The organism is Bacillus bruguierae (genome assembly GCF_037104725.1).
Classification (GTDB): Bacteria; Bacillota; Bacilli; order Bacillales; family Bacillaceae_G; genus Bacillus_A; species Bacillus_A bruguierae.
On sequence record NZ_JBAWSX010000012.1, the window covers coordinates 1 to 57,671 of the forward strand.

Annotated in this window: 40 protein-coding genes, 22 tRNA genes, 2 rRNA genes and 3 pseudogenes (1 of these 67 running past the window's edge); 58 read left to right on the plus strand and 9 right to left on the minus strand. The window is 36.6% G+C overall.

Annotated features, from left to right (window positions below; all coding sequences use genetic code 11):
- The 24 genes from WAZ07_RS18035 to WAZ07_RS18150 form a co-directional block, all read left to right on the plus strand.
- Window positions 1–128 (plus strand): 23S ribosomal RNA (locus WAZ07_RS18035); the annotation flags it as partial.
- Window positions 129–229: 101 nt separating this feature from the next.
- Window positions 230–345, plus strand: a 5S ribosomal RNA gene (gene rrf / locus WAZ07_RS18040).
- Window positions 346–349: 4 nt separating this feature from the next.
- A tRNA-Val gene (locus WAZ07_RS18045) sits at window positions 350–425 on the plus strand.
- Between the two features lie 7 nt (window positions 426–432).
- Window positions 433–508, plus strand: a tRNA-Thr gene (locus tag WAZ07_RS18050).
- A gap of 8 nt (window positions 509–516) precedes the next feature.
- Window positions 517–592, plus strand: a tRNA-His gene (locus WAZ07_RS18055).
- Window positions 593–608: 16 nt separating this feature from the next.
- Window positions 609–689: transfer RNA gene (locus WAZ07_RS18060), tRNA-Leu, on the plus strand.
- Between the two features lie 29 nt (window positions 690–718).
- Window positions 719–793 (plus strand) — tRNA-Gly (locus WAZ07_RS18065).
- Between the two features lie 14 nt (window positions 794–807).
- Window positions 808–896 (plus strand) — tRNA-Leu (locus tag WAZ07_RS18070).
- A gap of 3 nt (window positions 897–899) precedes the next feature.
- Window positions 900–973 (plus strand) — tRNA-Arg (locus WAZ07_RS18075).
- Between the two features lie 9 nt (window positions 974–982).
- A tRNA-Pro gene (locus WAZ07_RS18080) sits at window positions 983–1,056 on the plus strand.
- A 14-nt stretch (window positions 1,057–1,070) separates the two neighbouring features.
- Window positions 1,071–1,143 (plus strand) — tRNA-Ala (locus WAZ07_RS18085).
- Window positions 1,144–1,159: 16 nt separating this feature from the next.
- Window positions 1,160–1,236: transfer RNA gene (locus tag WAZ07_RS18090), tRNA-Met, on the plus strand.
- A gap of 4 nt (window positions 1,237–1,240) precedes the next feature.
- Window positions 1,241–1,317: transfer RNA gene (locus WAZ07_RS18095), tRNA-Ile, on the plus strand.
- A gap of 18 nt (window positions 1,318–1,335) precedes the next feature.
- Window positions 1,336–1,428: transfer RNA gene (locus tag WAZ07_RS18100), tRNA-Ser, on the plus strand.
- Window positions 1,429–1,454: 26 nt separating this feature from the next.
- Window positions 1,455–1,531, plus strand: a tRNA-Met gene (locus tag WAZ07_RS18105).
- Window positions 1,532–1,533: 2 nt separating this feature from the next.
- A tRNA-Asp gene (locus WAZ07_RS18110) sits at window positions 1,534–1,609 on the plus strand.
- A 10-nt stretch (window positions 1,610–1,619) separates the two neighbouring features.
- Window positions 1,620–1,695 (plus strand) — tRNA-Phe (locus WAZ07_RS18115).
- 15 nt (window positions 1,696–1,710) lie between these two features.
- Window positions 1,711–1,786, plus strand: a tRNA-Thr gene (locus WAZ07_RS18120).
- 9 nt (window positions 1,787–1,795) lie between these two features.
- Window positions 1,796–1,871 (plus strand) — tRNA-Lys (locus tag WAZ07_RS18125).
- A 7-nt stretch (window positions 1,872–1,878) separates the two neighbouring features.
- Window positions 1,879–1,949 (plus strand) — tRNA-Gly (locus WAZ07_RS18130).
- 7 nt (window positions 1,950–1,956) lie between these two features.
- Window positions 1,957–2,033 (plus strand) — tRNA-Ile (locus WAZ07_RS18135).
- Window positions 2,034–2,036: 3 nt separating this feature from the next.
- A tRNA-Asn gene (locus tag WAZ07_RS18140) sits at window positions 2,037–2,111 on the plus strand.
- An 8-nt stretch (window positions 2,112–2,119) separates the two neighbouring features.
- Window positions 2,120–2,210: transfer RNA gene (locus WAZ07_RS18145), tRNA-Ser, on the plus strand.
- Between the two features lie 6 nt (window positions 2,211–2,216).
- Window positions 2,217–2,288: transfer RNA gene (locus WAZ07_RS18150), tRNA-Glu, on the plus strand.
- 129 nt (window positions 2,289–2,417) lie between these two features.
- On the opposite strand, the gene WAZ07_RS18155 is transcribed toward WAZ07_RS18150, so the two are convergent.
- Window positions 2,418–3,323: an alpha/beta fold hydrolase gene (locus WAZ07_RS18155; RefSeq protein WP_336473563.1), complete on the minus strand. Its 906-nt coding sequence runs from the start codon at window positions 3,321–3,323 to the stop codon at window positions 2,418–2,420.
- Between the two features lie 367 nt (window positions 3,324–3,690).
- On the opposite strand from WAZ07_RS18155, the gene WAZ07_RS18160 reads away from it, so the two are divergent.
- The 6 genes from WAZ07_RS18160 (at window position 3,691) to WAZ07_RS18185 (ending at window position 13,373) form a co-directional block, all read left to right on the plus strand.
- On the plus strand, window positions 3,691–4,635 hold the full coding sequence (locus WAZ07_RS18160) for an L-lactate dehydrogenase (protein ID WP_336473564.1): 945 nt from the start codon (window positions 3,691–3,693) through the stop codon (window positions 4,633–4,635).
- 363 nt (window positions 4,636–4,998) lie between these two features.
- Entirely contained in the window at window positions 4,999–6,906 is a 1,908-nt protein-coding gene (gene glgB, locus WAZ07_RS18165) for a 1,4-alpha-glucan branching protein GlgB (RefSeq protein WP_336473659.1), read from the plus strand.
- On the plus strand, window positions 6,854–7,984 hold the full coding sequence (locus tag WAZ07_RS18170; RefSeq protein ID WP_336473565.1) for a glucose-1-phosphate adenylyltransferase: 1,131 nt from the start codon (window positions 6,854–6,856) through the stop codon (window positions 7,982–7,984). Before glgB ends, WAZ07_RS18170 begins: the two co-directional genes overlap by 53 nt.
- Window positions 7,985–8,276: 292 nt before the next feature.
- Window positions 8,277–9,305: a GlgC family sugar phosphate nucleotidyltransferase gene (locus WAZ07_RS18175; RefSeq protein ID WP_336473566.1), complete on the plus strand. Its 1,029-nt coding sequence runs from the start codon at window positions 8,277–8,279 to the stop codon at window positions 9,303–9,305.
- A gap of 86 nt (window positions 9,306–9,391) precedes the next feature.
- The gene (glgA, locus tag WAZ07_RS18180) at window positions 9,392–10,897 is read left to right on the plus strand and encodes a glycogen synthase GlgA (protein ID WP_336473660.1); all 1,506 of its coding nucleotides are present in this window, start codon (window positions 9,392–9,394) and stop codon (window positions 10,895–10,897) included.
- A gap of 67 nt (window positions 10,898–10,964) precedes the next feature.
- Window positions 10,965–13,373, plus strand: a complete 2,409-nt coding sequence (locus WAZ07_RS18185) for a glycogen/starch/alpha-glucan phosphorylase (protein WP_336473661.1) — start codon at window positions 10,965–10,967, stop codon at window positions 13,371–13,373.
- A 395-nt stretch (window positions 13,374–13,768) separates the two neighbouring features.
- Here WAZ07_RS18185 and WAZ07_RS18190 read toward each other — a convergent pair whose 3' ends face one another.
- The gene (locus WAZ07_RS18190) at window positions 13,769–14,515 is read right to left on the minus strand and encodes a lipase family protein (protein ID WP_090919246.1); all 747 of its coding nucleotides are present in this window, start codon (window positions 14,513–14,515) and stop codon (window positions 13,769–13,771) included.
- A gap of 71 nt (window positions 14,516–14,586) precedes the next feature.
- The gene (locus WAZ07_RS18195; protein WP_090919249.1) at window positions 14,587–15,369 is read right to left on the minus strand and encodes a TIGR00266 family protein; all 783 of its coding nucleotides are present in this window, start codon (window positions 15,367–15,369) and stop codon (window positions 14,587–14,589) included.
- Between the two features lie 290 nt (window positions 15,370–15,659).
- Here WAZ07_RS18195 and cspD point away from each other — a divergent pair, with 290 nt between their 5' ends.
- Complete coding sequence (gene cspD, locus WAZ07_RS18200) at window positions 15,660–15,860, plus strand: cold-shock protein CspD (RefSeq protein ID WP_035432508.1); 201 nt, start codon at window positions 15,660–15,662, stop codon at window positions 15,858–15,860.
- Window positions 15,861–15,904: 44 nt separating this feature from the next.
- Here cspD and WAZ07_RS18205 read toward each other — a convergent pair whose 3' ends face one another.
- Window positions 15,905–16,636, minus strand: coding sequence for a yteA family sporulation protein (locus WAZ07_RS18205; RefSeq protein WP_336473567.1), 732 nt, complete (start codon window positions 16,634–16,636; stop codon window positions 15,905–15,907).
- Between the two features lie 510 nt (window positions 16,637–17,146).
- Between WAZ07_RS18205 and WAZ07_RS18210 the strand changes: the two genes are divergently transcribed.
- Window positions 17,147–17,932 (plus strand): enoyl-CoA hydratase/isomerase family protein, encoded by a 786-nt coding sequence (locus tag WAZ07_RS18210; protein ID WP_336473568.1) that lies wholly within the window; start codon window positions 17,147–17,149, stop codon window positions 17,930–17,932.
- A 197-nt stretch (window positions 17,933–18,129) separates the two neighbouring features.
- Here the strand turns inward: WAZ07_RS18210 and WAZ07_RS18215 are convergent, their stop codons facing one another.
- Window positions 18,130–19,083, minus strand: coding sequence for a 1,4-dihydroxy-2-naphthoate polyprenyltransferase (locus WAZ07_RS18215; RefSeq protein ID WP_336473569.1), 954 nt, complete (start codon window positions 19,081–19,083; stop codon window positions 18,130–18,132).
- Window positions 19,084–19,308: 225 nt separating this feature from the next.
- On the opposite strand from WAZ07_RS18215, the gene WAZ07_RS18220 reads away from it, so the two are divergent.
- The 17 genes and pseudogenes from WAZ07_RS18220 (at window position 19,309) to WAZ07_RS18300 (ending at window position 41,413) form a co-directional block, all read left to right on the plus strand.
- The gene (locus WAZ07_RS18220; protein WP_336473570.1) at window positions 19,309–20,703 is read left to right on the plus strand and encodes an isochorismate synthase; all 1,395 of its coding nucleotides are present in this window, start codon (window positions 19,309–19,311) and stop codon (window positions 20,701–20,703) included.
- A complete protein-coding gene (menD, locus tag WAZ07_RS18225) occupies window positions 20,700–22,454 on the plus strand; it encodes a 2-succinyl-5-enolpyruvyl-6-hydroxy-3-cyclohexene-1-carboxylic-acid synthase (RefSeq protein WP_336473571.1) in 1,755 nt (584 codons plus the stop codon). Before WAZ07_RS18220 ends, menD begins: the two co-directional genes overlap by 4 nt.
- Window positions 22,451–23,278 (plus strand): 2-succinyl-6-hydroxy-2,4-cyclohexadiene-1-carboxylate synthase, encoded by an 828-nt coding sequence (menH, locus tag WAZ07_RS18230; RefSeq protein WP_336473572.1) that lies wholly within the window; start codon window positions 22,451–22,453, stop codon window positions 23,276–23,278. Before menD ends, menH begins: the two co-directional genes overlap by 4 nt.
- Entirely contained in the window at window positions 23,275–24,093 is an 819-nt protein-coding gene (menB, locus tag WAZ07_RS18235) for a 1,4-dihydroxy-2-naphthoyl-CoA synthase (protein WP_090919266.1), read from the plus strand. Before menH ends, menB begins: the two co-directional genes overlap by 4 nt.
- A 1,384-nt stretch (window positions 24,094–25,477) precedes the next feature.
- Window positions 25,478–25,774, plus strand: coding sequence for a WXG100 family type VII secretion target (locus WAZ07_RS18240; protein WP_090919272.1), 297 nt, complete (start codon window positions 25,478–25,480; stop codon window positions 25,772–25,774).
- A gap of 358 nt (window positions 25,775–26,132) precedes the next feature.
- Entirely contained in the window at window positions 26,133–29,537 is a 3,405-nt protein-coding gene (gene esaA, locus WAZ07_RS18245; protein WP_336473573.1) for a type VII secretion protein EsaA, read from the plus strand.
- Entirely contained in the window at window positions 29,512–30,024 is a 513-nt protein-coding gene (gene essA / locus WAZ07_RS18250; RefSeq protein WP_336473574.1) for a type VII secretion protein EssA, read from the plus strand. The genes esaA and essA overlap by 26 nt, the downstream gene beginning before the upstream one ends.
- A 13-nt stretch (window positions 30,025–30,037) precedes the next feature.
- The gene (locus WAZ07_RS18255) at window positions 30,038–30,289 is read left to right on the plus strand and encodes an EsaB/YukD family protein (protein ID WP_336473575.1); all 252 of its coding nucleotides are present in this window, start codon (window positions 30,038–30,040) and stop codon (window positions 30,287–30,289) included.
- A gap of 398 nt (window positions 30,290–30,687) precedes the next feature.
- Window positions 30,688–31,896, plus strand: a complete 1,209-nt coding sequence (gene essB, locus WAZ07_RS18260) for a type VII secretion protein EssB (RefSeq protein WP_336473576.1) — start codon at window positions 30,688–30,690, stop codon at window positions 31,894–31,896.
- Window positions 31,897–31,936: 40 nt separating this feature from the next.
- Window positions 31,937–36,436 (plus strand): type VII secretion protein EssC, encoded by a 4,500-nt coding sequence (essC, locus tag WAZ07_RS18265; protein ID WP_336473577.1) that lies wholly within the window; start codon window positions 31,937–31,939, stop codon window positions 36,434–36,436.
- A complete protein-coding gene (locus tag WAZ07_RS18270; RefSeq protein WP_336473578.1) occupies window positions 36,433–37,257 on the plus strand; it encodes a DUF3952 domain-containing protein in 825 nt (274 codons plus the stop codon). Before essC ends, WAZ07_RS18270 begins: the two co-directional genes overlap by 4 nt.
- A gap of 2 nt (window positions 37,258–37,259) precedes the next feature.
- Entirely contained in the window at window positions 37,260–39,005 is a 1,746-nt protein-coding gene (locus WAZ07_RS18275) for a lipase family protein (protein ID WP_336473579.1), read from the plus strand.
- 64 nt (window positions 39,006–39,069) lie between these two features.
- Window positions 39,070–39,330, plus strand: a complete 261-nt coding sequence (locus WAZ07_RS18280; protein ID WP_336473580.1) for a hypothetical protein — start codon at window positions 39,070–39,072, stop codon at window positions 39,328–39,330.
- Window position 39,331: 1 nt separating this feature from the next.
- Window positions 39,332–39,670 carry a DUF4176 domain-containing protein gene (locus WAZ07_RS18285; protein ID WP_336473581.1) on the plus strand — a complete coding sequence of 113 codons (339 nt, stop codon included), beginning with the start codon at window positions 39,332–39,334 and terminating at the stop codon, window positions 39,668–39,670.
- A 139-nt stretch (window positions 39,671–39,809) separates the two neighbouring features.
- Window positions 39,810–40,622 carry a DUF3952 domain-containing protein gene (locus tag WAZ07_RS18290; protein ID WP_336473582.1) on the plus strand — a complete coding sequence of 271 codons (813 nt, stop codon included), beginning with the start codon at window positions 39,810–39,812 and terminating at the stop codon, window positions 40,620–40,622.
- 25 nt (window positions 40,623–40,647) lie between these two features.
- A pseudogene (locus WAZ07_RS18295) lies at window positions 40,648–40,899 on the plus strand (lipase); the annotation flags it as partial.
- A 166-nt stretch (window positions 40,900–41,065) separates the two neighbouring features.
- Window positions 41,066–41,413 (plus strand): hypothetical protein, encoded by a 348-nt coding sequence (locus tag WAZ07_RS18300; RefSeq protein WP_336473583.1) that lies wholly within the window; start codon window positions 41,066–41,068, stop codon window positions 41,411–41,413.
- Between the two features lie 160 nt (window positions 41,414–41,573).
- Here WAZ07_RS18300 and WAZ07_RS18305 read toward each other — a convergent pair whose 3' ends face one another.
- Complete coding sequence (locus tag WAZ07_RS18305; protein ID WP_336473584.1) at window positions 41,574–42,059, minus strand: NUDIX hydrolase; 486 nt, start codon at window positions 42,057–42,059, stop codon at window positions 41,574–41,576.
- A gap of 311 nt (window positions 42,060–42,370) precedes the next feature.
- On the opposite strand from WAZ07_RS18305, the gene WAZ07_RS18315 reads away from it, so the two are divergent.
- Entirely contained in the window at window positions 42,371–42,922 is a 552-nt protein-coding gene (locus WAZ07_RS18315) for a hypothetical protein (RefSeq protein ID WP_336473585.1), read from the plus strand.
- Between the two features lie 41 nt (window positions 42,923–42,963).
- The gene (locus tag WAZ07_RS18320) at window positions 42,964–43,308 is read left to right on the plus strand and encodes a hypothetical protein (RefSeq protein WP_336473586.1); all 345 of its coding nucleotides are present in this window, start codon (window positions 42,964–42,966) and stop codon (window positions 43,306–43,308) included.
- Window positions 43,309–43,750: 442 nt separating this feature from the next.
- Here WAZ07_RS18320 and WAZ07_RS18325 read toward each other — a convergent pair whose 3' ends face one another.
- Complete coding sequence (locus tag WAZ07_RS18325) at window positions 43,751–43,879, minus strand: hypothetical protein (RefSeq protein ID WP_336473587.1); 129 nt, start codon at window positions 43,877–43,879, stop codon at window positions 43,751–43,753.
- A 48-nt stretch (window positions 43,880–43,927) separates the two neighbouring features.
- Between WAZ07_RS18325 and WAZ07_RS18330 the strand changes: the two genes are divergently transcribed.
- Together WAZ07_RS18330 and WAZ07_RS18335 are read left to right on the plus strand one after the other, a co-directional pair.
- On the plus strand, window positions 43,928–44,269 hold the full coding sequence (locus tag WAZ07_RS18330) for an EexN family lipoprotein (protein ID WP_336473588.1): 342 nt from the start codon (window positions 43,928–43,930) through the stop codon (window positions 44,267–44,269).
- 436 nt (window positions 44,270–44,705) lie between these two features.
- Window positions 44,706–45,497 (plus strand): annotated as a pseudogene (locus WAZ07_RS18335) (hypothetical protein); the annotation flags it as partial.
- A 722-nt stretch (window positions 45,498–46,219) separates the two neighbouring features.
- On the opposite strand, the gene WAZ07_RS18340 reads toward WAZ07_RS18335, so the two are convergent.
- Complete coding sequence (locus tag WAZ07_RS18340; protein WP_336473589.1) at window positions 46,220–48,088, minus strand: SpaA isopeptide-forming pilin-related protein; 1,869 nt, start codon at window positions 48,086–48,088, stop codon at window positions 46,220–46,222.
- Window positions 48,089–48,302: 214 nt separating this feature from the next.
- Between WAZ07_RS18340 and WAZ07_RS18345 the strand changes: the two genes are divergently transcribed.
- The 3 genes and pseudogenes from WAZ07_RS18345 (at window position 48,303) to WAZ07_RS18355 (ending at window position 51,456) form a co-directional block, all read left to right on the plus strand.
- A complete protein-coding gene (locus WAZ07_RS18345; protein ID WP_336473590.1) occupies window positions 48,303–49,127 on the plus strand; it encodes a hypothetical protein in 825 nt (274 codons plus the stop codon).
- 446 nt (window positions 49,128–49,573) lie between these two features.
- Window positions 49,574–50,362: pseudogene (locus WAZ07_RS18350) on the plus strand (hypothetical protein).
- 278 nt (window positions 50,363–50,640) lie between these two features.
- Complete coding sequence (locus WAZ07_RS18355; RefSeq protein ID WP_336473591.1) at window positions 50,641–51,456, plus strand: DUF3952 domain-containing protein; 816 nt, start codon at window positions 50,641–50,643, stop codon at window positions 51,454–51,456.
- 295 nt (window positions 51,457–51,751) lie between these two features.
- On the opposite strand, the gene WAZ07_RS18360 is transcribed toward WAZ07_RS18355, so the two are convergent.
- On the minus strand, window positions 51,752–54,604 hold the full coding sequence (locus WAZ07_RS18360; RefSeq protein ID WP_336473592.1) for a SpaA isopeptide-forming pilin-related protein: 2,853 nt from the start codon (window positions 54,602–54,604) through the stop codon (window positions 51,752–51,754).
- A 1,588-nt stretch (window positions 54,605–56,192) separates the two neighbouring features.
- Here WAZ07_RS18360 and WAZ07_RS18365 point away from each other — a divergent pair.
- Both WAZ07_RS18365 and menC read left to right on the plus strand, forming a co-directional pair.
- Window positions 56,193–57,638, plus strand: a complete 1,446-nt coding sequence (locus WAZ07_RS18365; protein WP_336473593.1) for an o-succinylbenzoate--CoA ligase — start codon at window positions 56,193–56,195, stop codon at window positions 57,636–57,638.
- On the plus strand, window positions 57,639–57,671 hold the 5' end (the start) of the coding sequence (gene menC, locus WAZ07_RS18370) for an o-succinylbenzoate synthase (RefSeq protein WP_336473594.1). It continues 1,074 nt past the right edge of the window; the window shows 33 of its 1,107 coding nt (coding positions 1–33); it begins with the start codon at window positions 57,639–57,641; its stop codon lies beyond the right edge, outside the window.

Consider the following 57,671-nt stretch of genomic DNA (forward strand, 5'->3'; position numbering starts at 1 on the left):
TCAAGATGAGATTTCCCATAGCGTTAAGCTAGTAAGATCCCTGAAAGATGATCAGGTTGATAGGTTCGAGGTGGAAGCGTGGTGACACGTGGAGCTGACGAATACTAATAGATCGAGGACTTAACCATATAATATGAAGCAAGTGTTATCTAGTTTTGAGAGAATATAAAAAACTTGTTGACTTTTTCGGTGAATCAAGTATAATAATGATTGTCTCAAATGAATATAGTCTGGTAATGATGGCAGAGAGGTCACACCCGTTCCCATACCGAACACGGAAGTTAAGCTCTCTAGCGCCGAGGGTAGTTGGGACTTTGTCCCTGTGAGAGTAGGACGTTGCCAGGCAAATGGAGGATTAGCTCAGCTGGGAGAGCACCTGCCTTACAAGCAGGGGGTCGGCGGTTCGATCCCGTCATCCTCCACCATATAAATGCCGGCTTAGCTCAATTGGTAGAGCAACTGACTTGTAATCAGTAGGTTGGGGGTTCAAGTCCTCTAGCCGGCACCAGTATCATGGCGGCTGTGGCGAAGTGGTTAACGCATCGGATTGTGGCTCCGACACTCGTGGGTTCGATTCCCATCAGTCGCCCCATTTTAAAAAATAATATGCGGGTGTGGCGGAATTGGCAGACGCACCAGACTTAGGATCTGGCGCCTTTGGCGTGGGGGTTCGACTCCCTTCACCCGCACTTTTAATTGAATAAGTCATATATGTTTTGCGGAAGTAGTTCAGTGGTAGAATACAACCTTGCCAAGGTTGGGGTCGCGGGTTCGAATCCCGTCTTCCGCTCCAATTTACAATATGACGCCGGGGTGGCGGAACAGGCAGACGCACAGGACTTAAAATCCTGCGGTGGGTGACCACCGTGCGGGTTCGACCCCCGCCCTCGGCACCATATGCGCCCGTAGCTCAATTGGATAGAGCGTTTGACTACGGATCAAAAGGTTAGGGGTTCGAGTCCTCTCGGGCGCGCTTTATTAACGGGAAGTGGCTCAGCTTGGTAGAGCACCTGGTTTGGGACCAGGGGGTCGCAGGTTCAAATCCTGTCTTCCCGATAGTTTTTTAAAATGGGGCCTTAGCTCAGCTGGGAGAGCGCCTGCCTTGCACGCAGGAGGTCAGCGGTTCGATCCCGCTAGGCTCCACTTATAACTTGTTTATGGCGGTGTAGCTCAGCTGGCTAGAGCGTACGGTTCATACCCGTGAGGTCGGGGGTTCGATCCCCTCCGCCGCTACCATAAAGGACCTTTAGCTCAGCTGGTTAGAGCAGACGGCTCATAACCGTCCGGTCGTAGGTTCGAGTCCTACAAGGTCCACCACTCAAGTTTTATATATATGGAGGTATACCCAAGTCTGGCTGAAGGGATCGGTCTTGAAAACCGACAGGCGGCGAGAGTCGCGCGGGGGTTCGAATCCCTCTACCTCCTCCATTTTTTTAAAAAGAATATTATATCATCGCGGGGTGGAGCAGTCTGGTAGCTCGTCGGGCTCATAACCCGAAGGTCGCAGGTTCAAATCCTGTCCCCGCAACCAATGGTCCCGTGGTGTAGTGGTTAACATGCCTGCCTGTCACGCAGGAGATCGCCGGTTCGACCCCGGTCGGGACCGCCATTTATATTAAGGCTCGGTAGCTCAGTCGGTAGAGCAGAGGACTGAAAATCCTCGTGTCGGCGGTTCGATTCCGTCCCGAGCCACCATTTTGAAATATGCAAGCCGGCTTAGCTCAATTGGTAGAGCAACTGACTTGTAATCAGTAGGTTGGGGGTTCAAGTCCTCTAGCCGGCACCATTTCAAAATGAGCCATTAGCTCAGTTGGTAGAGCATCTGACTTTTAATCAGAGGGTCGAAGGTTCGAGTCCTTCATGGCTCACCATTTTTATGCGGGTGTAGTTTAGTGGTAAAACAAGAGCCTTCCAAGCTCTGGTCGAGAGTTCGATTCTCTTCACCCGCTTTTTCTAGGGCCTATAGCTCAGCTGGTTAGAGCGCACGCCTGATAAGCGTGAGGTCGATGGTTCGAGTCCATTTAGGCCCACCATATTCCGCAGTAGCTCAGTGGTAGAGCTATCGGCTGTTAACCGATCGGTCGTAGGTTCGAGTCCTACCTGCGGAGCCATATAATATAGAGAAGTACCCAAGTGGCTCAAGGGGCTCCCCTGCTAAGGGAGTAGATCGCTTACGCGGTGCGAGGGTTCGAATCCCTTCTTCTCTGCCAGAAATTGGCCCGTTGGTCAAGTGGTTAAGACACCGCCCTTTCACGGCGGTAACACGGGTTCGAATCCCGTACGGGTCATATTAAAGAGATAGCATAATTTGCTATCTCTTTTTGTGTATAATGAATAGTTACTTCTCTATTTTAGCTGGTTTTCCTTGATTTTTATCCCGCTATTCGTGGGCAGTAATACTCCCACCTCATAATGGATCAAATAGAAGTATGAAATGATATACTGGATTTGTTTGTCTCATCTGCATCATGAATAATTGTTTGTAAAATAGATTCCCATATGTGGGGATCATCAGGTAAGAAATGTCCTGCATCTTTTATATAATGTGTTGTTACATGAGGAGTAGCTGAGGCTACTTTTTTTATTTCTTCTATTGAAGATAAAGTGTCGGCTGTACCATGCCAAATATGGATAGGAATAGAAATGTTTTGAAAATTAAATCCCCAGTGTTCTGCTACTGCTTCATCTACACTATTTCTTAACGCTTCTTTCATGTGGATCATAGTTAATTTAATATCTTCATCTGTTTGAATAAATTGTTGATCCCATTTGCATAAATGTCTATTTCCTTTTTTCATCCCTTGCATATATTTTTCAGGGTTCTTTTCCATTTGCTTTTTTTGAGCACGATATGCCCATTTTAATAGCAAAGGTAAGCGTTTGGAGATAAAGAAGGCAATTCGATTTTCGCGGCACATACTGGCTGGCGGCTCTTCATTTTCAAACGGAGTTGCACTAGAAACCATTTGTACGGATTGTAAGCGCTCAGGGATTTTGTAAGCACAGGCTGCTGCATAAGCGCCTCCGCCTGAGACACCTATAATAGAAAAAGTTTGGAGTTTTAGTTGATCTGCTATTTCATTTACATCTTCTGCCCAATTCAGAACTGTTCGATTCTGTTTTGGATCAGAGAGCCCGTAGCCAGGTCTATCTATTGAAATAAGTCGTATGCCTAATTGTTTCGCTACCATATCATCTGTTAATGCCCAAATTCTTGAACCGGGTGTACCATGAAACAGCATGACTGGTAATCCATTTGTTTTACCATATTCAATATAGGCTAACTTACGTCCGTCTTGTAAAGTTATGATGTGATCTTTCATATTATTCACTCCCATAATAAATTATAAACCGACTGTTCAGTCTAATCTTATAATGAGAGTAGTTTATTTGTAAATACTGGGATTTTCACTATATAATATAGTCTATTGGTAAAATGAAATACTGTATTATTTGTGTTCACAATCTAAAGAGAACGCTTCCATTAAAATCGATTCCATACTTAATATTATAACTTTCCCCTATATGTGATAAATTTCACAAATGGGTCATAAAATGTGAATACACTCACAAAAAAACGTGCTACAATATGTGTGTAAGGAAGTTAAACAATATAAAAACAGTATTTTAATTATTTACTTAAATGACAATGCTAATGATGATATTGAAAAATAGAGAGGGGATTTTACCATGAAAAAAGGTATTAACCGCGTAGTATTAGTAGGAACAGGAGCTGTAGGTTGCAGCTATGCATATTCTATGATTAACCAAGGTGTAGCTGAAGAGTTTGTTCTTGTTGACGTAAACGAAGCAAAAGCAGAAGGCGAAGCAATGGATTTGAGCCATGCGGTTCCATTTGCTCCATCTCCAACAAAAGTTTGGAAAGGTAGCTATGCGGATTGTAAAGATGCAGATCTTGTTGTTATCACTGCTGGATTACCGCAAAAGCCAGGTGAAACTCGCTTAGATTTAGTTGAGAAGAATACAAAAATCTTTAAACAAATCGTTCGTGGTATTATGGATAGCGGATTTGATGGTATCTTCTTAATCGCAACTAACCCAGTGGACATTTTAACTTATGTAACTTGGAAAGAATCTGGATTACCAAAAGAGCGCGTACTTGGTTCTGGTACAACTTTAGACTCTGCTCGTTTCCGTTATATGCTAGGTGAGTACTTAGAGGTAGATCCACGTAACGTGCATGCGTATATTATTGGTGAACATGGTGACACAGAGCTTCCTGTATGGAGCCATACTACTATTGGTGTACAAAAGCTAGAAACAATTTTAGCGAACAATGAAAAGTACAATCAAAGCGAATTAGACGAAATCTTTGTAAATGTACGCGATGCTGCTTATCATATTATTCAACGTAAAGGTGCAACTTACTACGGTATCGGTATGTCACTATTACGTGTAACGAAAGCGATCTTAAACAACGAGAACAGCGTATTGACAGTATCTGCATATCTTGAAGGACAATACGGACAACAAGATGTTTACGTAGGTGTTCCAGCAGTTATCAACCGTCAAGGTATTCGAGAAGTTGTAGAGCTTGAATTAAATGCAGAAGAAGAATTGAAATTTGATCATTCCGTAAAAGTGCTAAAAGAGACTATGGCACCAGTACTGTAATCCGAATTGTATAAATCCCTTTCCGGCCTCCCCTGTATATCCCTTTATTTCACCCCTTTACCGGAAAGGGTTTTTTTATGTTTTACTTTAATGGAAAACAATAACAGAATAGCAGTAAATTCCCCTTTTTTTCTACTAAAAAAATTATTTTAAAATAAAACGCTTTCAATAAATATTCGTCAAAATTCGATATTTTTCGGTTAAATTTCATAAAATTACCGCGAATTTCTATAAAAAAACGTATGTTTTTTTAGAAATTCGCAAGGATATTTCAATTTACTGAAGAATAGTAATAACATATTTAAAATTCTGTCATCTTGTGAGGTGAACATAGTGATTGAGACAAAGTGTAATGTGGAAGACATGTTATTGTTCCATGAAGAAAAGTTTTATGATAGCTATGAGATACTTGGTGCTCATTTGACGATGGAAAATGGGATGGAAGGTACACGTTTTTCCGTATGGGCACCTCATGCACAAGCTGTGAGTATTGTAGGAGATTTTAATGAGTGGGATAGCGAGATGCATGAAATGATACGAGTGACAGAGAAAGGGATTTGGTCTTTATTTATACCGCATGTTCCTCAGCAGGAATTATACAAGTATGCAATTCAAACACGAGAAGGGCATACTATTTTAAAAGCAGATCCGTATGCAATGTATGCTGAAGTACGGCCAAGTACGGCATCCGTTGTTTATGATATAAAAGGATACAAGTGGAAAGATCAGAAATGGTTTCAAAAAAAGAAACGAAAGCCGATCTATAATGAACCGTTAGCTATTTATGAGCTTCACTTTGGCTCTTGGAAAAAGAAAGAAGATGGGTCTTTTTATTCTTATAAAGAAATGGCAGATGAACTTATTCCGTATGTAACAGAGCACCAATTTACTCATATCGAAATTATGCCGCTCATTGAACACCCGTATGATCGTTCTTGGGGATATCAAGGAACGGGCTATTATACACCGACAAGTAGATACGGAACGCCACAAGATTTTATGTATTTTGTCGATGAATGTCATAAATATGGGATCGGTGTCATCTTAGATTGGGTGCCAGGACATTTTTGTAAAGATGCTCATGGACTTTATTTATTTGACGGGGAACCGGCATATGAATATAAAGATCTTGATGTGCAAGAAAACCGTGTATGGGGGACGGTGAATTTTGATTTAGGAAAACAAGAAGTGCGAAATTTCCTTATTTCAAATGCGCTGTTTTGGATGAAGTTTTATCATATTGACGGTTTTCGGGTAGATGCGGTTGCAAATATGTTGTATTGGGAGCGAAATGGAGGGCAGGAAAGCAATGAGCATGCAGTATCATTCCTGCAACAGTTGAATGAAGCTGTATTTGCAGAAGATCCCACTTTCTTAATGACTGCGGAAGATTCAACGGCATGGCCACTCGTAACAGCACCGACTTATGAAGGTGGACTTGGCTTTAATTATAAGTGGAATATGGGCTGGATGAATGACATTTTAAAATATATGGAATGTGCGCCGGAGTATCGGAAATATATTCATGATAAAGTAACATTTTCGCTGCTGTACGCGTATTCTGAGAATTTTATTTTACCTTTATCACATGATGAGGTTGTACATGGGAAGAAGTCGCTGTTAAATAAAATGCCAGGTGACTATTGGGCCAAGTTTGCTCAGCTTCGTTTATTGTACGGCTATTTATTTGCACATCCAGGGAAGAAACTGCTCTTTATGGGTGGTGAGTTTGGACAATTTGATGAATGGAAAGACCTTGAAGACTTAGATTGGAGTTTACATGATTTTGAGATGCATAATTGTATGCATGATTATTTCAAGGAGCTCATAGCATTGTATAAGCGTTCTAAGCCGCTTTGGCAGCTTGACCATACACCGAAAGGCTTTCAGTGGATCGATGCGGATAACCGTGAACAAAGTGTTTTTTCGTTTATTCGCCAAGGAGAAAGAGAAGAGGATGTTCTCGTTATCGTTTGCAATTTTACAAGCGCGGTGTATGAAAATTATAAAGTTGGTGTACCGGCATTTCGCTATTATAACGAAATTTTAAATAGCGATAGTTCTGCATATGGCGGTTCGGGACAAATTAATAAAAAGCGATTAAAGACGATTATGGAACCTTATCATAATCAGCCTGCACATGTCGAAATGACAATACCACCATTTGGAATTTCAATTTTACGACCAGTGAAAACACGAAAGGGGAGTAGTAAACAAGATGGTTCAAAAACAGAAGTGCGTAGCAATGTTATTAGCAGGGGGAAAAGGTAGTCGTCTAAGTGCATTAACAAAAAATCTAGCTAAGCCAGCTGTTCCATTTGGGGGGAAATATCGCATTATTGATTTTGCATTAAGTAACTGTGCGAATTCTGGTATTGAAACAGTCGGGATTTTAACACAATACCAGCCGTTAGAGTTGCATAGTTATATCGGTATTGGAGATGCATGGGATTTAGACCGTGTAAATGGAGGGGTTACTGTACTTCCTCCTTATGCCGAGTCTTCAGGTGTGAAATGGTATACAGGAACGGCAAGTGCCATTTATCAAAATTTAAACTATTTAAAGCAGTATGATCCAGAACATGTTCTCATTTTATCTGGAGATCATATTTATAAGATGGATTATGCAAAAATGCTTGATTATCATATGGAACGAGAAGCGGATGTCTCTATTTCTGTTATTGAAGTACCTTGGGATGAAGCGAACCGCTTTGGCATTATGAATACAAATGAAGCGATGGAAATTGTTGAATTTGAAGAAAAGCCGCAATTTCCAAAGAGTAATCTAGCTTCAATGGGAATTTATATTTTTAACTGGGCTATTTTAAAAGAGTATTTAGAAATGGATGCAAGAAATCCAGAATCTAGTAATGACTTCGGGAAAGATGTGATCCCGCTTTTACTAGACGAAGGTAAAAAACTTGTTGCGTACCCATTTAGTGGGTATTGGAAAGATGTTGGAACAGTGAAGAGCTTATGGGAGGCAAATATGGATCTACTTCAGGAAGATTCATCGCTTAATTTATATGACTTTGATTGGAGAATTTGTTCTGTAAATCCGAATCAGCCGCCGCAATATATTGCACCATCAGCAGAAGTGGAAGAATCGTTAATTAATGAAGGCTGTGTTGTTGAAGGGAATGTGCAGCATTCTGTATTGTTTCAAGGGGTAATTGTAGAGGAAGGAAGCAGAATTGTCGATTCAGTTATTATGCCAGATGCTAAGATTGGAAAGAATGCTGTGATTGAGCGTGCTATTGTTGCGCCAGGAATGGTTATTGAAGATGGAACAATTATTCGTCCAGAAAAAAATATAGAAGACGTTTTGTTAATTGCAGAGGAAATGTAAAGTGTGATGAATGATTTGTAAGGGAAGGTATATATAAATCCAAGTTAAAAAATGACAGAAAAATCCTTTTCTTTTTAGGTGGGCGAGAGCCTCTGGACATGTGTAGAAGCGGTCAGTTCCTTATTCTGCCACATGCAATGGTTTAAAACAAAGGGAGAAAGCGAGAGAAGAATCTTTTGTTCTGCATAGCAGCAATCTTTATGTCGAAAGGTCAAAATGAATTTCTATAAGTGGTTTTTATGAATGACTATTTTACTGTCTGTTAGAGCGCGACGAAAAGGGGATGAGATGAGTGAGAGAATCAATGTTAGGAATTATTAATGCGACAGAGAATTTTCCATCATTGCAGCAAGTAACAAATCATCGATCATTGGCGGTATTGCCGTTTGGCGGACGTTACCGTTTAATAGATTTTATGCTTTCCAATATGGTAAATTCTCATATTCATAGTGTAGCTATTTTCACAAGTCATAAAAATCGTTCTCTCATGGATCATCTCGGTTCTGGGAAACAGTGGGATTTAGATCGAAAACGCGACGGCTTATTTTTATTTCCTCCAAATTGCCAATGTACGCAAGATGAGTTTGGATCGTTTGCTCATTTTAGTAGACATATTGACTACTTTTTACGTAGTAAGCAAGAATATGTTGTGATTACAAATAGTCATGTTGTAACAGCGCTTGATTTCCAAGCTGTATTAGAGCGTCATTTATATACAAACGCACATATTACGGAAGTATGTCACCGTGGTAAGTCGCTTCAGACGTATGTACTAAAGAAGGAGTTATTATTACATTTGTTTGAGACGTATCAAGAAATGGGCTACTATAGCTTACTTGATGTTGTCAAAGAAAAACGAAATGCTTCGCTGCGTATGGAAAGATATGAGCATACTGGTTATGTGGCAGTCATAGATTCAATTGAAAGTTACTATAAACATAGTTTGGAGATACTACAGCCGTGCATTTGGAAGCAACTCTTTAAAAAAGAGGCGCCAATTTTTACGAAAGTAAAGGATGAACCACCAACAAGGTACGGAAAAGAGGCAAGTGTACATAATACGATGATTGCTAATGGCAGCATTATTGAAGGGGAAGTAGAAAATAGCGTTGTCTTTCGTTCTGTAAAGATTGGAAAAGGCTCTATCGTTCGTAATAGCATTATTATGCAAAAGAGCCAAATTGGAGAGAATTGTATACTAGATGGTGTAATCCTTGATAAAGATGTAAAGATTGAAGATGGAACAATATTAACAGGTTCAAGTTATCCATTTGTTGTAGAGAAGGGAAAGATTCAAAGTAGTGATGTAACAATTCATTAAGATAAGAATTGAGAGGAGGAATCTGCATGTGCGGCATAGGTAAATGTAGTTTACCTATGCTTGGCTATTGCGGAGAGACGACTACAGTGAATATTTTATTTGCAGTATCAGAGTGCGTACCATTTATTAAATCGGGTGGATTAGCAGATGTGGCCGGAGCACTTCCGAAGGCGTTACAAAAGCTTGGGATGAACGTGCGCGTTATGCTTCCATATTATAGTTTAATTCCGGAGCATATAAGAAAAAAATGTGTGCTTCATAAAGTGATTACGGTTCAGCTTGGCTGGCGTAATCAATATTGCGGTATTTTGAAAATGGAACATAAAGAAATTACGTATTACTTTATCGACAATGAGTATTATTTTAAACGTGATTCACTATATGGTCATTATGATGATGGCGAACGTTTTTCATTTTTCTCAAAGGCCGTATTAGAGTGCATTCCATATTTAGATTTTGAAGTGGATGTTCTGCATTGCCACGATTGGCATACAGCGATGGCAAATTTTTTATTGCGAGAAAAATATCGTGAGCAGCCATTATATGAAAAGATAAAGACGGTTTTTACGATTCATAATTTGCAGTTTCAAGGGGTGTTCCCGCGCATTGTTATGAATGACTTATTAGAGCTTGGTGATGAGTATTTTCATAGTGAACAACTTGAATTTTACGGAAACATTAACTTTATGAAAGGCGGAATTATTGCCTCTGATATCATTACAGCGGTAAGTCCGACATATAAAGAAGAAATTCAATATTCGTTTTTCGGAGAGAAGTTAGATGGTTTACTGCGTAAATATAACGATAAACTTGTTGGGATTGTAAATGGAATTGATGATGTGTTGTACAACCCAAAGAATGATAAAACGATACCAACAATGTATGATGCAAATTCACTCTATAAAAAAAGAGAGAATAAACGTGCTCTGCAGCGTTATTTTGGATTACCAGAAAAAGAAGATGCACCAATTATTGCAATGGTTACTCGTTTAACGAAGCAAAAAGGATTAGATTTAGTGCGTCATGTTTTTCATGAAATCATGCAAGAAGATGTGCAATTTATTGTGCTTGGGTCGGGCGATAAAGAATATGAACAGTTTTTTGAACACATGGCATATGAATACTCAGATAAAGTGAAAGTGTATATTGGGTTTCATGAAGAACTGGCACATCAAGTATATGCCGGGGCCGATTTATTTTTAATGCCATCTTTATTTGAGCCATGTGGCCTTGGTCAGCTCATTGCTCTTATGTACGGGGCGATTCCAATTGTACGGGAAACAGGCGGTTTAAATGATACTGTTCAATCGTATAATGAAGCTACAAATGAAGGAAATGGATTTAGTTTTACGAACTTTAATGCGCACGATATGCTGCATACAGTGCAGCGTGCTCTGCATTATTATCACGACAAAAAGGTATGGCAGTCTCTTATGAAACGTGCGATGACAGAGGATTATAGCTGGAAGCAGTCTGCACAGCAATATAAGGAGCTATATGAAAGCTTGTCCGGCTCACATCAAGAATTGCAGTCTAATAAGGAAGAAAAGAAGAGTAATCATAAGCAACCGATTTTTTCTGTTAACAAGTAGTAGGATAGAGCGAACCACCAGTGGAAAAACCATTGCTGGAAGTTTCACTTTGAAAGAGGTGAGAAAGTTGTTCTCAAATACAGAGAATTTTAAAGCTGCTTTTTTAGAAAAGCTCGAAACAATGTATGGGAAAAGTTTTAAAGATTCGACTGTGCAAGATCAATATAATACGCTTGGTCATATGGTACGTGAATATATTAGTCAGCGCTGGATTGGGACGAATGAACGGTACCGGACAGATAATCAGAAGCAAATGTATTATTTATCTATTGAGTTTTTATTAGGACGTTTGTTAGGAAGTAATATATTAAATTTAGGAATACGCGATGTATGTGAACGAGGATTAGAAGAGCTTGGGATTTATTTGCAAGATCTTGAGGAAATTGAAGCGGATGCTGGTCTTGGGAATGGCGGTCTCGGTCGTTTAGCTGCCTGTTTTCTTGATTCGCTTGCTTCGTTAAATTTACCAGGACACGGGTGTGGGATTCGCTATAAGCACGGTTTGTTTGATCAAAAAATTGTGGATGGTTATCAAATTGAACTGCCAGAGCAATGGCTGCGGCACGGAAATGTTTGGGAGGTACGAAGGCATGACCAAGCGGTGGAAGTTAGTTTTTGGGGACAAGTTGATACATTTCAGTCTGGTGGGCGTTTGGAGTTTCGGCACATTAATGCGGAAACGATTATGGCTGTACCGTATGATGTACCTGTTGTTGGGTATGAGACAAGTACTGTCAACACACTGTGCCTTTGGAGTGCAGAGCCGGTCCCATTTCCGCCGAACTGCAAGGACGTATTAAAATATAAGCGAGAAACAGAAGCGGTCTCGGAGTTCTTATATCCAGATGATACGCATGATGAAGGGAAAATACTTCGTTTGAAACAGCAATATTTTCTTGTGTCGGCCAGCTTACAAAAAATTGTACGGTTGCACCGGGAACGAAATGGTACGCTTCGTAATTTGCATGAGAAAATTGCCATTCATATTAATGATACGCATCCGGTTTTAGCAATTCCAGAATTAATGCGCATTTTGCTTGATGAGGAAAAGATGAGTTGGGAAGATGCGTGGTACGTTACAACACATACGATTTCTTATACAAATCACACAACCTTATCGGAAGCGTTAGAAAAATGGCCGATTCATATTTTCGAACCGCTATTACCACGCATTTATATGATTGTACAAGAAATTAATGAGCGTTTTTGTCATGAATTATGGGACCGCTATTCGTATGATTGGAATCGTATCGAAAACATGGCAATTATCGCTCATGGGCTTGTGAAGATGGCGCATTTGGCAATTGTGGGGAGTCATAGTGTAAACGGCGTTGCGAAAATTCATACGGAAATATTAAAACAGCGAGAAATGCGGTTGTTTTATGAGTTTTATCCAGAGAAGTTTAATAATAAGACAAATGGAATGACGCATCGGCGCTGGTTATTAAAAGCAAATCCACAGCTATCGAAATTAATTTGTGACACAATTGGAACAGATTGGATGAAAGAACCGGATCAGCTGCAAGCTTTAGAAAATTATAAATACGATGCAGCGTTTCAGGATTCGCTTCATAATGTAAAACAAGTGCGAAAAGAATTGCTAATGAAACGGATTGAAAAACAAACTGGTATTGTTGTGGATCCGTATTCCATTTTTGATGTACAAGTAAAACGTCTGCATGCTTATAAGCGGCAATTATTAAATGTACTGCATATTTTATATTTGTATAATCGTTTAAAAGAAGATTCTAGTTTTTCCTTTTATCCGCGTACATTTATTTTTGGTGCAAAGGCATCGCCTGGTTATTATTATGCAAAAAAGATTATTAAACTCATAAATGAATTGGCGCGAAAAGTAAATGATGATCCGTATGTCAATCAATATATGAAAGTTATTTTTCTAGAAAACTATCGCGTTTCACTTGCTGAAGATATTTTTCCAGCAGCAGATGTAAGTGAACAAATTTCAACTGCAAGTAAAGAAGCATCGGGAACCGGAAATATGAAATTTATGATGAACGGTGCGATAACGCTAGGTACGCTAGATGGTGCAAATGTTGAAATTAAAGAAGCTGTTGGGAATGATGCTATTTTTATTTTTGGTTTAACGGCTGAAGAAGTGCTGCATTATTATCAAAATGGCGGATACCGTGCAAGCGATTATTATCATCATGATACACGCATTCAAAAAGTTGTTAATCAGCTGACAAATGGTTTTTTTGAAGATGCGGGTGATGAGTTTGAAGCCATTTTTGATTCTCTCCTTATTCAAAATGATGAATATTTTGTTCTTCGGGATTTCGCACCATATGCAGATATGCAAGAAAAAGTTGGAGAAACATACGAAAATCGAAAAAAATGGTTAGAAATGAGTACGATGAATATTGCGAAATCTGGTCATTTTGCAAGTGATCGAACAATTTTGCAGTACAGTCATGATATTTGGAGAATCACAGAAGGTATGTGGGTGAGATAAAGTGGGGGGCTTACTGCCTAACAATATATCGGCGGAATCAGAGCATTTATCGGCGATTCGACACAAGCTAAAGACCCTTCGACGTTGTTCGACATGAAAAACGACTTGGAATTTTCCAAGTCGTTTTACTTTACCACAGAAATAGAATAGAACGTTGTATATAATATATAGATTCACTTTGATTTTCCAACATATAAACCGCTGCTATGCAAAATACAACATGCCCGCTACTGGCCTGCTCTTTTTGTTTTAAACATCGCACGTAGCAGAAAAAGGCCCTGACCGCTTCTATACATGGCCAGTTGCTCTCCCCGCCTAAAAAAAGAGGGTTTATGTCGTTTTTTTAATTTGTATTTATATATACCGTGTCCAGCGTAAATAAGTATAAAAGATTACTACAATTCTTCAAATGTATCCCTTTGAAAATGAGTAGAAATTGCCATTTTATATGTTGTAATGTGATGGTTTTTTATAAAGGAATGCATATTTTTTGTAAATGTCATACTACGATGGGTATGGGAATATTCCCATTCATTTTCTTCAAATTGTACTTTACGTGGAGGAAGAAGCGGAACAACATCAAATAGATTTACGAAACGAAAGCTATTGGCAACTTGTATTTTATAATAATTTCGAAAGGCGATATCACCGACTTTTGGAGAGCCGAAACTGTAGAGTGCGTAATGAGAGAATGAAGTGTTTACACGAGCATCTAGTATGTGCAAAGTAGCAAGGGCTCCTCCTAAACTATGTCCAGTAACGAAAAGAGCTTTAGAGGAAGACAAGGAAACGAGGGTATCCATAATTGTATCTCGGCATGATTCATAAATAGAAAGAAAACCGCTATGAACATGCCCACTGTTTGCAGTAAATGGGTACGGTTTTTGTTGGACGATAGAATCAGCAATCCAATCACGGTCTGATTGTGTCCCGCGAAAGGCTACAATAATTTGATCGTCCGACTCTAAAATGAATCCAAACCATTCTGTTTCTTGAATAGCTGTTGCTTGAAAGCCTTGTACATACCGGAAACCTTTCGGAATAGTAAAAATGCCATTTTGGTTATATTGCTCATATGTTAGTTCGCAGCATGTAGCTAACAATATAGCGGTATCCTTATGAAAGGATACAGAAGTTGGCATAGAAAAATCCTCCTCATGATGAAGTATAATTCAATATATGAGGAGGATATATGTTTCATTCTTTTACAAGATTATTCGCTTCCATCAAGAATGCGGCCGATCCCGCCAAGAATACTACCTTCTCCAGAGTTTTTTGCCCCTGGTCCTATGATGCGCTCCGCTAAGCGGCTTAATGTTAAGGATTGAACCCAAACTGTTCCAGGTCCTTGTAATGTTGCGAAGAATAGGCCTTCGCCGCCGAAGATTGCGCTTTTTACATTGCCAACAAATTGAATATCATAATCAACATCTTTCGTCATAGCAACAAGGCAGCCTGTATCAATTTTGAGTTTTTCTCCTGGCTTTAAATCACGCTGATAAACTGTTCCACCAGCATGCATGAACGCAAGGCCGTCACCTTCAAGCTTTTGCATAATAAATCCTTCGCCGCCGAAGAAACCACTGCCTATTTTTTTCGTAAATTCAATACCGACAGAAACACCTTTTGCAGCACATAGGAAAGAATCTTTTTGACAGATTACCTTTCCTTGATATTTCGTTAAATCAACAGGAATAATTTTCCCAGGGTACGGAGCTGCAAATGAGACGTGACGTTTTTCATACCCTGTATTTGTAAATACAGTCATAAACATGCTCTCACCTGTCACAAGGCGTTTTCCAGCACCAACAAGTTTGCCGAAAAATCCACCTGTTTGGGCGGAACCGTCACCAAATACTGTTTCCATTTCAATATTGTCTTCCATCATCATCATAGCACCAGCTTCAGCAACTACGCTCTCCTCTGGATCTAATTCAATTTCAACAAATTGCATGTCATCGCCATATAATTTGTATTCGATTTCATGTGCTTTCATCGTTTCACCTCAAGTAATAAATATGTATGAATATATTTATATTGTACCGGAATATCTTCAAATAGAAAATACAAGTTTTGTAAATTTTCAAACAAGATATTTCTGTTTTGTTTGACGTTTTATTTCGGGCATGATATAGTAAAAGAACTATTGAGCTGCATAATGTGGTACGGAAATAAAGCGTGTTCGTTTCAAAGCATTAGCTTGTGAGAAAATCATGATGTTTATCTCTACCTTTGTATGTAGTTTCCAATAGATAGATTTCTTTTTTATTTTAGGAGGTACATGCAATGCAAACAGGAAAAGTAAAATGGTTTAACGGCGAAAAAGGTTTCGGTTTCATCGAAGTTGAAGGTGGCGAAGATGTATTCGTACATTTCTCTGCAATTCAAGGCGAAGGCTTCAAAACTTTAGAAGAAGGTCAAGAAGTTTCTTTCGAAATCGTTGAAGGTAACCGTGGACCTCAAGCTGCTAACGTTACTAAAAAGTAATGATGGCAAAAAGAAACATTCCTAAATAAGGAATGTTTCTTTTTTTATGGCCTTGAACTGGACTCGTCTGAGGAAAGTTCGCCTTTAAATGTTCTTGCTTCGTAGTCATCTAGCATTTGTTCATATTCTTCGTGTTCTTCTGTAGCGTATACTTGCACGTTTTTTCCGTACATATCTGTTCCGATAAAGTTTTCAAAATCCTCAACATATCCGCGAGGTTCCTCGGCATCTACATACATCTCATCAAAATTTTTAGAGTCGCGGCGCTCTAAATCAGAAGGTGTTTCGGATGTTCCATATAAAGCAACGTCTTGCCAAGCATCTTCAGCGTCATATCCAACGGCACTATCCATATCATATTTACCAAAAGGCGGCTCGATAAGTTCTTCCTCAATCGGACGTGCGCCAAGGATTAGCTTATTATGTGTGTGTTCGATACAAGTGGTGGCGGTTGGCATGGCTTCTAAACGTTCAAGAGGAATTGGTTCACCTGATACTTCACAAACCCCATACGTTCCAGCTTCTATTTTTTCTAGGGCGTGTTTTACATCTGTAAGTTGTTTATGCCAAAATTCTACTAATCCTAAGTCTTTCTCGCGTTCATACAATTCTGTTCCCATATCTCCAGGATGATTATCATATGCAGAGAGTTCGCCAACTGCATCGCGTTCAGAAGCTTGCCCTAAATGCTCATGATTTTGCAGCGTATGTTCCAGCTCTTGTTTTTGCTTTTGTAGTACAGATTGAAAATGATCCATTTGTTGTGGAGTTAGCATAAAATCCACCTTCCTACAATTCGGTTTCTTTAAGTAGTATGAGCTCAATTGCAGGAATTATGAAAAATAATCCGTTAATATATCGGCGGTTCAACGTAGTATAGAGTGAAACTCCCATCAGTAGGAGACTTACTGTGGGTTTAAAATAAAGTCGTGACATAAAGTGAAACTTTAACCAGTGGGGATTTTCTTCATCCCCCACTGATTATTAGTTGAACCAATCGGGCTTTTACGGGCAGTTTATCTCTCGCCTAACTTCTTTGCTGTTGCTGAATTTTGAGGCGGGAGTATTACTGCCCGTTAATGCGGGATAAAAAAATTGCGAAGTTTTTCTCCTTTAAATATTTTGTCTGAAGAGGATTTTTATGTAAGAACATCTAATATTGAAAAGTGTTTCAAGGAAGGATAGGTGATGACATCTCAGTAAAAGCCTGCTCTTAATGCTATAAAAAGAGTGACAACAATAAGCAATCTTTTTTGTCGGTACACTAAACTATTGGAGGGATTAAAATGTTAAATGAAAATGTCGTCCTCTACACTGAAGAAAATGGTATCGCAAGAATTACACTAAACAGACCGGAAGCACTAAATGCGTTAAACCGAGATGTTCTTGAACAACTTTCGTCCGTCTTAGACAGGGTTAAAACTGATTCAGGTGTAAAGGCAGTGATAATCATCGGTGCCGGAGAAAAGGCATTTTCCGCAGGTGCTGACATTCAGTTTCTCAATAAAGCCACTCCGTTAGAAGTACGAGATTTAGCTCAGTTAGCTGTTACAGTTACTAATAAAATTGAGTCATTGGGAAAAGTAGTTGTTGCTGCCATTAACGGCTTCGCACTAGGAGGCGGACTGGAATTAGCTGAATCCTGTACGCTCCGTGTTTGTGCTAATCATGCTAGATTAGGACATCCAGAAGTCCGTATTGGAGCAGTTGCTGGTTTTGGAGGAACTACGAGACTGCCCAGACTTATAGGTAAGGGGCGTGCTACAGAGCTATTGCTCACCGGAAACGTGATAAGCGCAGACGAAGCTTATAGAATAGGACTGGTTAATAGGATTGTTGAACCCGATAAATTATTATCAGAAGTAGAAACGCTTATTTTAGAAATTTTGTCTCAGGCTCCTATCGCAGTAAAAATGACTTGGGAGGCAATTCATCGGGGAGGTAATTTAACTTTAGAAGAATCCGCACTTCTCGGTGCAGATTATTTTGGTTTGATAGCGTCCACCGAGGACTTCAGAGAAGGAACTAAGTCATTTCTAGAAAAGACCCAACCATTATTTAAAGGAAGATAGTTAATGAAAACAATCATGTGTGGATTTAAAATAAAGTTTGATGAAAATAACACAAAATCTTGGGATAACCCCTTGATTTTATTAAACTTTAATCCAATTCAACACTTACTGCTCGTTCATGCGGGATGAAGACGATTTGACAACATACAACATAAATGCACCTAAAAAACGCAAGTGCTTCTACACTTGCGCCTTTTTTATAGGAAATATCCAAGTAATAACCCAATTCCCATTAAAAATCCAAAAATTGTATTTGTTTTTGCTGTGGCAATCATCGCAGGTGCCATTTCCATTGGAATGCTCTTTCCTATAAAACCTTTCGTTGCTTTAAATGCCTTTGGAACACTTAAAAAGACTACAAGCATCCATGGCGAGGCAATACCGACAAGAATAAGGGCAATCGTCCATATATAAGAAATGATAAACATAGATGCCAATATGCTAATTGCATTGTTTCGTCCAACTAAAATAGCTAATGTTCTTCTGCCGTTTTCTTTGTCGCCATCTAAATCGCGAATATTATTCGCAAGTAGAATGGCTCCGATTAAAATTGCATTTGGAATGGAGAGTAATACAACTTCTGATGTTACCATTCCGGTTTGAATAAAGAATGAAATTCCAATAATAATAACACCCATAAATAGCCCCGCTGTTAATTCACCAAAAGGTGTATAAGCAATTGGAATTGGACCGCCTGTATATAAATAGGCAACAGCCATACATACAAGACCAAGTGCTGCGAGCCACCAACTGGAGTTCATACAAATGTAAACTCCTAATAGAATTGCAATGCCAAAGAATCCGAACGCTAAACTCAATACTGTTTTTGGCTGAATCCCATCGCGAACGATTGCACCGCCAATTCCAACAGATCCTTCATGATCGAGCCCTCTTTTGTAATCAAAGTATTCATTAAACATGTTTGTTGCTGCTTGTATGAGAAGGCAAGCAAGAAGCATGATAAGGAAAAGAGGCACATTTATTTTGTTAATACCTTCAACTTCCATCGCATAAGCTGTTCCAATAAAAACAGGCACAAAGGCTGCAGTTAATGTATGAGGACGTAATAAGCTCCACCAAATACGCCAGCCTGTTTGTTTACTTGGCTTTGGCTGCATGGAAGAGGGATTTATTTCAACTTTTGCATCCATATGGAATCCTCCTATCTGTCTATCGTATAAAATAAAATGAGTCCTAACACGGGGCAAAGCCCACAATTAAGTGTAGGAAAAGCGTCATATAGTGTCAACGTTTATTTTCTAGGAATGTACTCGGATTTTCTCAGAAATGCTAAACATTGACACACCTTTCATTTGAGGTGTATCTTAAAATCAAGCGTATTTATGACTATTTTTCGCCCATAGGGGGGAGATTTTGTGATTCAAACGAAACAACATGATGTAAAAGATGTGATTCTGACTGCAATTCAGCGCGCAGCTGAGAGACAAGTACTCGTTAGTTTTGTAAAGCAAGTGGAATGGGTCGATCCACTCCTTTTTTATGCAGCAGGAACACAATTTGGATATAGAGATAGATGTTACTTTGCAGACCCAGCACAGCACGTTATTTTCGCTGGAATAGGTTCTGCTTTTACTATAGCAAATTCTTCTAAAAAGCGCTTTCAAAATGCTCGCAGGGAGTGGGCAAAGGTGAGAGAAGAAGCGGTAATTCACCGCGGTGCTTATGAATTTGGGACAGGACCGCTTTTGTTTGGTGGTTTTTCCTTCGATCCGCGAAAAGAAAGAACAGACTTGTGGAAGACATTTGACGATACGACGTTGCAATTACCAGCCTTTTTGTTAACGGTAAAAAATGAAAAAGCTTGGTTAACGGTAAACCGTTTCGTATCTGGAAATGATTGTGCGGAAAAGATTTACGAGGAATTGCAAAGTGCTGAGAAGCAATTGTTGCAGCAAAGTAAGCATCCCTTTGCAGAAGAACATGTAACCATTCTTTCAAAAGTAGAGGTAGAACCGGAGAAATGGTTGCAAGCAATTAAACAAGTGCAGGAAGAAATGAAGCGAGGCGCTGTTCAAAAAGTTGTGTTAGCTCGTGAAATGCAACTTGTTATGGATAAAGATGTAGATTCGACTTCTGTTTTGGCAGCACTTCGTATTGGACAACCGGATTGTTACGTATTTGCGTTTGATTATAAAGGAACATGTTTCTTAGGAGCAACGCCAGAGAGGCTTCTTCGCAAAGAGGGAGAAACATATACATCTATGTGTCTTGCCGGTTCGATTGGACGAGGTGCTTCAGAAGAGGAAACGAAAGAGAATGGATACGAGCTTTTGCATGATAAGAAAAATTTAGCAGAGCATGCTTATGTTGTAAACATGATTCGCAGTGTGTTAACAAAGCATTGTGAAACAGTTGATATTCCATATGAACCGAGTGTATTGAAGACGAAAAATTTACTTCATTTATATACATCAGTAGAGGCAAACGGAAATGGTGATTTGTTAACGATTATTGAAGAGCTTCACCCAACACCAGCTCTTGGCGGGACGCCGCGAGAAGAAGCACTAAAACTCATTCGTGAAGTAGAACTATTAGACCGTGGTTTATACGGAGCGCCAATTGGCTGGATGGATGAGCAGGGAAACGGTGAGTTTGCGGTGGCACTTCGCTGCGGGTTATTGTCTGGCAAACATGCTTCATTATTTTCCGGTTGCGGTATTGTCATAGATTCGAAGCCGCATTTGGAGTATGAAGAAACAAGATTGAAATTTAAGCCGATGCTTTCTGCTTTGGAGGGACTATCTAGATGAGCGATCATATAGAAGCACTATCATATTACTTAGGCGCGTTTGTTGATGAATTGGCGCGCCTAAGTGTAGAGGATGTTGTCATTAGCCCGGGTTCGCGGTCAACGCCGCTTGCCTTATTAATGGCGCAGCATGAACAAATTCGCACATATTTACACGTAGATGAAAGATCAGCGGCCTTTTTTGCGCTTGGCATTGCGAAGGCAAAAAAACGCCCTGTCGCCTTGTTATGTACGTCAGGAACAGCGGCAGCAAACTATTATCCGGCTGTATGCGAAGCATTTCATTCGCGCGTCCCACTTCTCGTGTTGACAGCGGATCGTCCGCATGAATTACGAGATATTGGTGCACCGCAAGCGATGAATCAATTTCATTTGTTCGGTTCGTTTGTGAAACAATTTATAGAAATGGCACTTCCAGAAGCAGTAGAACCAATGTATCGGTATGCGCGGATGACAGCCGGACGAGCAGTAGCTGGGGCGTTGCAAACGCCAAAAGGACCTGTTCATCTAAACTTTCCGCTTCGTGAGCCGTTAATTCCGGACTTTTCTTTAGAAGAATTATGGGAAAAAGGACGCGGAGAATATGGCGCAACCATTCATCAAGGGAAAATAGCAGTGACGGACGAATATGCAGCATCTTTACGAGAGCGCCTTTCGCATATGGAAAAGGGGCTTATTGTATGTGGAGATGATAGTCATCCGAATATTGCAGAAGCTGTCGTGGCTTTTTCTAAAGCATACGGTTATCCGATTGTTGCAGATCCGCTTTCTGGGCTGCGCAGCGGTCTTCACGATAAAGAGACAATTATCGATTGCTATGACACTTTTTTACGTAACGAACAACTTCGTGATAACTGGAAACCAGATGTGATTATTCGCTTCGGTGGTATGCCGGTTTCTAAAGCACTTACGCAATATTTAAAAAAGCAAACGGAGGCATTGCATATTGTCGTTGATGAATCTGGAAATTGGCGAGATCCGGTGCTTATGTCCACAGAAGTTGTGTATGCAAATGACGCTACATTTTGTGAGCAGCTTGCAAATGATGCGAAGCAGCGAAGCGAACGAGAGTGGCTTCATATGTGGCAACATATGAATGCCGCAGTAAAAGAGAAGCTTACAGAAATGGAATGGTATGAGCACGCATTTGAAGGAAAGGTAATTACAGAACTTGTAGATGTTTTGCCGGAAGATGCAACTTTATTTGTAAGTAATAGTATGCCGATTCGCGACACAGATACGTTTTTCTTCACAAATGAGAAGAACATTGAAGTAGTAGCCAATCGCGGTGTAAACGGTATTGACGGCATTATTTCGACGGCGCTTGGAGTAAGTGTAGCTCGCAAGCCGCTCGTATTAGTCGTGGGAGATTTAGCGTTTTACCATGATTTAAACGGATTGTTAGCGGCAAAACTACATGATTTACATGCGACGATTGTTGTTGTAAACAATGATGGTGGCGGTATTTTCTCATTTTTACCACAGTATGGACAAAAAGAACATTTTGAAGCGCTATTTGGCACGCCGCTCGGACTTGATTATGAACATGTCGTGAAGATGTATAACGGTTCATTCCAGCGCGTACATACGTGGGAAGCGTTTCGTCATGAAGTAGAGCAAGGAACGAGAGAAGATGGACTGCATGTTATTGAAATAAAAACAGATCGCGAAGAAAACTTGCAGCTTCACCGCGACGTTATGAAAAGGGCAGCAGCAACTGTTTCACGAGCATTGCAAGGTGAAGAGAAATGAAAGTAAACGTACATGGTATTTCGTACGAATATGAAGTGATTGGAAGCGGTGAGCCGCTTCTTGTCCTTCATGGCTTCACCGGCAGTATGGAAACGTGGCGTTCGTTTGTTCCGGTGTGGAGCGAGCAGTTTCAAGTCATTTTAGTTGATCTGATCGGACATGGTAATACAGAAAGTCCAGAAGAAATCCAGCACTATCACATAGAAACGGTAGCTGCGCACCTCATTGCTGTGCTTGATCATTTGCAAATCGAGAAAGCGCATCTATTAGGGTATTCTATGGGAGGGCGCCTGGCGCTTACACTTGCTTGTTTATATCCAAAGCGTGTCTCGTCTCTTTTATTAGAAAACTGTACAGCAGGACTCACAGCAGAAGAAGAACGTAAAGAGCGCAGACAGAAGGATGAACAGCTTGCTGACAAGATTGAACGAGAAGGCGTTGCTGCTTTTGTTGAAAAGTGGGAAAACATTCCGCTTTTTGCTATGCAAAAAAAGCTGCCTCTCCATGTACAAGCTCGTGTACGTGAAGAAAGATTAGCGAATCATCCCAGGGGCCTTGCAAATAGCTTACGGGGCATGGGAACAGGAGCGCAGCCATCTTGGTGGAATGAACTAGAACACTTGCAAATGCCTGTCTTACTTATGAGCGGAGAATATGATGAAAAGTTCTTTCACATCTTAACAAAGATGAAAAAACAGATCCCTCATGCTGAATTTGTACAAATTATTGGATCGGGTCATGCAATTCATGTGGAACAACCGCAAAAGTTTGATACAATAGTAAGGGGCTTTTTACAAAACATAAAAGGAGGTAGAAATAAATGACGATTGAATGGGTAAAAGAAGGAAATTATGAAGATATTATTTATTCCACATACAATGGAATCGCAAAGATTTCGATTAACCGTCCTGAAGTACATAATGCATTCCGGCCAAAAACGGTAATGGAGTTAATCGATGCGTTTGCACATGCACGCGATGATCAAAATGTTGGTGTTATCATTTTAACAGGTGAAGGTGGCCGTGCATTCTGTTCTGGCGGTGACCAAAAAGTTCGCGGTCATGGCGGATACGTTGGCGACGATCAAATTCCACGTCTAAACGTATTAGATTTACAACGCTTAATTCGCGCAATTCCAAAACCAGTTATCGCAATGGTAGCAGGTTATGCAATCGGCGGCGGACATGTACTTCACATCGTATGTGATTTAACAATCGCAGCAGAGAACGCAGTATTTGGCCAAACAGGTCCAAAAGTAGGAAGCTTTGACGGCGGATACGGCGCTGGTTATTTAGCTCGTATGGTTGGTCATAAGAAAGCGCGCGAAATTTGGTACCTATGCCGTCAATACAACGCACAAGAAGCGCTTGATATGGGCTTAATTAACACAGTTGTACCATTAGAACAACTAGAAGAAGAAACTGTGAAATGGGCAGAAGAAATTTTAGCAAACAGCCCAATGGCACTTCGCTTCTTAAAAGCTGCATTTAATGCAGACACAGATGGCCTTGCAGGTATTCAGCAACTAGCTGGCGATGCAACGCTACTATATTACACAACAGACGAAGCGAAAGAAGGCCGCGATGCGTTTAAAGAAAAACGCCGTCCGGACTTTGGACAATTCCCTCGTTTTCCGTGATCGGGAAGAGTGAAAAAAAGAGACTTGATGAATTTTCATTAAGTCTCTTTTTGTTTGGCTATAGTTCTCAATATAATTTTCATTTATCCCGCTATTCGTGGGCAGTAAGACCCCTACCTCAAGATTGAGAGGGAAGCATTGTCCAGATCTAGCGGCTAGAATCTTCGGTCGTTTCGCCCCCTCGGACGAGGCAAAAAGCGCCTCTCTGTCGCGGGCTCCAACGTCCTACAATTCTGGGCGGGCTGCTTCCGCTTTTCTAAAGAAGATAGGTGGGGGATGAAAAAACCCCCACTGATGGAAGTTTCACTTTATCGGAAACTGAGCAAGAAAAATCTATCTTCAAAGCGTGTAGGACAAGGTGGAGATAAATTGCCGCTATATCCGTAAAAATATTTTTAAATAAATTACGAATATATGTTCTGTTTTTGGTGTTTTATGGTATAATAAAAGAAAGAAGGAGGTGGTAATGAAATCCAAAAAAGGAATATGTAACCTACTAAATTAAGGTCAAGAAAGGTTATAAGTTATACTCTTACTTCCTAGAAATATGTTAAAACGCAAAAAATCTCTACAATACAATAAACTTCTATATTTGCTAGTTATATACGGCCATGCGTACTTAAAAACTATTGCAACCACTTCAACAAGAAATTCTCCATACATTACAAGTATATATAGAAGTTATGAATGAAAATCAACTTCTTATGTATCAAAAACGTGTGCAAAGCAGAAAGAAATTAAGTGTAACCTATTTACATCACCGACAAAAGAGAAGTCATCCTTATTCTATAATTTCCTAGATTGTTTGTTTAAAACAATGAAGTAACAATATTATATAAACTTACTATTGTAAGTGATTTAGTTTACGATTCAGCACGAAATTTCTATGATTATCATTGGGGGAAATATGTCGTGGAAACAAAACAGTGAGATGAGGAAACAACAGGATGAATTCTTCTGCCATATTCTACATACTCATTGAAATGATTACTTATAAGGTGAATAGATAGAGTATTACTGTGCAAGCTATTATGTGGAAATATATATCTATTTTAGTTTTTTGATATATAAGTCGCTGCTATGCAGGATACAACATGACCGCTACTTGCTTTCTCCTTTTGTTTTAACCCTTGTATGTGGCAGAAATAGGCACTGACCGCTTCTATGCATGGCCAGATGCTCTCGCCCACCTAAAAAAAGAGGGATTTTATGTCGAATTTTTAATTTGTATTTATATAGTTTCTACAAATATAAATAAATTTTACCAATATTTGATATTTTATGTACAAAAAAGGTTTTCTACTTTTGTGACTATTGTTATAATAGAATTAGTAAAATTATAGTTGATTTTACAATTTTCGCAGATTGATAGGAGGAATATTTAATGGCTGGACAAATTCGTATGAGCCCAGAGGAGCTGAAATCAAAAGCAGCTCGTTATGGTAACGGTGGTAATCAAATTGAGGACATTCTAAGTGATTTAACACGCTTACAAAGCGACTTACGCGGAGAATGGGAAGGTCGTGCATTTGAAGGCTTTGACCGACAATTTATCGATTTAGCACCAAAGGTAAAAAACTTTGCCCAATTACTACATGACATCGAAAGACAATTGAAAGATACAGCAGATGCTGTGGCTCGTCATGATGAAGAATTATCTCGTAATTTTGGACTTAGCTAATTACGGTGATGTTATTAGTTGAGGGGATTTTTCATGCTTTACATATTAACGGGCGCGAGTAAATTCTCTTAGTAGTGAGCCACGCAGCAATGCTGCGTGGCTTACTTATTGAGGTTGTTTGTAAAAAAAAGGAATATGTTACCTTGAGGTTATACTAAAAAATAAATGTTCAGCAAAAAGGTATAAGGTAGCTTGAAGTTTGTTTGCATTGATCTCGCATGAACGGACAGGAAGGCTCCTATTGATGAAAGTTTCACTTTATCTTGGTCATTAAGAGGAGTACCCGTTTTCGCGACCACTAGAAGTAAACGAATAATAGTACACAGACGAAGTGTTTTACTAGCAGGAGTGGTGATGTGTGAAAAAAATAAAATGGAGCGTAGTATTTTTTATTATACTGACGCTTGCGCTGTCTGCCGGAACCTCCTTTCTAGCACTGAATCAAGTGAAGAAAGGAAAGGATAATAAAGACACGCAAAAAATGACGGTTGCGCTAGTTAACGAAGATCAAGGTGCAAACCTGGGTGGCAAAAAAATTGAATTTGGTAATGAGTTTATTACGAGTGTTGAAAAAGATACTACCCATGATTGGTATGTAGTTAGCCGCGGGGTAGCGGAAAGCGGACTAGCACGTAACGTTTATAATATGATGATCGTTATTCCGAACGATTTCTCACAAAGAGCATTATCAATTGAGTCGAATGCACCGGAAAAAGTGACACTTAACTACAAAGTGAATGCAACTGGTAATAATGATGTGAAAGCAGAAGCGGAAAAAACAGCAAGTTCAATTCTTGAAGATTTTAACCGCCGAATTATCGATGTTTATTTCGCTAGTATTATTGGAAACTTGCAAAACGCACAGGATAACATTACAACTCTTGTAAAAAAAGAACAAACTTACAGCAATATGTACAATGATGAGGTTCATAGCCCACTAGCTGGTTACACACAGCAGTTTAAAAGTGTGCAAGATCAAACAGGTGTATCGAAAGGCAGTTTTAAAGGGTTACAAGAGATTTTAAACGGGTTTGGCAACAATTTAAATGAGGGTATGAAATCCAATCAAACATATCAGACAACCTTTGGTGATTTCAATAAAACGAAGGAAGCGAATGGCCTTGTCTTAAAGGACTTCGCGACGCAGCTGACTCAGTTTGACCAAGGGATGAATACGACAGATATACTGCAGCGACTTACTAATTTAGAATTAGCGAATAAAGAAATCTATGATCAATTTCAGTTAGCGGAAAATAATCCTAAGCTTTTAGCGGATTCAATTAAAAATAATTTGAATGATAGAAGTGCTGAAATTCATAGTTATAGCACAGATTTGGAAAAAAAATTAGAGTCAGAGCTTGAGACATCAATAACTGAAAAGCTGAAGGAGGAGATTTCAAATTCTCCTGAGGGTAAACAAGATGTGTATTTAAATAAATTCTTTGCCGAACCAGATGATCGTGTGAATAAAAAAATCCAAGAGCTTATTGACCATTTGCCGTCATTAAGGACAGAAGATATTCAAAATATCGGTTTATCAGATGGTACTAAGAAAGAATTGGAAAATGTCATTGATATCACAAATATATATATATCGGAAAAGGAAAAGGATAAGGAAAAACCTTATACACCTAATCGAGGTGAGGATAGCATTCCGCTTGCGAATATGGTACAAGATGTGAAGCAGAAGCTAGCAAATTCTGGTGTTGAAGTAACAGATAAAGCAGTACTACCTGCTACGAAAAAAGCAGGGCAATATATCACATTAAATGTACCAGACACTTATGAAGTGACAAGTGTGAAACTGACTATCGGAAAAGAAGAAGATTACACTGACAAGTACCTTGAAAATAAAAAAATTGTTTTACCAGCTACAGACAAAGGCGATTTCCAAATCAAGGTGACATTACGTTTAAAAGACGTTAACAGTAATATTTCTGTCTTTGAACCTGTAACTTGGAGTTGGAATTTGATACAAGAGGACACGGATAATGTCCTAGATCAATCATCATCTGTCATAAAACCAACACCACTTGAACCACCTATCTTAAGTCAATCACGCGCGATTATAAATCAGAAGCCTTTGAAGAAGGCAGAGAAAAGCGACGGTGGTAGCCAGACAGGAGGAAGTGACGGTCAAACTCAAAGTGGTGACAGTCAAACGCAAAATGGTGGTAATCAGCCAGGAAAAAATAACGGCGAGACACAAACAGACCCGCCTCCTACTAAAAAAGATGAAGGAACGGGTACAGATGATGAATGGAAGCCTGTAAATAACAATTACATCACTCACCAAGTTATGTCACCGTTAGATAAGAATCAGGATCAGAATGCGACTAATAAACTTATACAAGCGGCCGAAGATACGATTAAAAATTATCAAAAACTATCTAAATTGTATGACTTGTATTATGGTATTGATGCATCAGCCGATTTACCGGAAGGTTTTCATGAAAAATCACTTGCGGATCTAGCTGAACCACATCCAGATTCATTATATTGCTTGTTCAACAAACGCGATATGCTTGACATACTAGCAGGATATGTTGCAAAGCAAACGACAGAAGAGGTAAAGCAAGAAACGCTAAAGTTGAAAACCGAAGTAGATAATTATATGACATTGGTTGAGGAAGCAAATAAAAAATCTGCAGACTTAACAGAGGTACTTACGAAGACAACTGACCAAGCGAATGTGATGAATACGAATCTTACGCAAGCGCTAAAAGATTTAACAACATGGCGTGAAACAAGCCGTAAGCTAGTTGAACAGCAAGGAAAAGTTGTGACAAATAGCGATGGTGAGCAAACGGCGACACTTGCGTTAGACGGGGCATTCAAGTCTATTTTTGCACAAAGTCAAACACTGGCTGATCAATCGAAGGGTAACTTAATATCAGCTGACGATGTGTATAAAACTTTTGATAATATCGATAACCAAGCGAAAACGATTCAAGATAGTGGAAATAGATTAGTGAATCAGGCAACATCGCTTTCGATCGATCTTAGTAAGAAAGTGCTTGACGATAAGGATTTCTCGAAAAACTTCACAAAAGTTCTCGCGAATAGCCGTGTTGGCGAACGACAAAATGAAAACTTATATAGCTTCCTTGCAAATCCAGTGCAAACGAAAAATGATGGTGTTGTTGTAGCTGCAGATGCGTTTACGCCATATTTATTAGTGCTCATTTGCTTTATTGTTTCTCTATTTACAGCTTATGTCATTTCAAACCAAGAAAGAAAGCGCATAGAAGAAAGTGCTTTTGAGGAAGAGTTGTCATTGGTACTGAAAAACGTACCAACTACGACTGTTCAAGTTGGTATTGGAATTGTGGAAGGGATTCTAATTGGCGGTATTTCAGGCTATTTATTGAAAATTGGTCATGCGAAATTCTTAGTATGGATCAGCATTTTTACCATCATTATGTTAGTGCTGGTTCTCATTTCAGGCTACTTATTACGCCAAATGAAGATGATTGGAATGTTCATTCTACTAGCTACATTTAGCCTGTATCTGTTCCTGACAGATGCAGTTGGATTGAATCTTGATAAAATGTCGACTGCTGCTAAAATACGTGAATTTTCGCCACTTCAATATATTGAGAGTATGATCACTGGTTTTACAAACGACCGAGCAGATTGGCTGACTATTATGTATGGTTTAATTGCAGTTGCTGTTATTGGCCTTGTGGCAAACTTGTTTGTCATACACAAATACCGGGAAGAAGAAGGGGATGAACATGAAGCTGATTCTCATACGAGCTAGTTTCATTACTGCTTTTTTGTTGCTTATTCTTACACCGGTGTCCATTCACGCTGAGACGGATAGCTATCTTGAACATAACGGGAAGATGGATTTGAAAACTGATCGTGTTGAACAGACGAACCAGGAAAAAATTGAAAAGGAACAAAAGGAAAACCAAGAAACTGAACTCGATAAATATGCACCAGGCTTGTTTAAAGAACAAACAAAAGATGCAATTAAAGAGAAGCAAAAACAAATAGAGGGCGACACGAAATACTTAAATGACTCATTATTTGTGACATCAAACAAGAAGGATACAACTGTGAAGGATAAACAGAACAGATTGTTTGCTCAAGATTATACGGTTAGCACCGCTGTTAACGCTAGCCAAAACAAGAATCAACAAGAAACGGATCCTATTAGTAAGCAAATGATAGGAATCCTAGCTGCTGTAGTATTAGCAATTTGCTGCGGCATTTATGTTGTAATACGGAAAATTTGGCGGTAAGGGAGAAGAACGTATGGCAGGACAAACACATATTAATGTCACAATTGACTTTAATAAAGGGGATGGCAGATTATATGATCTGCGCATCCCTACCCATCAGCCCATCAAGCAGCTGCTTATGAACATTGCTGAGGCGCTGAAGCTTGATGTGATGGAAGTTTCTCGCTGCGCTGTTAAGGTTGTTAATAAAGGACTGTTACTAACTGATGATGATCGATTAATTGATTATCAGATAACAGACGGGGATATATTAAAAGTTTTGTAGAAACATAAAAACCCCTTTCTTTATAGATGGGCGAGAGCAACTAGACGTGCGTAGAATCGGTCAGGGCCTGTTTCTGCCACGTGCGAGGTTTAAAACAAAGGTAGAAGGCGAGAGCAGGTCAGGTTTTGTTTTGCATAACAGTGACTTATGTGTTGAAAAAACAAAATAGATTTATATAGGAATGTAAGTTGAAAAACTGATATAAAATCCTTTCGTTTGGGTGGACAAGAGCAACTGACCGTGCGTAGAAGCGGTCAGTGCCTGTTCTTGCCACGTGCAAAGGTCAAAACAAAGATAGAAAGAAAAAGCAGGTCACTTCTACATAGCAGCGACTTATATGTTGAAAAAACAAAATGGACTCATATAGAAAAGAACATGACAAAGAGGAGTAAAGGACTATGACAGAAAGAACGATTCAGCTAGATTCGATGCAGTATCTATTTGAAACGACTGAACATGTACGGAAATTGAAGTTATCGAAATCACAGACGCGTGTTAAGGACATACGGCAACTGGAGTTAATCACGGAAAAATCTAATTTCTTTGTACCAGCTACAGTAGAAGATCATGAAGATATGTTTACATTTGAATTCGACGTTAAGGAATATACAAGGGAATGGCAAGATGTACAAAAACTAGGTAAAAACGATAAATTACGACTATTGCTTAATGTTGCTCGCTTTCAAGAGTGTTTACAAACTCGAAAAACTTTCTTCCTTCATCCAGACAATATCGTATTCGATGACAATTATATGCCATATCTTGTTTATCGTGGTATTCGTGATATCGTACCACCGTATCGCTTAGATGATGCGAAATTTTTACGCCAGTATAAATGTTTAGTTGTTGCGCTATTCTCGAAGAAATATAGTTTTGATGAGTTATATTCTGGTTCATTGGAAAATGCGAAGGATACAGCGTTTGATCGTAGTGTTGTTGATGCTAGTACGTTTAATGATCTTATAAAGTTGTTAAATGATCATTATAGAAGAGAACAAACGACAACAGAGAAAAATATGCAGCTTGTGCCGAAAAAACGATTCCGTTTATTTAAACGATTATCCATTTCGATGATTGTTGCTTCGATTGTTCTTGCTGTACCGCTTGGCTATTTCAGCTTTGTGAAAATGCCGTATCAAAATAAATTGTTAGAAGCAGATAAAAATTTCTTAGCGACAGACTACGATAAAGTAATTAACACTTTAAAGGAGCAAGATCCTGAGAAACTACCAGATGCCTCTAAGTATGTTTTAGCTTCTTCATATGTGAAAGCAGAAAAATTAACAGATGATCAAAAAGCAGCAATTATGAAGAATGTGAGTCTAAAAAGTGATAAAAATTATTTACTATATTGGATTTACAACGGGCGCGGGGATTTCTCGAAGTCTTTAGATCTTGCGAAATATATTGATGATCCGCAATTGATTATGTACGGATTAATTAAACAAATCGAACAAGTGAAAAACAATCCAAAATTAACTGGCTCGGCGCGTGAAGAAAAAGTACAGAAATATCAGAAAGAATTGGAAGAATACCAAAAGAAATACAATACAGATTCCTCAGGTGACTTATCAAATAAAAATCCATCAGGAAATAAAGCGAACTAAGCATTATACGAAATAAAAATACAAGAAACGGGAGATAGAGATGGTACAACTACTAACAATTAGTTACGGCAATCAACTGCATAAATGTCATCTTAATCCGGAAAAGCGCGATTCAGTCACAATCGGTAACGAATGGTCCGATACTGTTACATACGCGGACTTAGAAACGCGTGTAGTGGTGAAGTGGGATGGCGAAGTATGGAACATTGAGAATGAAGCCTTACGTGTAAATGAACATGTGACAATAGATATCACGAAAGAGAAACAAATGCACTTTTACTTGACGGAATCAGGAGAAGAGTATGTGTATGATACAGCGTCCAAATATAGTATTTCGTTTGGCGCAACAGATCGCGATGATGTGATGATTAAGAATATGAAAGCTAACTTGCTGTTTATCCGTGAAACATTAGGAGATCGTTTTAAGGTCGTTGTCAATGACGGCTATGTATATCACAATCTTTTCCGTATTACTGGTGAGGAAGTGCTTGAACCGGGCGATCAACTTTATTTTGACGGTATAACAATCAAAGTTGGGAAAGAAGATATTCAAATATTAGCCTCATCTAATCGCGTTATATCAAAATTAACACGTTTAATGGAAGCTGATAATGATTTTGGTGAAGAATATCCGAATTATCATCGTTCCCCGCGCATTATTTATCGTGAGCCAGAGGAACAGATAACGATTGGAAAGCCATCTCACCTACCGTCAAAACCAACTGAACAACTGGCGCAGATGATCGTACCGCCAATTGTGATGATTGTGTTGACTGTAGTAGTGGCACTCTTTCAGCCGCGCGGAATTTTTATTCTCGCATCACTAGGGATGACAGTGGTAACGGTAATTATTTCATTAACCACGTATATAAAGAATTTAAAGAAATACAAAATTGAAATGAAAGAGCGGAACGAAAGTTATCAAAATTATTTGAAGCAGAAAACGCAAGAATTGTATGCTGCAAGTGAAGAACAAAGGCATGCTCTGGATTATCACTATCCAAACATTGAACAAATTCGTGATATGGCAGTAAAAATAGATTCTCAAGTCTATGAAAAAACAATGTTACACCATGACTTCTTAACATATCGCGTTGGATTGGGCCGTGTTGATTCTAGTTTTGAGATTAAGTTTAGCGAAGAAGAGTTTACACAAAACAAAGATGAATTAGTAGAAGCTGCAAAGGACTTACGTACGCAATATAAGGGTTTAAAGAATGTACCAGTTGTGACAGATTTAGTAAACGGTCCAGTAGGTTATATCGGACAACGAAAGTTAGTAATTGAACAGCTGCAAATGCTCGTTATGCAGACAGCTCTGTTTCATAGTTATTATGATCTACAATTCATTACAATTTTCCCAGAAGAAGAAAAAGCAAATTGGGATTGGATGCGTTGGTTACCGCATGCGAGTTTACGAGATATTAATGTTCGCGGGTTCGTTTATCATGACCGAAGCCGTGATCAAGTATTGAACAGTTTGTATCAAATTTTGAAAGAACGTAAGTTAGCTGTGGAAGAGAAAGGCAACTCCAAAGAAAAAGTGTATTTTGCACCTCATTACGTTGTATTGATTACAGATGAAAAACTAATTTTAGATCATAGTGTAATGGAATTCTTTAATGAAGACCCAAGCGAACTTGGTGTATCTCTCATCTTTGTAGAAGATGTTATGCAAAGTTTACCAGAACATGTAAAAACAGTTATAGATATTCGCGATGCGAAAAACGGGAACATCATGTTAGAAAAAGGGGAATTAGTAAATCGCCACTTTACGCTCGATCACTTCCCAGATGGCTTCAACAAAGAAGATATTTCTCGTGCATTAGCACCGCTGAATCACTTGCAAAACTTAAGAAACAGTATTCCAGAAAGTGTTACATTCCTTGAAATGTACGGTGTTGAAAAAGTTCACGAACTAAACATTAAGGGTCGCTGGGCGAAAAATGAAACATTTAAGAGCTTAGCTGTACCACTTGGCTTACGCGGTAAAGATGACATCGTAAACTTGAACTTACACGAAAAAGCGCACGGACCGCACGGATTAGTCGCAGGTACAACAGGATCTGGTAAATCAGAAATTATTCAATCGTACATTCTATCTCTTGCGGTGAACTTCCATCCGTATGAAGTAGCATTCCTACTTATCGACTATAAGGGCGGAGGAATGGCGAACTTATTCAAGGATTTACCGCATTTATTAGGAACAATTACGAACTTAGACGGCGCCCAAAGTATGCGTGCCCTTGCATCGATTAAAGCAGAATTACAAAAACGTCAACGCTTATTTGGCGAACACGATGTAAACCATATTAACCAATATCAAAAGCTATACAAACAAGGCAAAGTGACAGAAGCAATGCCGCACCTATTCTTAATTTCGGATGAATTCGCGGAATTAAAAGCAGAGCAACCTGACTTTATGAAGGAATTAGTATCAACAGCACGTATCGGTCGTTCCCTAGGAATTCACTTAATCCTAGCAACGCAAAAACCGAGCGGGGTCGTAAATGATCAAATTTGGAGTAACTCTAAATTCAAATTAGCACTAAAAGTACAAAACGCATCTGACAGTAATGAAATCTTAAAAACACCAGACGCTGCAGAAATTACACTGCCAGGGCGAGCGTACTTACAAGTCGGAAATAACGAAATTTATGAACTGTTCCAAAGTGCATGGAGCGGGGCGGATTATATTGAAGACAAAGATGATCAAGAACAGCTAGATACGACTGTTTATGCAATCAATGCGCTTGGGCAGTATGAGATTTTGAGTGAGGACTTGAGTGGACTCGGAAATAAAACAGAAATCACAACTGTACCAACTGAACTTGATGCGGTTATCAATTACATTCATGATTACACAGAAGAAAACCGAATTGAAGCATTACCAAGACCATGGTTACCACCGCTTCCAGAGAGAATGTTCCTGCAAGACTTACATCTAGTAAACTTTAAGGAAGCATGGACAGATGAAAAGAAACCATTACGAGCAACAGTTGGTTTACTAGATCAGCCTGAACTACAAGCGCAAACACCTCTTACATTAGACATAAGTAAAGATGGTCACGTTGCAGTCTTCTCAAGTCCAGGATACGGAAAATCAACTTTCTTACAAACAGTCATTATGGATATGGTGCGTCAGCATAGTCCGGAGCATTTGCATGTGTATTTAATCGATCTTGGTACAAATGGTCTGTTACCATTAAAAGGATTACCTCATGTGGCGGATACAATTACAATTGACGAAACAGAAAAATGCTTGAAATTAGTAGAACGATTAAATCAAGAAATGAAAATTCGTAAGCGCATGCTAAGTCAATATGACGTAGCAAGTTTAGAAATGTATGAAAAAGCTAGTGGAAACAAAGTTCCGAATATCATTGTAACAATTGATAATTACGATGCAGTAAAAGAAGCTAGATTTTATGAACAATTTGAAACGCTTATGATGCAAGTTGTCAGAGAAGGTGCAAGCGTAGGAATTCATGCATTGATTAGTGCTGGAAGACAAAATGCACTACGTATTCAATTATACAATAATATTAAATTACAACCTTGTCTGTACATGATTGATCATACTGAAGTATCAAATATTGTAGGACGATCTGATATTAGGATCGAAGAAGTTACAGGCCGTGCAATGATAAAACTGGAACATCCTACATTATTCCAAGCAGCATTACCAACAACAGCAGAAGATGCACTGCAACAAATTCAATTACTGCAACAAGAAGCACATGAAATGGATGAAGCATGGCAAGGAGAGCGTCCAAAAGCAATTCCAATGATGCCAGAAGTAATTGATTTAATGACATATCGTAACCATAAACAAGTGAAACAAGCATTACAACTTGGACAAATTCCAATGGGTCTTGACTTTAAAGAGGTGGAAGTCGTTGCCCATGATAGTGCGGTAAATGACCACTTAATGATTTATGGTGTAGACGATAGTATAAGAAAACAAGTCGTATCAAGTATCATTTCTCAAACAAATAAAGACTACTTTGAAAGTGTAACGTTAGTAGACACGAGCGACTACGGATTTATTCAATATAAAGAGAGTGTAAGCCACTACATCGTAGTAGAAAATGATGTGAATACTCATCTCAAGCATTGGATAGAAACTATTCGCGAACGATCCAATGAATTATCACAAGCAAGACAAGAAGGTAGAGAAGTACCAGCATTCACAAAACAACTCATTATCATCGCAAACGTCGAAGAATTTAATCGACTTGTTTACATCGAAGACACAGCAGCGGCAACTTTAATAGATTTATCTCGTGCAGTAGGCATTTACTTTATCTTTGCTGGTCATCATGAATATATGGACCGAAACAGAGATGCATTGCCAATGAAAATGCGAAGTAAACTAACAACAGCAATCATCGCAATGCCTTTAAACGACCAAAGCATTTTCAGCATCAAGTATGTAAGTAACGAACCAGCTTTAGGAAAAGATGAAGTATACTATTATGTAAAAGGAAACATAACTAAATTGAAAATGCCAAGAGTAACGAACGAGGTGACTGTATGAAAAAAGGAGTAAAAATGAGTTTCATAAGTGTATTACTAGGAACATGCTTAACGCTTACAGGATGCAAGGTTGAGTATAAGGATATTGCCAAAGCACTGGATGAAGGTGATATGAAGACTGTGATGGCTGCAAGTGATGATGGGTATGCTTATGTGTCAGTAGGTGTTTATAGAATTCTAGAGTATCCGAAGGTGGGAGAGAAGAGGGATGAAAAGAAGAAGGATGAAGAAAGAATAGACCAAGTCACGGAAGGAATTTTTTCGATAAGGGATCATTCATTTTATGGTGTAACTTCACAGTCTAAGAGTACGTACACAATGCATTACTCTGGAGGACATATAAGTGATGTAACGGATAAAAAAGAGAAAAATGTGTATACAACAAACATAAGTTATTCCAATAAGAACATTCAGCTTGCTACACCTAATTTAGACGCCTCTTTAGTTACTTTCTTTTTTACAGATTTAAAAGGGCTTGCGAAAGTTACACCTGAAGATACAAGAAGAGGAATGGATGAGCCTGTACTGGTCACGTTTAAGTTTAATAAACAACAATTTGATAAAATTGTGAAACCGAAACTACACTTGGATTATGATGAATTTATATCAGCAGAACTAGAAATGAAGCTAAATTCACCTAATAAACCTAATGAAATTGTAGATATGAGTTTGGATATCAAGTATAAAAAGAAAGTTCAGAATCAGTTGTTATCATTTGAAGATAGTTATGCTGTTGGCTTTGCGCATAAACAAGATAATGATAAAGATGGAAAAAAGGAGTATTTAGATTATAAAAATAAATTTAATGAGGGGAGAGAGTAGAAATGTCTAAAACTGATTTGGATATAGGGAAACTAAAGCCAGCCAACAAGGACGATGGTTATTCTAGAGACAGGGTTACTAAGATTAGTACAGACGAAGGAAAGTTAGTATTAGCGGGTACAGGAATTTATAAATATGATGAGGGAAAGATGTCTGAGGATGAATTATTCCGTAAGTATAATGCTAAAGAGCTAACTGGTGGTGTTAGCAGGCCTAGCAATCCAGAACTGGGTTTTGGCGCTTATGCTTTGCAAGATGCTACTACAGGAGAAATAGTTATCTCCTTTGTTGGGACACAGCCGTCCAAAGATTCTTTTGGGGATTTAAAAACGGATGGTGCACTAGGTCTATATAACATGTTGCATCTCAATTTAACCCCAGATCAAGTGGAACAAGCTAATAAATTTTACGAACAAGTAAGAAAAGATCACCCAAATGTTAAAATCACCATAATTGGTCATTCATTGGGCGGGGGGCTTGCAAATGATGTAGCAGTTCGTCATCGTGGGGATAACATTGAGGTATTGACATTAAATCCTGCCCCTATTCCGGATAAGGATGTAAAAGGTAATGTATTTGATATGGAAAATATCAGGAATGTAATCAATAAGAAGGATCCACTGCATATAGTTGCGAGGGCGACGGACATGGTCATACCAGGAAAAATATATATGATGCCTAACGATGAGAGACATTCTGAAGCTTTTAGGCAATCAGAGTTTGATAATGATAGGAAGCTTATTCGGTTTCAACAACCTGCTGATTTTAATGATACAGGTTTGGATAATAAACTAACCCCTCTGGAACTTTGTGAGGATGGTGGTATTTTATATGAAGCGCTTACTGGAAACAAATCCAATAAATACATAGAAGGACTAATAGCTTCTTCTATAATGAGGCATCCTATTGTTGTTGAATTTCTAATGATAAGGGATGCACCACTTTTAGTTTCTCAGGTGAAAAGTGCGTTATCGTCAGCACAAGCGACTGCTATTCAGTTTTATGAAGACGTAGTAAATGAGATTAGTAAGACAGTAGATGTAGCTAAAGAAGAGGTTGTGGAATTTAGTACACAAGCTATAAGTAAAATCGGTGATGCAGTAGATGCGGCTAAAGAAGAGGTTGTGGAATTTGGTACACAAGCTATAGGTAAAATCGGTGATGCAGTAGATGCAGTTAAAGAAGAGGTTGTGGAATTTGGTACACAAGCTATAAGTAAAATCGGTGATGCAGTAGGTGCAGCTAAAGAAGAGGTTGTGGAATTTAGTACACTAGCTATAAATGAAATCGGTAAAGCAGTAGATGCAGCAATCGACTTGATTGAAACAAGATTAGCTACATGTAAAGAGAAAGTGTTAGAAGTATTAAAAGCAGCCTTTAATGCAGCGATAGATTTTTTTGCGGGAGCTCTTATGGTGTATTTGAACCCAGGTGAAATTATGGCAATCGCAAGAGAAGTAGCACCATCTCTTTTGAAAGATATTGTGGATGTGTTTAAAGGTGATTTTGTCATCGATACAAATATTACAGCAGTCGTAGAAAGTCATATAAGAGGCTATCGTCAATCACTTCTTACTCTTTTTATGAGCGATAGCAGAAAAGGCGTAGATCGTTCATTGCTTGGTGAAATTTCTAAAGATGTGAAGGAGCTAGCAAAAGATTTAAGCGAATTAAAGGAGGATGTTTCCTCTGCAGTTACTTCCATGATAGCAAAAGATGGAGAGTTAGGGACGGTAGCATATTATTGATAGGTTCTAAAATTAGTTTGAAAGTTTCAGATATTTATAGAACATATAAGTAAGGAGAAATGTTATGGATTTGCATTTGATTATGAGTAAAGTTCATAGTACATTTTCGGATAACGGCGGACGAGATCAAATATTGGGTGTAGTGAAACAACTTGAAAATGCAGCAGCGTCTTTAACAACAGATATTAGAAGTTTAGAGAGCAGCATTGATACACATATGAAAGGGAAAACACGAGATGCATTCACCGATCGTATTCATCAGTTAGAAAGAAAACGACAAAAGATAGAAGAAAAAATTAACGTATTAAAAGGGACGGTTAATTAATATGAAAGATTATATGGAGACGGTATTACCATTAGGAAGTGTAGTAAGATTAAGTTCTGATAAAGATGTAGATTATGTTATTACAACAAGAGGTTTGTTATTGGAGGATAAAACATTTTACGATTATGGAGGAGTGTTACTTCCATTAGGTTTGACGGGAGAAACATATAAGCTCTTTAACCATTCAGATATTGTACAAGTTCAATTTGAAGGATACCGAAATAAAATTGAAGGCCAATTTGCAGCTAAGTTTAAAATATGGCGTAATGAGTTTGTAGAAAAGGTAATTGAACCAAAGAAAAAAGAACAGACAGATAAGGTAGCTGAAACGAAGGAATAATAATTATAAACCTTCTCCTTTCTATATCAAGAAAGGGGAAGGTTTATTTAAATTGTGCGTATGAAAAAGCGAAGTAAACGAGAAAAAGGAAACATAATCAAATTGAAAATGCCAAGAGAGTAACAAAAGAGGTGGCTATATGAATAAGAAAGTTAAAGTGCTGCTTGTTATGGCGATAGTAGCAACTTTATTAGGCGGATGTAGTTTAGGAGAAACGAAGATTAAATATGAACCATTTGTAAAGGCCTTGGATGAAGGAGATATGACGAAGGTTATGTCTGCGAGCGATGATGGGTATGCACATGTGACCCAAAGAGGTATATATTGTGCGTACGAAGAAAAAGAAGATGGAGAGCATAGTAAAATAATCCGTCAAACTACGGAAGGTGTATATAATACGAAAGATAAAAGTTTATATGGCGATACAACACAAACAATTGCTACTGATATAGAAAATCCAAAGGAAAAAGGGACAAACGAAAATTATAAAAAAGAAACCGTTTATAGTACAAATATTATGTATAGAAATGGGCAAGTACAAAGTGATTCTAATGTTGATGTTTCTTACGTTAACTTAATTGTGGATCGGTTAAAAGGAATAGGGAAACTAAAGATGAAGTCAGGCGATGATATCAAAAAGTTTGATCAGCCTAATACAGTTGGATATAAACTAACTGAATCAGAATTTCAAAGTATTATTAATGACAAGCTAAAAATGCAATATGACGAATACAGTGGGGCGACAATTGTACTTCATCTTGACGGCGCAAAAAATCCAAAGCAGATACTGGAATTAAGTATTGATGTAGACTACAAGAAAAAGAGTGACGAGGGGAATTTAGTAAGATATGCGTTACAGATACACACATACTTTAATAGAAAACAAGATAACAATCAAGACGCCAAAAAAGAATATGTAGATTATAAAGCACAGTACAAAAATAATAAATGATTAGGAGCAGACTAAAAAGTTAAAGATAAATTCTGATTGGGGTAAATTGGAGATAGCTGGTCGGGATATCTATGATTTTAGGGCGGGGAAATATCCGTATGATCAATCAAGTGAAACGAATAAAGAAGTATTATAAGCAAATTTTAATACAGAGCTTATATATCATGAAGTAGATGGAAATACAGGATTTGCAGCATGTTCTTTTAAAGATAATACAACAGGAGAAATTGTAATAACGTATGTAGGAACAGATGCAGAAATTGGTGGTCGCAATATAATGGTGTAACCTACTTGACGGTCGCAATTTCCTTAATATTCATAAAAAAAATTCGGTGAAAACATTATTCTTTATAGAATTCATGATGGTGGTAATAAAATAGATGTTGTAACTCAGGATGGTTAGAAATAAAATTCATGCTAGAATAAACAGGGAGGAGTTATGTATGTTACTTGGTACATATACTTTATATATGGGTAAACAGTATAAAGTTCTTAATTATGACAAAGAAAGTAAAAACGTTAAACTACAATTAGATGATAAAATCAATTATAAAATTGTAAAAAGAGATGCTGTTGAAGAAATATATTCTATACAGACTGATTGTTTTTATAAAGGTTACAAGTTTCAAGTTATATCAGAAAAAGAGGATAGCATATTAATTTATACTCCTAATTATGAAGTAGGGGCTGAGTTAAATATGGAATTTATAGAACGCTCTGTATTTCATAAATGGATAAAGAAGAATGAAGTAGATAGAATAGTAGAAGAAAAAATGGTATTAGATTTATAAGATTTTATTAATCTATTAACCAAAATTATCGAATCAAGGTATAAAAATGTATAACGATGATGTTAGAAATAGAATGATAGAAATAAGCAAAAGGCGATGTTAATAAATATTGTTGATAATATAAAAAGACTTTTCTTGATTTGAGGGTCTTTTTATATTGCTATTGTAAAGCACAATCTAATATTTCTTGATAAAGACTGTTCCATTCATGATGATATGAGGATGTCTCATTAGGATTTACAGACTTACGTTGTGCAGATTCATATTTAGCTTCGAATGGATGCAGTTTTGTTATATGCATTTTGTAAAATACTTGGAAGCCAATTTTAGGATAAGGACTAGTTTCATTCCAGAGTGGATTTTCACTATGGTCAACGATTATGTGTCCTAACAACTCGCATTCTCCCTCTATATAACCTTCTTCCATCGCTTCACGTTTACAGCATTCTTCTGGAGTTTCATCCGACTCGATGTGTCCTCCTGGAAAATCCCATCCTCTATGGTTTAAATCAACCAATAATAATTTATTCCCTTGAAAACAAAAGCCGCGTACACTTGTAATTAAATCATTTTGTGGGAGTTTATTGTTCTTTTCCCAAGTTAATTTAACTCTTGATTCTCCCCATTTTACATAGATAGTAGTCAATTTTCCCCTCCAGTATCACAAACAATTAACAATTCCCTATTTTAGATGTCTTAATTGGTTTTATTTGTAAAATAAGATAATTTAAGTTTATCATAAGTAGTATCAGTCGGGAATAATAAACTTTCCACAATCATTTTGCTAACTGCTGTATGATCACTACGAAATTTAACTATGAAACCAATTCAGATAATGGTTGAGGTATTTGGTAGTTATGCCATTAAGTAAATCCAGCCCTTTTCATCGGCTGTGATAGTTCCTGTGGCATTACTAAAATTAATTAGCCATTTTATGAAAGGAACGGTGTTTAAGAAGTGAGAAAAGAAGAATTATATCAAGAAGCAGAGCATTGTATGAAGTTTACAAATGAAGAGATATTAAGATATTTTGTCAAGCCTTTGAGTATGAATCCGGATGTTGATATTAGAATTGTATCAGATGATGAGGAGATTCCAGGAGATTTAGATAAAACAATTGAGACTGTATGTTTAGATGGAGAAAGAGAAGGATTCTTTGTTAATTTCATAGGTTGTCAAACATCAATATTTATTCTGGATACAGAAATTATGTTTATCGATGATAAGACGAAAGTAAACTATACTTCGAGTGATACTGCTTATAATGTTGTATATGAGGGCAATCTTAGATGTATGACACACAAAGAAATTTTAGACATGTTTGTTGAGATTATTAATTATTGCATAGGTACATATGAAATATATGTTCAAGAAGAAGAAATTGATAACATGAATTATAACAGTTATCAAACATTCAAATATGAGATTAACTTAAAAGTTAATAAAGGAGAAAAGAAAAAGCTAACTTATAATAATGTTTATATAAATATAGAGGATAAATGGTCTTAAAATGATTAGAAAGGGGTCACAGAATGAAAGGAGAGTGAACAATGAAAACTACTATTACAGCCAGTGAAGCTTTAAAAATAGCTCAGAAATATCAAGCAAGTTATAAAATACCAGGAGTTATTAGTGATGATACTAATAAATCAGTTAAATTTTATGAAAGTTTTTATAATGTAAAAGGATTTGCATGGCTGGTTCTTTCAGATTTAGAAGATAATTATTATGAGGGCTCTGATGAGTTTACGATTGTAATTTCAGATGAAAAATTAGACGTTGAATTTGTGTTAGATAATAACGGTATATCTAGATATACTCATATTGATGTGGAATATGAAATGACTGATGAAGAATTTGTAGAAATATTCGGTGATGATGAAAAAGAAAATTAAAAACCAAGATAATAAATATATTATTTTGAAGGTATAAATACTATCACTAATAAAATTAATAAATGAAAAGATTTTTAAGAGTATGTGTTAAAGAGATGATTTCGGTATTATTTCTGTGTGCCCTATGATTCTAGCAGCAAAGTAGGACAACTCATCGACACTGAAAATGAAGTACATGGATGCTTTTACACGAGCCATGCGAGATTTAACCATTAACAAATATGAAACATCAGGGCTAAAGAAACAATTGCCCCGCCTATGTGTAAACGACAGAGCGTGTCAAAGAGAAAAGTACCATAATGATATCTTTATTTCTAATAATGTGTGTAAGGACACTATGATAATGTTAATTATTTGAATGGAAATTTAAAGGAGAGAAGCGCCAGGGTGTCAGAAGTTAATTGGTAGAATTTGAAATGATGATGAATAGTTATTTTATCATTTAATAAATCAGCCCAGGACAAGGGGTAAGAATAATAGAAAACGCATCTTTATTCAAGGCGTGTTTTTTATTATATTTTTGCTTCATCTGTAACACATAATCCGCTGCAATAATAAATCCAATTTTCAAAAGAACATTACCCTCTTTTTGTTAATTATGTATAATAATAGGGGTGATTTGTGTGGATTTAAAAAAATAATAGTAAGCACAATGCTAACAGCTTCGTTATTTACATTATCTGCTTGCAAGGAAAAAGAAGTAGTAAGGCCAGTAGAGAAGAAAGAAGAGCAAATTGGTATACAAACAACAGTAGAAGAACTTCGGCAACATATTGATAAACGTGGTTACATACTTTACACGGATTATCCGATTCGCCGTGTTACAAGTGAAAATAATTGGGCAACTAATATATCTAATTATGATGATGCGGTTATTAACATTCGTACAGAAGAACCACTTGAAAATTTATTATCAGATGTGGTGAAAGAAGGACATGCGTTTATAACCGTACAACATTAGAAGAGTTATATAAAGCTGAAAAATTGAATAAGGAATTATTAAATTAAATAGATTGTTATAATTAGCTGTTATTTTTTATCCCGTAAAAGCCCGATTGGTTCAACTAACCATCAGTGGGGAAGGAAGCCCCCCCACTGATGGAAGTTTCACTTTATGTGTAAGGTAAATAGCCACAAAAATGGGTAATCAAGTGAGTATCTATTTTCTTATTTATCGCATTTAGAGAATTAATAATAGTTTTATTTATTATAACTGTTTCGAAAAAAGTAATGTTTTATCTATTTAGGGATAAGAGTGAAGAATGGAAGTGCAGTTTATGTTTTGTTCTGCACAGCAGCTACTTATATGTTGAAAAATTAAAATGGATTTATATGCTTTAACCGTACTTTTAAATTGAATTAATAGCACTCAAAATTGGAAAGTAGGTAGTAAATGAATGTTAAAAATGAAGGAAGAGGATTTAGATTTTTTCGAAATAGCAAATAGAAATCGATTTCGTCCTGATAATGTAAAAATCTTTTTTTGGGGGGTTTTTATATATACTTCTATACCGATGCTTATCGTATTTTTAGGTTTTTTGCTGAGTGGTGATAAGATTTTTTTAAGCCCTTTTGAGAAGAAAGTTCTACTAACTGAGCTAAATTTATACGTTTTGGAATTCATTTTTTTAATGCTATATATGTCTCCGAAGATTGCTTTTAAATTACAGAAACTCCAAGCCATCGTGATGTTATTTTATTCTTTTCAAATAGCAACATTACCATTTATGGTTATGGTGGTTGGAGGAATATTTGATTTTCCATATAACAATAAGACACTGGTTTATATTGGTTTAATACTATTGGGGGCAATATGTATTCACATTGTAGAAACAATTGATGTTTTTAAAAGGGCAAAACATGGAGGATATAAGTTGGAAGGAGGGACTGTCTCGTTTTTTACTAAAGCGACATCATTTTTATGGACTGGAATGATAATCTATGTAGTGGTTCTACTTGTATTAATTTTTATAAACATTAATTATGCATTTGATAACATGGAGTTTTATGTTATACAAACAATAATATTATATATGTTTGCTATTGAATCGGCAGAATTTGTCTTATTGGCGTATTGTCGATTTAAATTCCCGTCATTCAATATTACATGGGAAGAGCATGAAAAAAGAAGACAGGAAAGGTTAAAGTTATATAAAAAGGGGGAAAGAAAAGGCAAAAGAAAAAGTAAAAAACAAAAGAAAAAGAATAAAAAGAAGACTTGGATTTACATTAGTCTTTTCGTTTTACTCTTTGTTGTACTTTCTGTAATTGAGGGGTTTCAAGATGAAGAACTAATTCGTAACGGTAAGCCTATGGAGGTGACTGTTATAGACAGACAAATCGAAAAGGAGCATATCATATTTGAGCACCCTACATTGACATTATACGTAGATAATGAACTTAAAAAGGTATGGGTAAAGCAAGAAACATATGATAAAGCATTATTAGGCAATAAGATTCATGTAATTAAGTATAAAGGTGAGGTTAAACTAGACCCTAGATATGATTATGAGGATTTAGTAATAGAACGCCATTAACCAAGTAAGTTAAACAATGTAAAAACGTATGGAACATGATATTAAAAGTATTGTTGATTATACCTATTACAGTTGCCTTTACTTTGTATTCTCTCATGACCGAGTATACTGTATCAGCAAACAATGGTGATTATAAGACTTGGAAACAGTACGAAGGTAAACGTCAAGCAACTCTAAAATCAATCTTTATTGTATATTTTGAAGTTACTTGACGTTTACAAAAATATAGTTATTACATAAATAAAGTGAAAATAGCAAAACAGTCTTATAAATCTAAGGTCATTAAAAAAGTCCATTAAAAGAGAAAAGAAGATAATCACCTACTATATAGTTGATTATCTTCTTTTGTTTTATATATAGTATCATAGTTTCTCTTACACTTTTTGTCTCATTTTTAACAGATAGCCTCCTGCAATAATAGATCCGATTCCGAAAAGAAGTAAGGACGAAAATTTCATTCCAGTAGATGGAAGGTACCTTCTATTCTTACTTATAGGCTTATCTATAAGCTTCGTATTTGTTGAAATTTCATTATTCGGAGTTTGTGGTTGATTTGGTGTGGGTGTTCCTGATGGTTGCTTTTTCTGATTCTTCACTGTATGTTTAATAATTTGCCCATCTTCTTTAATTTCAAAAGAGAAGGTTTCTTCGTTAATAACATAGCCATCAGGAGCTAAAGTCTCTTTATAGGTGTATTTGCCGTAAGGAAGTTTAAATGTGGCAGTACCGTTTTTATCGGTTTTCCCTTTTGTAACTTCTTTTCCTTGCATATCATAGATAGTGAACTCAGCATTCGGAAGTTTCGTGTCGTTATTTGCACTGTCAACTTTTGAGATAATGAATTCTCCAGAAATCTTTTTATTGTTCACTGTATGTTTAATAATTTGCCCACTTTCTTTAATTTCAAAAGAGAAAGTTTCTTTGTTAAGAGCATAGCCATCAGGAGCTAAAGTTTCTTTATAGGTGTATTTGCCGTAAGGAAGTTTAAATGTGGCAGTGCCGTTTTTATCGGTTTTCCCTTTTGCAACTTCTTTTCCTTGCGTATCATAGATAGTAAATTCAGCATTCGGAAGTTTCTTATTGTTATCTTCACTGTCAACTTTTGATACTTCTAGTTGTCCTTGTATATTTTCATTTTTAACTTCTAGTAAAGCAGTTTCACCTGTTTTTACTTCAATTTTTTTAGCCGTAGCATCTAATATATAGCCATCAGGCGCTTGAATTTCTTTTACGATGTAAGTTCCAATAGGAAGTTGATGCAATTCAGCAATGCCTTTATCATTTGTAGTGATATTTTTTTTGATATCACCTTTTTCATTTGAAACTTCAAATACAGCATCTTTTAAAGGTCGTTTCTTTTCTCCTAATTTCATAATTTGTAAAGATCCTAGTGTTTCCCAATTTACGACTAAATCTGTACTAATGTTTTCGCTATTTCTTTGTAATAATACGCCTACATTTTGAACGATTTTTCCTCCATCAAAAGCAATGGCTTGTAAATTCGTTAACGTTGATTTTAATCTGAATTTGAAATCTCCACTAGGTGTACTTTTAGGAATTAAAATTTTAAATTTTTCCTTGATAGAAAATGTAGTTTTCTTTTCCCCATTTTCATTTAAGATTTGGGTTCCTTGAGGTGCATTTTCAGTTTGAACTGTATATGTTCCAAAAATTGCGTTTGTTTGAATTGTATATAGACTTGTTTCTAAATAGTCTCCATTTTGTTTTGCGGTTTGGGGCTCAGCAGGGGTTACATTGAAAACAATCTTTTGTGATTCTGATTCATCTTTAGATTTTTCGACTAATTGTTTCATAAGAGTGTGTACTTTTTGATTCTTGGGCACTAAATCATCTACTTGTAATTGTCCCATAGCAATCCATATCGCTAATTGGGTGGCATAATGTGCTTCTTCTTTGGTAGATACACCTAATTCGGCGGGACTTTTTTGTGGATATCCATGTAATAGTATACGATATACTGGATCACTTGCTTTCCCCATTTCTGGCAAATCCTCACCGTTAGGAGTACGTAGGCCTAGTATTAAACAATATGCGACATTCCCTGATCCAGTTTTGAATAATGCCGCTTTAATTTCTTTGTCTTTTGATTTACTATAACTCCAATTCATTTGATAGTTTTCACGATGAATAACTTCGGCTTTAACTTGTGGAACAGAAACTCCTAGCAACATAATAAGTACACTTAGCATGCAAACCCATTGTGCTAACATCTTTTGTTTCATTTCATTCTCCACCACCATTTACCAAATTTTATGGATAGAAAATCTTATATTTTCATTGTACTTGTTGTTCGAAAAAGAGAATAGGTGGTTTTTTTGTAAAGTTTTGTAATTTTCTGAAAACAAAAAATGTCGTGAGGATCATGTGAAGTTTTACTAAAAAGAAAACTCCCCTCTTTTTTGGTAAGTATGTATAATAATGGAGGGGGGTGCTCGTATGAAATATAAAAAAATATTAGTAAACACAATGTTAGTGGGTGCATTATTAACATTATCTGCTTGCGAGGAAAAAGAAGTAGTAAAGCCAGTAGAGAAGAAAACGGAGTCTCAAAAGGAACATGTAACATCTGATAAAACAGAGAAAGTCACTACAGAAAAAGAAAAGAAAGATGGACAAATTGGTATACAAACAACAGTAGAAGAACTTCAGCAACATATTGATAAACGCGGCTACATACTTTACACGGATCATCCCATTCGCCGTGTTACAAGTGAAAATAGTCGAGTGACTGATATATCTAATTATGGTGATTCAGTTGTTAACATTCGTACAGAAGAACCACTTGAAAATTTATCACCGGATTTGGTGAAAGAAGGATATGCGTTTATGACAGTAAAAGAAAATCCTTCTTTTCAATATAAATCATGGGATGAAATAACAAATTTAGAAAGGGCACTTGTAAAAGCAGTATATGCATCAGTTCCTGCACTTCGTGTGCTAGAAGCTCCTGCAAGAAAGGGAGATTTTTCAAATACTGCTGAGATTACAGCGGCACTTACATACTTGCGAAAAGGTGGAGAATTTGATTATATGGCTCCTGTTGCGCAAGGCGAAGTAGACCAAGGGCTATTTCAAAAGAATGATAAACTGAAAAAAAGTTGGAGTAAGTTAGCAAACATAGAAAACCTAAAAGAGAATAAAGCAGCCTTTTCCCAAGCATACGAGGAGGCGCGACAAGAGACAAACAATATGCTAGGCCTTCTCAATATTTTATTATCTAAAAATTATGAGGAACGTCTGTCGCAGGTTCCTAGTAAATAGATTGTTATAATTAGCTGTTATTTTTTATATGTAAGGTAAATAGCCAAGAAAATAGGTACTCAGGTGAGTATCTATTTTCTTATTCATTGGATTCAGAAAATTAATAATGGTCGTATTTATTATGATTATTTAAAAAAATAAAATTTCTATATATTTAGAGAGAGGAGTGGATGATGTACAAAGAAAATTGTTTCATTCTTACTGTATAAATACAAAATGAAGAAAGTGGCATAAAAGCCTTTAGGAGAGCGAGAGAATCTGGCTATGCTTAAAATCTTCCTATTACATACGAGGGTTAAAACAAAGAGAGAAAGTAAGTGCAGTTTATGTTTTGTTCTGCATAGCAGCTACTTAGATATTGAAAAATTAAAATGGATTTATATGCTTTAAACATATTTTTAAGTTGAACTAATAGCATTCAAAATTAGGAAGTAGGTAGTAAATAAATGTTAAAAATAAAGGAAGAGGATTTAGGTCTTTTCGAAATTGAAAATAGAAACCGATTAAGTCCCGATAATATAATAACCTTTTTTGGTGGAGTTTTTGTATATACTTCTATACCAATGCTTATCATGTTTTTAGCTTTTCTGATAAGTGGTGATAAGATTTCTTTAAATCCTTTTGAGAAGATAATTGTACGAACTGAGGTAAGGTTATATATTTTGGAGTTCATTTTTTTAATGATATACATGTCTCCAAAGGTTGCTTTTAAATTACAGAAACTCCAAACCATTGTGACTTTATTTTATTCTTTTCAGTTAGCAACATTACCATTTATCGTTATGGTGGTTGAAGAGATATTTGATTTTTCGTGTGACAATAAAACATTGTTTTATATTGGTTTAATACTATTGGGGGCAATCTGTACTCACATTGTAGCAACAATTGATGTTTTTAAAAAAGCAAAACATGGAGGATATAAATTGAAAGGAGAAGCTGTCTCGTTTTTTACTAAAACGAAATTACTTCTATTGATTGGAATGATAATTTGTGTAATGGTTCTGCTTGTATTAATTTTTTAAAACCTTAATTATGCATTTAATCAAATGGCAATCTATGTTATACAAACAATAATATTATATGTATTCGCCGTTGTATCAGCAGAATTCGTCCTATTGGTATATTGTCGATTTAAATTTCTATCATTCAACATTACATGGGAAGAGCGTGAAAAAAGAAGGCTGGAAAGGCTAAAGTGGTATAAAGAAAGGGAAAAGAAAGACAAAAAGAAATAAAATAAGATGGATGTAAAAAAGTGGTAATTATTACATTCTTAATAGTTAATTACTAGTTCTTAATCAAATAAATATAGAGGGAGTTAATCTTATGAAAGTACAAAACATGGAGGATATAGATTGAAAGGAGAGGCTGCCTCGTTTTTTACTAAAACAAAATTATTTTTGTTGATTGGAATGATAATCTATATAGTGGTGCTGCTTGTATTAATTTTCCTAAATCTTAAAGGAAACATAGCCAAACTGAGAATGCCAAGGGTAACAAAAGAGGTGACTGTATGAAAAAGAAAGCTAAAGTGCTGCTTGTTATAACAATAGTAGCAACTTTATTAGGTGGATGTAGTTTAGGAGGAACGAAAATTGAGTATGAAAGATTAGTAAAAGAGTTAGATGAAGGGGATATGCAGACGGTAATGACTCCAAGTGATGATGGGTATGCACATGTAGAAGAACAAAGTATACAATCTGTTATTGAGGAAAAAGAGGATGGCACTCATACTAAAAGACTATATCAATCAACAGATGGAATATACTTTTTGAAAGAAAGAAATATATACGGTACTACAAAGCAAACTACAACAGATTTAATAGAGAATGCTGATAAAGCACATAAAGATGATGGTTATAAAAAAGATGAAGTATATAGTACGAATTTCATGTATAAAAATGGACAAGCACAAAGCTCAAATTCAAATCTTGATGTTTTACCAGTTAAATTAATTATAGATCGTTTACAAGGAATTGGAAAATTAAAGCCAAAAGATGATAGACAAGGATTCGACGAGCCGAATAGAATTTCGTACAGTTTAACAGAATCGCAGTTTCAACAAATTATTAATGACAAATTACATTTACAATATGATAAATTTGGTACAGCTTCAATTGTTATTTATTTTAACTGTGCTAAAGATGTAAAAGAAAAACCTATGGAAATAGATGAATTAAGGATATCCGTGGATTACGAGAAAAGAAATGATCAGGGGAAGATGTTAACACATATTCAACAAATATTAGTAGGATTCAGTAATAAAGAAGAAAATACTCAAAATGCGAAAACAAAGTACCTAGAGTATGAAAAACAATATAACAATTAAGCAGACCTCCCCCTTCCTATATAGAGAAAGAGGGAGGCTTTACTTTGTATTTCGTAACTAGTACTGCAAGAAATATTGTGATCTTATAAAGTGAAACTTTAATCAGTGGGGGTTTTCTTCATCCCCCACTGATTATTAGCCCTCCCAATTGGGCTTTTACGGGCAGTATTACTGCCCCAAAATAGCGGGATAAATTTCTATTTATAAGTAGAAATCATTATAGAATTTGCTTTTTATTTTTTAAATCGAATTCTTTGAAAGATTCAGAAAATTTTTCTTAAAAAAAGTAATTTTTCTAGTATCTCATTTTGAATACGTAAATTCCTGCCATGATAAATCCAATTCCTAAAAGAGGTAAGATTGGAAATTCTGATCCTGTAGATGGTAAAGATTTTGTATTCTTACTAACTGTTTTTTCTATATGCTGCATGTCCGGTGTTTTTGTATCAACTGTTTTCTCTACATGCTGTGGGTCTGGTTTAATTTCTTTATTTAGAGTTTCTGATTGATTTAGTTTTTTTACATGAACTGTTTTCTCTACATGTTGTACGTTTGTTGTCATTTCTTTATCCGGAGTTTTTGGTTGATTTGGTACTTCGGATATTGGTTTCTTCTGATTTTCCACTGTATGTTTAATCATTTGACCATCTTCTTTTATTTCAAAAGAGAAAGTATTTTCACTAAGTATGTATCCCTCTGGAGCTAATGTTTCCTTATATGTATATGTTCCGTAAGGTAGTTTAAATGTGATAACACCATTTGCATCTGTTTTACCTTTGGCAACTTCTTGGCCTTGCTTATTGTATATAGTAAATTCAGCATTTGACAGCTTTTTATTGTCATCTGCAGAGTCAACTTTTGAGATTTGTAGTTCGCCTTGTATACGTTTATTTTCCACTTCTAATAAAGCGTTTTCATTTGTTTGTACGTTAACCTTTTTAATTGTAGGATCAAGCACATATCCTTCTGGAGCTTGAACTTCTTTTACAATGTAAATACCGATAGGAAGTTGATGTAATTCAGCAATACCTGCATCATCGGATGTGATATGTTTTTGGATATCACCTTTTTCATTGGAAACTTCAAATATAGCACCTTTTAAAGGTTTTTTGTTTTCATCAAACTTCATAATTTTTAAAGATCCTAGCGTTTCTTTTGGTTGCTCAAGTATAGGTTTCTTCTGATTTTTCACAATATGTTTAACGATTTGACCATCTTCTTTTATTTCAAAAGAGAAAGTATTGTCGCTAAGTATGTATCCCTCTGGAGCTAATGTTTCTTTATATGTATATGTTCCGTAAGGTAGTTTGAATGTGATCATGCCATTTGCATCTGTTTTACCTTTGGAAACTTCTTGACTTTGTTGGTTATATATAGTAAACTCAGTATTTGAGAGTTTCTTATTTTGATCTGCAAAGTCAACTTTTGAGATTTGTAGTTCACCTTGTATATGTTTATTTTCCACTTCTAATAAAGCAGTTTCATTTGTTTGTACTTCCACTTTTTTAATTGTAGGATCAAGCACATATCCTTCAGGAGCTTGAACTTCTTTTACGATGTAAGTGCCGATAGGAAGTTGATGTAATTCAGCAACGCCGGTATCATCAGAAGTAATATTTTGTTTAATATCACCATTTTCATTGGAAACTTCAAATACAGCACCTTTTAAAGGCTTTTTATTTTCATCGAACTTCATAATTTTTAAAGATCCAAGCGTTTCTTCTGGTACCTCAGGTGTTGGTATCTCAGGTGTTGGATTCTCTTTATTTTCTACTACGTGTTTAACAATTTGACCATCTTCTTTTATTTCAAAAGAGAAAGTATTTTCACTAAGTATGTATCCTTCTGGAGCAAATGTTTCTTTATATGTATATATTCCATAAGGTAGTTTGAATGTTACAAGACCGTTTGCATCTGTTCTACCTTTGGCAACTTCTTGACCTTGTTGATTGTATATAGTAAATTCAGCATTTGGAAGCTTCTTATTGTGATCTGCAAAGTCAACTTTTGAGATTTCTAATTCACCTTGTATATGTTTATTTTCCACTTCTAATAAAGAATTTTCATTTGTTTGTACTTCTACTTTCTTAATTGTAGGATCAAGCACATATCCTTCAGGAGCTTGAACTTCTTTTACGATGTAAGTGCCGATAGGAAGTTGATGTAATTCAGCAACACCTGTATCATCGGAAGTAATATTTTGTTTGATATCACCTTTTTCATTGGAAACTTCAAATATAGCACCTTTTAAAGGCTGTTTATTTTCATCGGATTTCATAACTTTTAAAGATCCTAGTGTTTCCCATTTTACTACTAACTCTGTGCTCACTTCTTCCTTACTTCTTTGAGATAATGTAGCTGTATTTTGAACAGTTCGTTTTCCATCAAACGTAATTGCCTGTAAATTTGTTAGGTTTGATTTTATTTTGAACTTGAAATCTCCGCTAGCTGTATTTTTAGGAATTAGAATCTTAAATTTTTCATTAATAGAAAATGTAGTTTTCTTTTCCCCATTTTCATTTAAAAGTTGAATTCCTGCAGGTGCATTTTCACCTTCAATTGTATATGTTCCAGAAACTGCATTTGTTTGAATTGTATATAAACCTGTTTCTAAATAGTCTCCATTTTGTTTTACGTTTTGTGAATCAGGAGAAGTTACATTGAAAAATACTTTTTGAGATTCTGCCCCATGCTTAGATTTTTCAACTAACTGTTTCATAAGAGTATGTACCTGTTGATTTTGTGGTACTAAATCATCTACTTGTAATTGTCCAAGAACAATCCATACAGCTAATTGAGTTGCGTAATGTGCTTCCGCTGGTGTAGATACACCTAATTCCACTGGACTTTTTTGCGGATATCCGTTTAGTAGTACACGATATACCTCGTCTGTTGCTCTCCCCATTTCAGGTAAATCCTGTCCATTAGGAGAAGGTAGGTTTAATGATAAACAATATTCGATACTTCCTGATGCTCCTTTAAGAGTTCCTGCTTTAATTTCTCGATTTTTTGATTTACTATAACTCCACTTCATTTGATATTTTTCCTTATGTACAATCTCGGCTTTTGCTTGTGGAACAGAAACTCCTAACAATATAATAAGCACACTTAATATAGAAAACCATTTTGCTAACATTTTTTGTTTCATTTCTTCATCCACCGCCATTTATCAAATTTAGTATAGAAAATCTTATGTTTTTATTACACTTGTTGTTGGTAAAAGAGTACTACTTGGAATATCTATAAAAGTTTCGCAAAAAAAGATTAAATAATTAGAAAATTTGTAATATTTTAACTCTATTATAAATGTTATTTCAGAAAAGGGAATAGGTATTTTTTGTTGAATTTTGTCAGTTTTCCGAAAATTACAGATATAAGTATTTAATAAAAATGAAAATAGTATTAATAAGTTGCATCTGTTTGAATAATGTTAAACTTTGTATATTTGGTTATACAGAGAATTACTGGTACATAAGAAGTAAAACATTTCAATTAATGCTAATATATGTATTTCTAAAATCTTATTTTTATTATAGATTCTATTGTAGAAAAAGAATAGGTGTTTTTTAATGAAATTTTGTCATTTTTTTGAAAATTCAAGGTATAGTTATTTAATAAAAATTAAAATAATACTATAAGTTCTATTCTTTCGAACAACGTTAAACTCTGTGTTTTTGGTTATACAGAGAATTATTCGTACATAAAGAAAAATCCTTATGAATGAATATAAAAATATGAAAATGAATATATATAATACTGTGTCCTATTATAAATGCTATTGTAGAAAAAGAATAGTCTTTTTTAAAAAATTTTTAGATGCAAGTATTTAGTAAAAATAAAAATAGTATTATTAGTTGCATCCTTTTGAACAACGTTACATCCTGTGTATTGGGTTATGCAGAGAAATGTTCGTGTATAAAAGAAAATCTTTATGAATAAATATAAAAATATAGAATCCTGTGCTCTATTATAAATGCTATTGTAGAAAAATAATAGTCTTTTTTTGAAAGTTTTAGATGCAAGTATTTAGTAAAAATGAAAGTAGTATTATTAGTTGCATCCTTTTGAACAACGTTAAACTTTGTGTATTTGGTTATACATAGAGCTGTTCGTACATAAAAGTATCTTTATGAATAAATAGAAAAATATGAATATATATAATACTGTGTTCTATTATAGATTCTATTGTAGAAAAAGAATAGTCCTTTTTGGGGGTAAAAATTGTCATTTTTTTGAAAGTTTGAGATTGTTTAGCGGGAAATAAAATAGTATTGAAATGCAAAATGAAATTTTAAAAGAATAAAATTTTATAGATGAACTTAATGTAATCATCATTGTGTAAAAAATATAGATATTTTTATGGATGATATAGTTGAATTAATAAAGATACTTCAGAAGAATGGAACATAATTAGGCAAAGAGCTAACATTTGCTATAGGAGTAAGAGATAGATAATATGGAAGTAACGTTATATAAATCCATTTTAATTTTTCGACATATAAGTCACGGTTATGCGAATATAACATAATCGCTACTTGCTTTCTCCCTTTGTTTTAAACTTTGCATGGGGCAGGAAAAGGCCCTGACCGCTTCTATGTACGGCCAGAGGCTCTCGGCCCTCCTCTAACAAGAAATGGGTTTTTATGTCGTTTTTTAACTTGTATATATAGTTATACGTGAAGGAACAGAGTTAGAGCTATATGTTAGCTTTCTATTCTTTGAAAGGAGAACATAATATGGAGAGAATGCCTAATTGGCTTATGCAACGTGCTTTTTTAACACCGGAGCGCACCGCGATTGAAACGAGAGAAAGTACGTATACGTTTTTGCAGCTTCATGAGAAGGTGCTTTTATGTTGTGAACATCTTGCTTATTTACAAGTGAAAAAGGGAACAAAAGTGGCTGTTCTGATGAAAAATAGTATGGAGATGGTGATTGCGATTCATGCTCTTTCTTATATAGGGGCAGTCGCTGTTTTGCTGAATACACGTCTTTCAAGAGAAGAGCTACTTTGGCAAATGGAGGACGCAGAGGTGTCTTGTTTGCTTACAGATGAAGAGTTTGAGGGAGAGCAAGTACCTGTCTACTTGTTTACAGAGCTTGCAGCATTGCCGAAAGAAAAGGGAACCGTGCAAAATGAGTTTGTTTTAGAAGAAACGATGACGATTATTTATACGTCAGGCACGACAGGAAAACCGAAAGGTGTGATGCTTACATACGGGAACCATTGGTGGAGTGCAGTTGGCTCTTCGCTGAATTTAGGGCTTCGTGATGATGACTGTTGGTTAGCATGTTTACCGTTTTTCCATGTGGGCGGATTATCGCTTTTAATGAAGAATATTATGTATGGTATGAGGGTGTTACTTGTTCCGAAGTATGACCCGGATTTTATTCATGAAGCGCTGCAAACAAGAGGTGTAACGATGATTTCCGTTGTATCTAAAATGCTGACGGATTTATTAGAACGGTTGCAAGAAGATACATATTCACCGTCTCTTCGCTGCGTATTGCTTGGCGGAGGGCCAGCTCCAAGACCTCTTTTGGAAACGTGCGTCGCAAAAGGGATTCCGGTGTATCAAACGTATGGTATGACAGAAACGTCTTCGCAAATTTGTACATTGGCCGCTGATTATATGTTAACGAAAGTTGGTTCAGCCGGAAAACCACTATTCCCATGTCAGCTTCGCATTGAACAAGGTGGAAGGGAAGCTAGTGTAGGAACTGCCGGGGAAATTGTTGTGAAGGGGCCGAATGTAACGGGTGGTTATTTCAATCGTGAAGAGGCGACGAGAGCGAGTATTCACGATGGTTGGTTACATACGGGAGACATTGGCCACTTAGATGAAGATGGTTTTCTCTATGTGCTAGATCGCCGCAGTGATTTAATTATTTCCGGCGGAGAGAACATATACCCGGCGCAAATTGAGGAAGTCTTACTTATGCATCCTGCTGTTTTGGAAGCGGGAGTTGTTGGAGTAAGTGATGAGAGATGGGGACAAGTTCCTGTCGCATTCGTTGTGAAATCAAAAGAGATAACGGCAGAGGAACTCATTGCTTTTTGTGAAGATAAACTTGCACGATATAAAGTGCCAAAAGAGGTTCATTTTCTTTCTGACCTGCCGCGCAATGCTTCTAAGAAATTACTGCGCCGTGAATTGCGGCAGCTGGCGGAGGAGATATAAATGCATATTACAAAGGCAATGCTGTATGTAACA

Excerpts from the sequence above, each read along its gene's own strand:
- WAZ07_RS18155 (WP_336473563.1), bottom strand. The coding sequence starts at position 3,323 with ATGAAAGATCACATCATAACTTTACAAGACGGACGTAAGTTAGCCTAT.
- WAZ07_RS18160 (WP_336473564.1), top strand. The coding sequence starts at position 3,691 with ATGAAAAAAGGTATTAACCGCGTAGTATTAGTAGGAACAGGAGCTGTA.
- glgB (WP_336473659.1), top strand. The coding sequence starts at position 4,999 with ATGTTATTGTTCCATGAAGAAAAGTTTTATGATAGCTATGAGATACTT.
- WAZ07_RS18170 (WP_336473565.1), top strand. The coding sequence starts at position 6,854 with ATGGTTCAAAAACAGAAGTGCGTAGCAATGTTATTAGCAGGGGGAAAA.
- WAZ07_RS18190 (WP_090919246.1), bottom strand. The coding sequence starts at position 14,515 with ATGCCAACTTCTGTATCCTTTCATAAGGATACCGCTATATTGTTAGCT.
- WAZ07_RS18195 (WP_090919249.1), bottom strand. The coding sequence starts at position 15,369 with ATGAAAGCACATGAAATCGAATACAAATTATATGGCGATGACATGCAA.
- cspD (WP_035432508.1), top strand. The coding sequence starts at position 15,660 with ATGCAAACAGGAAAAGTAAAATGGTTTAACGGCGAAAAAGGTTTCGGT.
- WAZ07_RS18205 (WP_336473567.1), bottom strand. The coding sequence starts at position 16,636 with ATGCTAACTCCACAACAAATGGATCATTTTCAATCTGTACTACAAAAG.
- WAZ07_RS18210 (WP_336473568.1), top strand. The coding sequence starts at position 17,147 with ATGTTAAATGAAAATGTCGTCCTCTACACTGAAGAAAATGGTATCGCA.
- WAZ07_RS18215 (WP_336473569.1), bottom strand. The coding sequence starts at position 19,083 with ATGGATGCAAAAGTTGAAATAAATCCCTCTTCCATGCAGCCAAAGCCA.
- menD (WP_336473571.1), top strand. The coding sequence starts at position 20,700 with ATGAGCGATCATATAGAAGCACTATCATATTACTTAGGCGCGTTTGTT.
- menH (WP_336473572.1), top strand. The coding sequence starts at position 22,451 with ATGAAAGTAAACGTACATGGTATTTCGTACGAATATGAAGTGATTGGA.
- menB (WP_090919266.1), top strand. The coding sequence starts at position 23,275 with ATGACGATTGAATGGGTAAAAGAAGGAAATTATGAAGATATTATTTAT.
- WAZ07_RS18240 (WP_090919272.1), top strand. The coding sequence starts at position 25,478 with ATGGCTGGACAAATTCGTATGAGCCCAGAGGAGCTGAAATCAAAAGCA.
- essA (WP_336473574.1), top strand. The coding sequence starts at position 29,512 with ATGAAGCTGATTCTCATACGAGCTAGTTTCATTACTGCTTTTTTGTTG.
- WAZ07_RS18255 (WP_336473575.1), top strand. The coding sequence starts at position 30,038 with ATGGCAGGACAAACACATATTAATGTCACAATTGACTTTAATAAAGGG.
- essB (WP_336473576.1), top strand. The coding sequence starts at position 30,688 with ATGACAGAAAGAACGATTCAGCTAGATTCGATGCAGTATCTATTTGAA.
- essC (WP_336473577.1), top strand. The coding sequence starts at position 31,937 with ATGGTACAACTACTAACAATTAGTTACGGCAATCAACTGCATAAATGT.
- WAZ07_RS18270 (WP_336473578.1), top strand. The coding sequence starts at position 36,433 with ATGAAAAAAGGAGTAAAAATGAGTTTCATAAGTGTATTACTAGGAACA.
- WAZ07_RS18275 (WP_336473579.1), top strand. The coding sequence starts at position 37,260 with ATGTCTAAAACTGATTTGGATATAGGGAAACTAAAGCCAGCCAACAAG.
- WAZ07_RS18280 (WP_336473580.1), top strand. The coding sequence starts at position 39,070 with ATGGATTTGCATTTGATTATGAGTAAAGTTCATAGTACATTTTCGGAT.
- WAZ07_RS18285 (WP_336473581.1), top strand. The coding sequence starts at position 39,332 with ATGAAAGATTATATGGAGACGGTATTACCATTAGGAAGTGTAGTAAGA.
- WAZ07_RS18290 (WP_336473582.1), top strand. The coding sequence starts at position 39,810 with ATGAATAAGAAAGTTAAAGTGCTGCTTGTTATGGCGATAGTAGCAACT.
- WAZ07_RS18300 (WP_336473583.1), top strand. The coding sequence starts at position 41,066 with ATGTTACTTGGTACATATACTTTATATATGGGTAAACAGTATAAAGTT.
- WAZ07_RS18320 (WP_336473586.1), top strand. The coding sequence starts at position 42,964 with ATGAAAACTACTATTACAGCCAGTGAAGCTTTAAAAATAGCTCAGAAA.
- WAZ07_RS18340 (WP_336473589.1), bottom strand. The coding sequence starts at position 48,088 with ATGAAACAAAAGATGTTAGCACAATGGGTTTGCATGCTAAGTGTACTT.
- WAZ07_RS18345 (WP_336473590.1), top strand. The coding sequence starts at position 48,303 with ATGAAATATAAAAAAATATTAGTAAACACAATGTTAGTGGGTGCATTA.
- WAZ07_RS18355 (WP_336473591.1), top strand. The coding sequence starts at position 50,641 with ATGAAAAAGAAAGCTAAAGTGCTGCTTGTTATAACAATAGTAGCAACT.
- WAZ07_RS18360 (WP_336473592.1), bottom strand. The coding sequence starts at position 54,604 with ATGAAACAAAAAATGTTAGCAAAATGGTTTTCTATATTAAGTGTGCTT.
- WAZ07_RS18365 (WP_336473593.1), top strand. The coding sequence starts at position 56,193 with ATGGAGAGAATGCCTAATTGGCTTATGCAACGTGCTTTTTTAACACCG.